General features: G+C 71.1%; 52 protein-coding genes (2 of these 52 only partly in view). 31 read left to right on the top strand and 21 right to left on the bottom strand.

Annotation, left to right across the window (positions count from 1 at the left end):
• On the top strand, window positions 1-918 hold the 3' portion of the coding sequence (locus J8403_RS39930; protein WP_211127440.1) for an alpha/beta fold hydrolase. It extends 123 nt beyond the left edge of the window; 918 of the gene's 1,041 nt are visible here — the last part of the coding sequence; its start codon lies beyond the left edge, outside the window; the stop codon is at window positions 916-918.
• A 46-nt stretch (window positions 919-964) separates the two neighbouring features.
• Window positions 965-1,453 carry a hypothetical protein gene (locus J8403_RS39925; RefSeq protein WP_211127439.1) on the top strand — a complete coding sequence of 163 codons (489 nt, stop codon included), beginning with the start codon at window positions 965-967 and terminating at the stop codon, window positions 1,451-1,453.
• 70 nt (window positions 1,454-1,523) lie between these two features.
• Here J8403_RS39925 and J8403_RS39920 read toward each other — a convergent pair whose 3' ends face one another.
• The gene (locus tag J8403_RS39920; RefSeq protein WP_211127438.1) at window positions 1,524-2,291 is read right to left on the bottom strand and encodes an NPP1 family protein; all 768 of its coding nucleotides are present in this window, start codon (window positions 2,289-2,291) and stop codon (window positions 1,524-1,526) included.
• A gap of 325 nt (window positions 2,292-2,616) precedes the next feature.
• Between J8403_RS39920 and J8403_RS39915 the strand changes: the two genes are divergently transcribed.
• The 11 genes from J8403_RS39915 (at window position 2,617) to J8403_RS39865 (ending at window position 15,874) form a co-directional block, all read left to right on the top strand.
• The gene (locus J8403_RS39915) at window positions 2,617-3,807 is read left to right on the top strand and encodes an ROK family transcriptional regulator (protein ID WP_211127437.1); all 1,191 of its coding nucleotides are present in this window, start codon (window positions 2,617-2,619) and stop codon (window positions 3,805-3,807) included.
• A 50-nt stretch (window positions 3,808-3,857) separates the two neighbouring features.
• Window positions 3,858-4,667, top strand: a complete 810-nt coding sequence (locus J8403_RS39910) for an ABC transporter permease (protein ID WP_059142622.1) — start codon at window positions 3,858-3,860, stop codon at window positions 4,665-4,667.
• Complete coding sequence (locus J8403_RS39905) at window positions 4,664-5,443, top strand: ABC transporter ATP-binding protein (RefSeq protein ID WP_211127436.1); 780 nt, start codon at window positions 4,664-4,666, stop codon at window positions 5,441-5,443. Before J8403_RS39910 ends, J8403_RS39905 begins: the two co-directional genes overlap by 4 nt.
• A 55-nt stretch (window positions 5,444-5,498) precedes the next feature.
• Window positions 5,499-6,479, top strand: coding sequence for an aliphatic sulfonate ABC transporter substrate-binding protein (locus tag J8403_RS39900; protein ID WP_211127435.1), 981 nt, complete (start codon window positions 5,499-5,501; stop codon window positions 6,477-6,479).
• Window positions 6,476-7,942 (top strand): sulfatase family protein, encoded by a 1,467-nt coding sequence (locus J8403_RS39895; protein ID WP_211127434.1) that lies wholly within the window; start codon window positions 6,476-6,478, stop codon window positions 7,940-7,942. The genes J8403_RS39900 and J8403_RS39895 overlap by 4 nt, the downstream gene beginning before the upstream one ends.
• Complete coding sequence (locus J8403_RS39890; RefSeq protein ID WP_211127433.1) at window positions 7,943-10,303, top strand: glycoside hydrolase family 43 protein; 2,361 nt, start codon at window positions 7,943-7,945, stop codon at window positions 10,301-10,303.
• Between the two features lie 86 nt (window positions 10,304-10,389).
• Window positions 10,390-10,623, top strand: coding sequence for a hypothetical protein (locus J8403_RS39885; protein WP_211127432.1), 234 nt, complete (start codon window positions 10,390-10,392; stop codon window positions 10,621-10,623).
• A gap of 123 nt (window positions 10,624-10,746) precedes the next feature.
• Window positions 10,747-12,642: a glycoside hydrolase family 2 protein gene (locus J8403_RS39880; RefSeq protein WP_211127431.1), complete on the top strand. Its 1,896-nt coding sequence runs from the start codon at window positions 10,747-10,749 to the stop codon at window positions 12,640-12,642.
• Window positions 12,639-13,946: an extracellular solute-binding protein gene (locus J8403_RS39875; RefSeq protein ID WP_211127430.1), complete on the top strand. Its 1,308-nt coding sequence runs from the start codon at window positions 12,639-12,641 to the stop codon at window positions 13,944-13,946. Before J8403_RS39880 ends, J8403_RS39875 begins: the two co-directional genes overlap by 4 nt.
• A gap of 31 nt (window positions 13,947-13,977) precedes the next feature.
• Entirely contained in the window at window positions 13,978-14,928 is a 951-nt protein-coding gene (locus J8403_RS39870) for a carbohydrate ABC transporter permease (RefSeq protein WP_211127429.1), read from the top strand.
• 58 nt (window positions 14,929-14,986) lie between these two features.
• Window positions 14,987-15,874 (top strand): carbohydrate ABC transporter permease, encoded by an 888-nt coding sequence (locus J8403_RS39865; protein WP_374212149.1) that lies wholly within the window; start codon window positions 14,987-14,989, stop codon window positions 15,872-15,874.
• Here J8403_RS39865 and J8403_RS39860 read toward each other — a convergent pair.
• Entirely contained in the window at window positions 15,868-16,965 is a 1,098-nt protein-coding gene (locus J8403_RS39860) for a LacI family DNA-binding transcriptional regulator (protein ID WP_211127427.1), read from the bottom strand. The genes J8403_RS39865 and J8403_RS39860 overlap by 7 nt on opposite strands.
• A gap of 705 nt (window positions 16,966-17,670) precedes the next feature.
• Here J8403_RS39860 and J8403_RS39855 point away from each other — a divergent pair.
• Genes J8403_RS39855 through J8403_RS39815 form a run of 9 tightly spaced genes read left to right on the top strand, consistent with a single transcriptional unit; the run spans window position 17,671 to window position 27,653 of the window.
• Complete coding sequence (locus J8403_RS39855; RefSeq protein ID WP_211127426.1) at window positions 17,671-19,017, top strand: SUMF1/EgtB/PvdO family nonheme iron enzyme; 1,347 nt, start codon at window positions 17,671-17,673, stop codon at window positions 19,015-19,017.
• A gap of 9 nt (window positions 19,018-19,026) precedes the next feature.
• Window positions 19,027-19,740 (top strand): class II aldolase/adducin family protein, encoded by a 714-nt coding sequence (locus J8403_RS39850; RefSeq protein WP_093469389.1) that lies wholly within the window; start codon window positions 19,027-19,029, stop codon window positions 19,738-19,740.
• 4 nt (window positions 19,741-19,744) lie between these two features.
• Window positions 19,745-20,809, top strand: a complete 1,065-nt coding sequence (locus J8403_RS39845; protein WP_211127425.1) for an LLM class flavin-dependent oxidoreductase — start codon at window positions 19,745-19,747, stop codon at window positions 20,807-20,809.
• Window positions 20,806-22,200: a condensation domain-containing protein gene (locus tag J8403_RS39840; protein ID WP_211127424.1), complete on the top strand. Its 1,395-nt coding sequence runs from the start codon at window positions 20,806-20,808 to the stop codon at window positions 22,198-22,200. Before J8403_RS39845 ends, J8403_RS39840 begins: the two co-directional genes overlap by 4 nt.
• Window positions 22,184-23,938 (top strand): non-ribosomal peptide synthetase, encoded by a 1,755-nt coding sequence (locus J8403_RS39835; RefSeq protein WP_211127423.1) that lies wholly within the window; start codon window positions 22,184-22,186, stop codon window positions 23,936-23,938. The genes J8403_RS39840 and J8403_RS39835 overlap by 17 nt, the downstream gene beginning before the upstream one ends.
• Complete coding sequence (locus J8403_RS39830) at window positions 23,935-25,155, top strand: aminotransferase-like domain-containing protein (protein ID WP_211127422.1); 1,221 nt, start codon at window positions 23,935-23,937, stop codon at window positions 25,153-25,155. The genes J8403_RS39835 and J8403_RS39830 overlap by 4 nt, the downstream gene beginning before the upstream one ends.
• Complete coding sequence (locus J8403_RS39825) at window positions 25,152-25,643, top strand: pyridoxamine 5'-phosphate oxidase family protein (protein WP_211127421.1); 492 nt, start codon at window positions 25,152-25,154, stop codon at window positions 25,641-25,643. The genes J8403_RS39830 and J8403_RS39825 overlap by 4 nt, the downstream gene beginning before the upstream one ends.
• A complete protein-coding gene (locus tag J8403_RS39820; protein WP_211127420.1) occupies window positions 25,640-26,893 on the top strand; it encodes an MFS transporter in 1,254 nt (417 codons plus the stop codon). Before J8403_RS39825 ends, J8403_RS39820 begins: the two co-directional genes overlap by 4 nt.
• A gap of 16 nt (window positions 26,894-26,909) precedes the next feature.
• Complete coding sequence (locus J8403_RS39815; protein WP_211127419.1) at window positions 26,910-27,653, top strand: class I SAM-dependent methyltransferase; 744 nt, start codon at window positions 26,910-26,912, stop codon at window positions 27,651-27,653.
• A 4-nt stretch (window positions 27,654-27,657) separates the two neighbouring features.
• On the opposite strand, the gene J8403_RS39810 is transcribed toward J8403_RS39815, so the two are convergent.
• Window positions 27,658-28,680 (bottom strand): Gfo/Idh/MocA family oxidoreductase, encoded by a 1,023-nt coding sequence (locus J8403_RS39810; RefSeq protein WP_211127418.1) that lies wholly within the window; start codon window positions 28,678-28,680, stop codon window positions 27,658-27,660.
• 86 nt (window positions 28,681-28,766) lie between these two features.
• Window positions 28,767-29,549, bottom strand: a complete 783-nt coding sequence (locus J8403_RS39805) for a TIM barrel protein (RefSeq protein ID WP_211127417.1) — start codon at window positions 29,547-29,549, stop codon at window positions 28,767-28,769.
• A 243-nt stretch (window positions 29,550-29,792) separates the two neighbouring features.
• Here J8403_RS39805 and J8403_RS39800 point away from each other — a divergent pair, with 243 nt between their 5' ends.
• Window positions 29,793-30,818, top strand: coding sequence for a LacI family DNA-binding transcriptional regulator (locus J8403_RS39800; protein WP_211127416.1), 1,026 nt, complete (start codon window positions 29,793-29,795; stop codon window positions 30,816-30,818).
• A 32-nt stretch (window positions 30,819-30,850) separates the two neighbouring features.
• Here the strand turns inward: J8403_RS39800 and J8403_RS39795 are convergent, their stop codons facing one another.
• On the bottom strand, window positions 30,851-31,975 hold the full coding sequence (locus tag J8403_RS39795) for an FAD-dependent oxidoreductase (RefSeq protein WP_211127415.1): 1,125 nt from the start codon (window positions 31,973-31,975) through the stop codon (window positions 30,851-30,853).
• A 159-nt stretch (window positions 31,976-32,134) separates the two neighbouring features.
• Here J8403_RS39795 and J8403_RS39790 point away from each other — a divergent pair, with 159 nt between their 5' ends.
• Window positions 32,135-32,737, top strand: a complete 603-nt coding sequence (locus tag J8403_RS39790) for a TetR/AcrR family transcriptional regulator (protein WP_211127414.1) — start codon at window positions 32,135-32,137, stop codon at window positions 32,735-32,737.
• A gap of 59 nt (window positions 32,738-32,796) precedes the next feature.
• On the opposite strand, the gene J8403_RS39785 is transcribed toward J8403_RS39790, so the two are convergent.
• Window positions 32,797-33,492 (bottom strand): type 1 glutamine amidotransferase domain-containing protein, encoded by a 696-nt coding sequence (locus tag J8403_RS39785; protein WP_211127413.1) that lies wholly within the window; start codon window positions 33,490-33,492, stop codon window positions 32,797-32,799.
• Window positions 33,493-33,694: 202 nt separating this feature from the next.
• Here J8403_RS39785 and J8403_RS39780 point away from each other — a divergent pair, with 202 nt between their 5' ends.
• Window positions 33,695-34,651, top strand: coding sequence for a LysR family transcriptional regulator (locus tag J8403_RS39780; protein WP_246586214.1), 957 nt, complete (start codon window positions 33,695-33,697; stop codon window positions 34,649-34,651).
• Between the two features lie 32 nt (window positions 34,652-34,683).
• On the opposite strand, the gene J8403_RS39775 is transcribed toward J8403_RS39780, so the two are convergent.
• Both J8403_RS39775 and J8403_RS39770 read right to left on the bottom strand, forming a co-directional pair.
• Window positions 34,684-35,409, bottom strand: a complete 726-nt coding sequence (locus J8403_RS39775) for a response regulator transcription factor (RefSeq protein WP_425519864.1) — start codon at window positions 35,407-35,409, stop codon at window positions 34,684-34,686.
• Window positions 35,410-35,429: 20 nt separating this feature from the next.
• A complete protein-coding gene (locus J8403_RS39770) occupies window positions 35,430-36,749 on the bottom strand; it encodes a sensor histidine kinase (RefSeq protein ID WP_211127411.1) in 1,320 nt (439 codons plus the stop codon).
• Between the two features lie 203 nt (window positions 36,750-36,952).
• On the opposite strand from J8403_RS39770, the gene J8403_RS39765 reads away from it, so the two are divergent.
• Window positions 36,953-39,475, top strand: coding sequence for an ABC transporter permease (locus J8403_RS39765; protein ID WP_211127410.1), 2,523 nt, complete (start codon window positions 36,953-36,955; stop codon window positions 39,473-39,475).
• A gap of 71 nt (window positions 39,476-39,546) precedes the next feature.
• On the opposite strand, the gene J8403_RS39760 is transcribed toward J8403_RS39765, so the two are convergent.
• From J8403_RS39760 to J8403_RS39735, 7 genes are all read right to left on the bottom strand, one after another.
• The gene (locus J8403_RS39760) at window positions 39,547-40,398 is read right to left on the bottom strand and encodes an FHA domain-containing protein (protein ID WP_211127409.1); all 852 of its coding nucleotides are present in this window, start codon (window positions 40,396-40,398) and stop codon (window positions 39,547-39,549) included.
• Window positions 40,395-42,338 (bottom strand): serine/threonine-protein kinase, encoded by a 1,944-nt coding sequence (locus J8403_RS39755; protein ID WP_211127408.1) that lies wholly within the window; start codon window positions 42,336-42,338, stop codon window positions 40,395-40,397. The genes J8403_RS39760 and J8403_RS39755 overlap by 4 nt, the downstream gene beginning before the upstream one ends.
• Before the next feature lie 189 nt (window positions 42,339-42,527).
• Window positions 42,528-42,962, bottom strand: coding sequence for a septal ring lytic transglycosylase RlpA family protein (locus tag J8403_RS39750; protein ID WP_211127407.1), 435 nt, complete (start codon window positions 42,960-42,962; stop codon window positions 42,528-42,530).
• Window positions 42,963-43,019: 57 nt separating this feature from the next.
• Window positions 43,020-43,148, bottom strand: coding sequence for a glycoside hydrolase family protein (locus J8403_RS43250; protein ID WP_215732736.1), 129 nt, complete (start codon window positions 43,146-43,148; stop codon window positions 43,020-43,022).
• Window positions 43,149-43,184: 36 nt separating this feature from the next.
• Window positions 43,185-43,985 carry a thaumatin family protein gene (locus J8403_RS39745; protein ID WP_211127406.1) on the bottom strand — a complete coding sequence of 267 codons (801 nt, stop codon included), beginning with the start codon at window positions 43,983-43,985 and terminating at the stop codon, window positions 43,185-43,187.
• A gap of 198 nt (window positions 43,986-44,183) precedes the next feature.
• On the bottom strand, window positions 44,184-44,780 hold the full coding sequence (locus J8403_RS39740; RefSeq protein WP_211127405.1) for an HD domain-containing protein: 597 nt from the start codon (window positions 44,778-44,780) through the stop codon (window positions 44,184-44,186).
• Between the two features lie 48 nt (window positions 44,781-44,828).
• Window positions 44,829-45,455 (bottom strand): alpha-ketoglutarate-dependent dioxygenase AlkB, encoded by a 627-nt coding sequence (locus J8403_RS39735; protein WP_211127404.1) that lies wholly within the window; start codon window positions 45,453-45,455, stop codon window positions 44,829-44,831.
• Window positions 45,456-45,652: 197 nt separating this feature from the next.
• On the opposite strand from J8403_RS39735, the gene J8403_RS39730 reads away from it, so the two are divergent.
• Window positions 45,653-46,306, top strand: a complete 654-nt coding sequence (locus J8403_RS39730) for a hypothetical protein (protein WP_425519863.1) — start codon at window positions 45,653-45,655, stop codon at window positions 46,304-46,306.
• A gap of 56 nt (window positions 46,307-46,362) precedes the next feature.
• On the opposite strand, the gene J8403_RS44490 is transcribed toward J8403_RS39730, so the two are convergent.
• Both J8403_RS44490 and J8403_RS39720 read right to left on the bottom strand, forming a co-directional pair.
• The gene (locus tag J8403_RS44490; RefSeq protein ID WP_211127403.1) at window positions 46,363-47,298 is read right to left on the bottom strand and encodes a fumarylacetoacetate hydrolase family protein; all 936 of its coding nucleotides are present in this window, start codon (window positions 47,296-47,298) and stop codon (window positions 46,363-46,365) included.
• Window positions 47,270-48,601, bottom strand: coding sequence for an MFS transporter (locus J8403_RS39720; protein ID WP_211127402.1), 1,332 nt, complete (start codon window positions 48,599-48,601; stop codon window positions 47,270-47,272). The genes J8403_RS44490 and J8403_RS39720 overlap by 29 nt, the downstream gene beginning before the upstream one ends.
• Window positions 48,602-48,797: 196 nt before the next feature.
• Here J8403_RS39720 and J8403_RS39715 point away from each other — a divergent pair, with 196 nt between their 5' ends.
• Together J8403_RS39715 and J8403_RS39710 are read left to right on the top strand one after the other, a co-directional pair.
• Window positions 48,798-50,156, top strand: coding sequence for an enolase C-terminal domain-like protein (locus tag J8403_RS39715; protein ID WP_211127401.1), 1,359 nt, complete (start codon window positions 48,798-48,800; stop codon window positions 50,154-50,156).
• 17 nt (window positions 50,157-50,173) lie between these two features.
• On the top strand, window positions 50,174-50,923 hold the full coding sequence (locus J8403_RS39710) for a FadR/GntR family transcriptional regulator (RefSeq protein WP_211127400.1): 750 nt from the start codon (window positions 50,174-50,176) through the stop codon (window positions 50,921-50,923).
• A gap of 134 nt (window positions 50,924-51,057) precedes the next feature.
• Here J8403_RS39710 and J8403_RS39705 read toward each other — a convergent pair whose 3' ends face one another.
• The gene (locus J8403_RS39705) at window positions 51,058-52,176 is read right to left on the bottom strand and encodes a polyprenyl synthetase family protein (RefSeq protein ID WP_425519862.1); all 1,119 of its coding nucleotides are present in this window, start codon (window positions 52,174-52,176) and stop codon (window positions 51,058-51,060) included.
• Window positions 52,173-53,219: a tetratricopeptide repeat protein gene (locus tag J8403_RS39700; RefSeq protein WP_211127399.1), complete on the bottom strand. Its 1,047-nt coding sequence runs from the start codon at window positions 53,217-53,219 to the stop codon at window positions 52,173-52,175. The genes J8403_RS39705 and J8403_RS39700 overlap by 4 nt, the downstream gene beginning before the upstream one ends.
• Window positions 53,220-53,497: 278 nt before the next feature.
• Between J8403_RS39700 and hglS the strand changes: the two genes are divergently transcribed.
• Window positions 53,498-54,889: a 2-oxoadipate dioxygenase/decarboxylase gene (gene hglS / locus J8403_RS39695; protein ID WP_211127398.1), complete on the top strand. Its 1,392-nt coding sequence runs from the start codon at window positions 53,498-53,500 to the stop codon at window positions 54,887-54,889.
• Window positions 54,890-54,893: 4 nt separating this feature from the next.
• Here the strand turns inward: hglS and J8403_RS39690 are convergent, their stop codons facing one another.
• Window positions 54,894-55,325 (bottom strand): DUF4186 domain-containing protein, encoded by a 432-nt coding sequence (locus tag J8403_RS39690; RefSeq protein ID WP_211127397.1) that lies wholly within the window; start codon window positions 55,323-55,325, stop codon window positions 54,894-54,896.
• Between the two features lie 127 nt (window positions 55,326-55,452).
• On the opposite strand from J8403_RS39690, the gene J8403_RS39685 reads away from it, so the two are divergent.
• Entirely contained in the window at window positions 55,453-56,265 is an 813-nt protein-coding gene (locus tag J8403_RS39685) for a class I SAM-dependent methyltransferase (protein ID WP_211127396.1), read from the top strand.
• A gap of 12 nt (window positions 56,266-56,277) precedes the next feature.
• Here J8403_RS39685 and J8403_RS39680 read toward each other — a convergent pair whose 3' ends face one another.
• Window positions 56,278-56,565 carry the 3' portion of a GNAT family N-acetyltransferase gene (locus tag J8403_RS39680; protein ID WP_211127395.1) on the bottom strand. The gene runs 273 nt beyond the window's last position, so only the last 288 of its 561 coding nucleotides appear in the window; its start codon lies off the right edge, out of view; the stop codon is at window positions 56,278-56,280.

Below are 56,565 nucleotides of genomic sequence, written 5' to 3'. Positions count from 1 at the left end.
CACACGTCCTTCGCCGCCCTGCGGCAGATCAAGGCTGGGGAGCTGAACGTCGGCTACGCCGAGGCCGGTCCGGCCCATGGCCCCGCGGTGGTCCTGCTGCACGGCTGGCCCTATGACATCCACAGCTATGTCGATGTGGCGCCCTTGCTGGCCGCCGAGGGCTATCGGGTGGTGGTCCCGTATCTGCGCGGCTATGGGACGACGCGCTTTCGGTCACCCCGGACGTTCCGCGACGGCCAGCAGTCGGTGTTCGCCCTCGACCTCCTCGCCCTGATGGACGCCCTGGGGATCGAGCGGGCCGTCCTCGCCGGATACGACTGGGGCTCGCGGACGGCCGACATCGTCGCGGCGCTGTGGCCCAAGCGCTGCAAGGCCCTGGTCTCGGTGACCGGCTATCTGATCACCAACCGCGAGAAGAACAAGCAGCCGCAGCCGCCGAAGGTCGAATGGGCCTGGTGGTATCAGTACTACTTCGCCACCCGGCGGGGCGTGCTCGGGCTGGAGAACCCGGAGTACCGGCGTCAACTGGCGCGGCTCGTCTGGCGGTTCAACTCACCGACCTGGCGCTTCGACGAGGCCACCTTCGCGCGCACCGCCGCCGCCTTCCGGAATCCGGACTACGTCCGCATCGTGATCCACAACTATCGCTGGCGGCTGGGGCTGGCCGCGGGCGATCCCCGGTACGACGGTGTGGAGCGGCGCCTCGCCAAGGGCCCGGTCATCGACGTGCCCACGGTCACGCTGGACGGCGGGCGCGATCCCTTCACCCCCGCCGGGGGCGGTGCCTCCTACCGGGACAAGTTCTCGGGTCCGTATGCCCACCGGACGCTGAAGGGCATCGGCCACAATGTGCCCCAGGAGGCTCCCGAAGCCTTCGCCGATGCCGTGGTCGAGGCCGACGGTCTGCGACGGCGCTGAACACCGCCGCCGGGCCCGGTGCCGCCACGTCCGAAAGGGGCAGGGGATGGCGGAGTTCGAGGTGGCCACCGGCGCCGCGGGGGTCCCCGAGGGCGATGACCGGGGCCGCCGGGCCGCGGTACGGACCGCGTTCGAGGGGCTGCTGCAGATCCGCCGGCTGATGAACGCCGACGCCGCCGACCCCGAGGGTGTGCCCGCCGAGTGGGAGCGGCGGCAGCCGGTGCGGGCCGTGGCCCTCGCTCTGGAGGCCGCCGGTGTGCCGCCGTCGGCCACCGACGCGGAGGGCCGCCGCACGGCGACCGGATACTGCCTCGGCGCGGCGGAGGGGACGGGAACGGCGGAGGGAACGGGGGTGGTGCGGGTCGAGTGGCTGGGGCCGCCGGGAAGTGGCGCCGGGTACGCGGCGGAGGACGCGCTGCGCGACTGTGCGGCCGTGCTGCGGCGGCTGGGCTGGGAGGCGCTGGAGTACCGGGGGGCGCGCCGCCACCGTTACCTCGAGGTCGAGCCGCCGCCGGTCGGGCCTCCCCGGCGCTGACCCGACCTGGGGCGAACCGGCCCGGGAGGCGCGGGCGGTGATGCCACGTCGCCTCCCGGGACGGTGCCGCTCACGCGTTGGGGTCGAAGGGGATCTCGGAGGGCTTGGCCTTCGCGAGGTGCGAGGCGAAGGTGCTGTCCTTGAGGCCCAGGGTGGCGCTGCCGAAGTCGGCCTGGCTCAGCTTGTCGCGCAGCCCGGCGGGATAGCCGTTCCAGCCGACCAGCGCGGGGTACTGCCAGCTCTGGTGGTGGTTCTCCGGCGGCTCGTCGTTGGAGTTGGCCGGGCGGAAGCAGTGGGTGCTCACACCGTCCTTGTGGTACACGACCTTGGGGTGGGTCCCGTCCCAGCGGATCTGGTCCCGGTTGTAGATGTTGAAGTTGCCGTGGGCCGAGGTGGCGACGTACTTGGCCTCGTTGTCCTGCACCCACACCACGACGTGCTCCCAGTCGTGGCGGTGTCCGCCGAGACCGCTGCCGGCCACGGCCTGGTCCTTCTCGAAGTACAGGCCGTAGATGATCGCGCACCAGCCGTTGTTGCACTTGGAGCGGGAGTATCCGTTGGTGTTGTCGAGGTCCCAGGAGTCGCGGCACTGGCCGTTGAGGGCACCGCTCGGGTTGAGCCCGCCCGCGATCGTCCCGTCGGGCCCGATGGCGGGGGTGGGGTAGCAGCCGTCGGTGTCATAGTCGAACGCCGGCTGGAACGTCTGCTCCGTGCCGTCCGCGTTGGCGGGCAGAGCCGTGGGCGGGTCCGCCAGCGCACTGCCCGGAAAGGCCACGACGAGCGCGATGGCGCTGCCGAGGATGGCGGATCCCCTACGGATCCGCGAACTCTTCTTCACTGCGTCCTCCTGAACGACCGCGGCGTGGCACCACGAGGGGGTGGTTGGCATGCTCAGGTCAGCATGATCGCATTCCCTGAGCCGCGGCGGGAGATGTCGCCGTGATGAAGAGTCAGCCAACAGCTATAGCAGGTGAAGTGGGGTGGCGCCCAGGAGGGGTGGCGGTGGTGGGTCCGCGTACGATTTCCGGCGAGACCACTGCCGAGTGGCCGCCCGGGCCTCCGACACCCCTCCTGGGCGCCACCGGCGACCTCGGCTTCCGTACCGTCCGCGACACCTGAGCCTCTTTTATTCCGGGGTGTTGACGAAATAGCGTGGCGTGCCCATGCTGTTCGGCATGCACCCCCATCAGGACGGCCCGCTGGCCCGGCTGCGGCGGGGCCACGAAGACTTGGTACTGGAGCTGTTGCGCAAACACGGCCCGCTCAGCCGGGCCGAACTGGGACAGCACAGCGGCCTCTCCCGGACCACCCTCAGCGATATCGTCACCGAGCTGATCGAGAGCGGCGCCGTGGTCGCCTCGGCGCCGGACACGGCCCCGCGCCGGCGGGGACGGCCGGTGGAGGCGCTGACGCTCAACCCCAGCGCGGGCCAGGCCATCGGTATCGACTTCGCCCGCCGGGCGGTGCATGTCTCCGCGGTCAACGTCGCACACGAGGTGATCGGGTCGGCCAGCGAACCGCATGACCCGGGGCTGCCCTGGGAGGAGCGGATCACCCTGGCCGAGCGGCTGGTCGGCACGCTCGCCGACGGCGCCCTGCGGCTGGGCGCGCTGAACGCCATCGGGGTGGGTGTGGTCGGCCCGGTCGGAGATCCCGACTCCGGGCCGCCGGACCCGTACCCCGCCGCCGATCTGCCCGCCCTGCTGCGCAAGCGTTTCGAGGCACCGGTGCTGGTGGACAACAACACCCGGCTCGCCGCGCTCGCCGAGGCGACCTGGGGGGCGGCGGCCGGCGGTCAGGACGTGCTGTATCTGCGGCTGTCCCACGGTGTGGGCGGCGGGCTGGTGGTGGGCGGCTCCCTGCACCGCGGGGCGTACGGCCTGTCCGGCGAGTTCGGCCATATCGCGGTCGAGTCGGGCGACGGGCGATGTTCGTGCGGCGCCACCGGCTGCCTGGAGACGGTGGCCTCGGTGGGCGCCGTACTCGCCGCCTACCGCCGCGCGGGCGGACACGCGGACGGCCTGGCCGCGCTCCTCGGGGCGCTGGAGGCCGGCGATCCGGTGGCGCTGCGCACGCTGGAGGCGGCCGCCGCCCACATCGGCACCGTGCTGGCGGCGGTGTGCAACGCGGTCGGCCCCGGGGTGATCGTGCTCGGTGGCGAACTCGCCGCGGCCGGCACACCGCTCTTCGAGCCGGTCGAACGGGCGCTGCGCGCACACATCATGCCGATCTCACGGGACCGTGTGGACCTGAGGCCGGCGACGCTCGGCGAGGCCGGTGGCGCCCTGGGCGCCATCGCCCTTGTCCTGCATGAATCCCCCCTGCTCAGCCATTACCCGGCCCGTCCGGGCTGAACGGCCCGCCCGGGCTGAAGAGGAGGACCCATGAACCCCGCGAGGCGTCCATGACGGTGGTCACCGCGCCCGAGAAGACCCCCACGACACCGGAAGCGCCACGCGGCGCACGACGCACCGTCCACCCCCTCGTGTTCAATCTGATCGCCCTCGTCCTGGGCGTCACCATCTGGGCCCTGACCGCCGCCGCGGGGCTCGCGGACATCCCCGGACCGCTCTCCGTGAGCTCCCGGGCGCGTGAACTGCTCGCCGACGGAACCCTCACCCAGGACGCGCTGGCCAGTCTGCAGCGGGTGCTCCTCGGGTTCGCGCTCGGCACCCTGGTGGCCGTGCCCGTCGGCTTTCTGATGGGCTGGTACCCGGTCGCCCGGGGCCTGTTGGAGCCGTACGTCCAGTTCTTCCGTACGATCCCGCCGCTCGCGCTGATCCCCCTGGTGATCGTCCTGATGGGCATCGGCGAGACCCCGAAGATCTTCGTCATCTTCCTGGCCGCGTTCATGTCCTGTGTGGTGGCCGCCTTCCAGGGGGTGACCGGCGTGGACCGGACGCTGATCGACGCGGCGCGGGTGCTCGGCGCCTCGGACCGGACCGTCTTCCTCAAGGTGGTCATCCCGGCGTCCACGCCGTTCATCCTGGTCGGCATGCGCATCGGGCTCGGCGCGGCGTGGGCGACCGTGGTGGCGGCCGAGATGATCGGCGCCCAGAAGGGCCTGGGCTTCGAGATGGTCCACGCCCAGACCTACTACGACGTTCCCACGATCTTCGTGGGCCTGATCAGCATCGGCGTCATCGGCCTGGTCATGGACCGGTTGCTGCTGGTGGCCGAGCGCCGTCTCACCGCATGGCAGGAGCGCCGATGAGCCCCAAGATCTCTTTCCGGGACGTGGTCAAGACCTACCCGATGAAGAACACCACCTTCACCGCGCTCGGCCAGGTCACACTGGACATCGGGGACCGGGAGTTCGTCGCGGTGGTCGGGCCCTCCGGATGCGGCAAGTCCACCTTGCTGAGCATGGTGGCCGGACTGGTGGAACCCACCTCCGGCACGGTCACGGTGGACGGCGCTCCCGTCGCCGGGCCGGGGCCGGACCGCGGGGTGATCTTCCAGCAGTACGCGCTGTTCCCGTGGCTGACGGTGCGCGGCAACGTGGAGTTCGGGCTGAAGCTGGCCCATGTCCCCGCCGCGGAGCGCAGGCGGCGCGCCGAACACGCCATCGAGCTGGTCGGACTAGCCGACTTCGCGGACGCCCTGCCCAAGACCCTCTCCGGAGGGATGAAACAGCGCTGCGCCATCGCCCGGGCCTATGCCGTGGATCCCGAAGTCCTGCTGATGGACGAGCCGTTCGGGGCGCTGGACGCGCTGACCCGGGTGCAGCTGCAGGACCAGCTGCTGGACACCTGGACCAAGGAGCGGCGCACCGTCCTGTTCATCACGCATGACGTCGACGAGGCGGTGTATCTGGCCGGGCGGGTGGTTGTGATGGCCGCCCGGCCGGGCCGTGTCCACCGGGTCATCGACGTGGACCTGCCCTATCCGCGGACCGAGGAGATACGGCTCTCCCCGGAGTTCGCCCGGATCCGCAACGACGTCTGGACCCAGGTCTACCACCAGACACCGGCCGACTCCGCCGCCTGACCTCCCTCCACCCTCCACACCCCTCCCACCCCACTTCCGAAGGGACTCACCCGAGATGAGGATGAGCCGACGCGACTTCATACGCACACTCTCCGCGACCGGTGCGGCACTGTCGGTGGCCGCGTGTTCGTCCTCCGGCAAGGGCGGCGGCTCCGCGGTCAGGTTCGGCTATATCGCCGACTACAACGGCGCGAGCCTGCTGGCCATCGCCGAGGACCGCGGCCTGTGGAAGAAACACGGCCTGACCGTCGAGCCCAAGGTGTTCGTCAACGGCCCGGTCCAGATCCAGGCCCTGCGCACCGGCAATCTGGACTACGGCTACATCGGTCCGGGCGCCCTGTGGCTGCCCGCCTCCGGCAAGGCCACCATCGTGGCGGTCAATACGCTCACCTACGCCGACCGCGTCATCGCCCGGCCCGGTATCGCCTCGATCCGGGAACTGAGGGGAAAGAAGGTCGGTGTCCCCGAGGGCACATCCGGTGAGATGGCGCTCAATCTCGCGCTCCAACAGGCCGGGATGACCATGAAGGACATCTCGAAGGTGGTGATGGACGCGCCCACCGTCGTCTCCGCGTTCGCCTCCGGGCAGATCGACGGCGCCGGGATCTGGTACCCCCTCATCGACACCATCAAGGAGAAGGTGCCGGGGATGAAGGAGGTGGCGAGTACCGAGGACATCCCCGGCTCCTCCTTCCCCACCGCCTTCGTCTCCGCCGCCAAGGGAAAGCCGGAGCGCGATCAGAAGGTCGTGAAGGTCCTGCAGGAGGCCAACGACTGGCGGGCCGCGCACCAGAAGGAGTCCATCGCGCTGGCGGCGAAACTGCTCAAGGCCGATGAGGCGAAGGTCGCGGCCGACGCGGAGCATGTGAAGACGATGACGACCGCCGAGCTCGTCGCCAGAACCAAGGACGGCACCGTCGACAAGTGGCTGGACGGCATGAGCCGGTTCTTCGTCCGGACCGGGCAGTTGAAGAAGTCGCCCGACCCGTCCTCGTTCTACGCCGGTGACCTCTACACGAAGGCGGCCGCCCGATGAACCTGCTGTTCCTGATGACCGATCAGCACCGCGTCGACACCCTCGGCTGTTACGGCAATCCGCATGTGGCCACGCCCAACCTGGACCGGCTGGCGGCGACCGGCACCCGCTTCGACCGCTTCTACACCCCCACCGCCATCTGCACCCCGGCCCGCGCCAGTCTGCTCACCGGCCAGGCGCCGTTCCGCCACCGGCTGCTGGCCAACTACGAGCGCAACGTCGGCTATCTGGAGGATCTGCGCGAGGACGCGTTCACCTTCCCCACCGCCCTGGCCGAGCGTGACTACCAGCTCGGCCTGGTCGGCAAGTGGCATGTGGGCACCCACCGCAACGCCGCCTCGTACGGCTTCGACGGGCCCGATCTGCCCGGCTGGCACAACCCCGTGGACCATCCGGACTACGCGGCATACCTGAAGGAGCGGGGCCTGCCGCCGTACCGGATATCCGATCCGATCCGCGGCACCACGCCCAACGGCAATCCGGGCAATCTGCTGGCGGCGCGGCTGCACCAGCCGGTGGAGGCCACCTTCGAGCACTATCTGGCCACCCGCGCCATCGAGCAGCTGGAGCGCTACGCCGCGGACGGGCGGCCGTTCTTCCTGGCCACCCACTTCTTCGGACCGCATCTGCCGTATCTGCTGCCCGACGCGTACTTCGACCGCTACGACCCCGACCTGGTGGACCTGCCCGCCTCGATCGCCGAGACCTTCGAGGGAAAGCCACCGGTGCAGCGCAACTACAGCGCCCACTGGACCTTCGACACCATCCCGATCGAGGTGACCCGCAAGCTGATCGCGGTCTACTGGGGCTACGTCACACTCATCGACGAGCAGATCGGGCGCATCCTCACCCGCCTGGAGGAGCTCGGGCTGGCCGATGACACCTCGGTGTTCTTCACCGCCGACCACGGCGAGTTCACCGGCGCCCACCGGCTGCACGACAAGGGCCCGGCGATGTACGAGGACATCTATCGCATCCCCGGCATCATCCGCGTCCCCGGGGCGGCCCCGCAGGTCCGCGAGGAGTTCGTCAGCCTCACCGACTGCACGGCCACCATCCTGGACCTCGCGGGCTGCGACACCTCACCGGCCGTGGACAGCCGAAGCCTGGTGCCCCTGGTGCGGGGCGAACATCCGCGGTGGCCGGCCGAGTTGCTCGCCGAGTTCCACGGCCACCACTTCCCGTATCCGCAGCGGATGATCCGCGACGAGCGCCACAAGCTCATCGTCAATCCCGAGTCGGTCAACGAGCTCTACGACCTGGACACCGACCCCGATGAGCTGACCAACCGCTATGAGCACCCCGAGCTGCTGCCCGTGCGCCGCCGCCTGATGCGCCGCCTGTACGACCTGCTGCGCGAGCGCGGCGACAACTTCTACCACTGGATGACCCCGATGTTCGACATCGGGGACCTCGACCACGACCCGAGCCTGAGCTCCTTCGAGCCGGAAGGGACCGCGTAGATGAGACGAAGTCCCGGCACCCTCGTCGCCACGCTGCTGTGCGCGCTGCTGGCCGGGCTGCTGCCCGCGGCCCAGGCGACGGCCGCCGCGCGCCCGGCGACGGAGGACACCACGACGGCCCGCGAGGCCCCGACGTACCACAACCCCCTGACGGCCGGAGTGGTCGACACCTTCCCCGACCCGGTGATGATCCGGGGCAAGGACGGGCTGTGGTACGCGTACGGCACCCAGAACCCGGTGTTCCAGAGCAAGGGTGAGGACGGTGAGCGGATGCTGCCCATCCTCCGCTCGGCCGATATGGCGCACTGGGAGTACGCCGGAGAGGTCTTCACCCCCGAGACCAAACCCGCCTGGCACAAGGGCGCCCGGCTGTGGGCCCCCGACATCCGCTATGTGAACGGCCACTACAACCTGTACTACTCGGTGTCCTCGGAGAACACCGTCGGAGTGGCCACCGCGCCCACCCCCACCGGACCCTGGACCGACCAGGGAGCCGTGCTGCCCGCGCCGAGCGGCTGCGCCACGGGCAACATCGACCAGGCCCAGTTCACGGACGAGGGCGGGCAGCCCTATCTGTACTGGGGGAGCTACGACACGATCTGCGTGGCGAAGATGAACGCCGCCCGCACCCGTATCGAGGGCGCGGTGACCGAAGTGGCGCAGGGCCGCCGGATGGAGGGCGGTTTCGTCGTCCGGCGCGGTGGCCACTACTACCTCTTCTACTCCGACGCCGGTTGCTGCGACGGCGCCTACAGCGGCTATCAGGTCAAGGTCGGCCGGGCGACCAGCCCGACCGGGCCCTTCGTGGACGACGAGGGCGATCCGCTGACGGCCGCCACCAGCAAGGGCGGCGTGGCGCTGACCGCGAACGGCAACGGCTGGATCGGCCCCGGGCACAACGCCCTGCAGACCGATCTCTCCGGCCAGGACTGGCTCGTCTACCACGCCATCTCCTCCGACGACCCGGACCTCGAACCGGCCGCGGGCGGCACGCTGAAGCTGTCCAAGCGGCCGATGCTCATGGACCGGCTGGACTGGATCGACGGCTGGCCGGTCGTACGGGCCGGGGCCGGCCCCTCCCAGGGCGCGCAGCGGGCCCCGGTGGCCTCCTGGGCCGCGGGCGGCACCTTCAACGACGGCTCCCTGAAGGGGTGGCACGACGGTGGCGGCTCCGGCGCCGACGGCTGGCGCGTCGGACACGAGCAGGACGCCCAGGGCTTCGTCACACCGCGCGGGAATCCCACCGGCCCCGCCGCTCTGGTCTCGGACCGCTCCGCCCCGGCGGCCCGGCGCGCCGAGGCCGACCTTCGGGTCACCTCGGCCACCGGCGCGGCCGGGCTGCTGGTCGGCTACACCGGTCCGCACGACGCCGTGGTGGCATGGCTGGACAGGGCGCGCAACGCGCTGGTGACGGACGTACGGGTCGGCGGCCGGAGCCGCGGCGCCCGTACGACCCCGCTCCCGGCGGACTTCGCCTGGGACACCTGGCACAACGTGGCGGCCGAGATCCGCGGCACCCGGATGACCGTGGAGGTGAGCGCGGACCGGCTGCGGGACGCGGTGGCCACGCAGGAGCGGACGCTGCCCGCGACGGCGGTCCGCCCCGGCAAGGTCGGCGTCGCCGCCCGTGGCTCCGGAGTGGCCGCCGACAACGTCGGGGCCGCGGCGCTCCACACACCGGTCACCACCCGCGTCCCGGAACATGTGCCGGGCCCGCCGCTGCCCGCCTACAGCGACGAGTTCGACACCGCCACCGTCCCCGGCACCACCGCGGATTCGCCGTGGTCATGGGTGCGCGGACCGGCGTCCGGGGTCACGATGGCCGATGGCGCCCTGTCCTGGCCGACTCAGGGCGGCGAGCTCTATCTCGGCACCAATACGGCGTCGGTGCTGACCCGCGACGCTCCGCCGGGCGACTACACCGTGGAGACGCGGCTCCGCTTCGCTCCGGGGCGGGCCAATCAGCAGGCCGGGCTGGTGCTCTACGGGAACGACGACCGCTATCTGAAGCTGGTGCACGCGGTGCTCCCGGTGAGCCACACCGACGGAAGGGCCACGCACGTCACGGAGTTCGCGAAGGAGGGCGAGCGTCCCACCACCACACCGCCGACCCTGGTGGCCTACGGGCCGATGTTCGGCGGCCCGCCCGCGGACACGCTGTGGATGCGGCTGTCGTACCACGCCGACAGCGCGCGGGAGGAGACCGAGGCGCACGCCGCCACCAGCACGGACGGTGTGCACTGGGTCCACACCGGCGTCTGGACCCTGCCGGGCGTGAACAAGCTCAGGATCGGTCTGGTCGCGCAGAACACCGCGGGCGCGGTCGCGCGCTTCGACTACGTGCGCACCTACCGCCGCTGACCTTCCGAGCGAGCCCCCGTCCTATGCTGATCACTTTGTTCATACGCGACGGGGGCCGCTTCGGCGGCCGGAGAAGGTGAGCGAGCGTGGCCAAGCCTGTCCGTGCGGCGATCGGGGACGTGTGGATCACATGTGTGTTCTGCAAGGGCGACCTCTTCCGGGACCGCGAGGTGAAGCTCAACAGCACCGGCATGGAGCTGTTCAAGTTCGGCTGGGCCAACGAATCGGCCACCGGACTGATCTGCTGGAACTGCGGCTATGTACACCTTTTCGCCAACACTGACCTCGAGCTGTACAAGGTGAAGAAGGGCGAGATCTAGCCACGCCCACCGGCGGCCGCCCGAGGTCGCGGTAAAAGATGGTGCGCGGGATCTTTACAACGATGTAAACGGGTGATGGCATACCCCTGCCCGGCCGAATCCCCGCCCTGTCCCGGAGACCCCATGGCTCACACCGACACCCTCTCGCCCGATGTGTCGAACGCCGTTCCACGGCCCGAATATCCCCGTCCCACCTTCGTCCGTGAGAACTGGCTCAATCTCAACGGCACCTGGCAGTTCGCGTTCGACCCCGGTGACAGTGGACTCGAACGCGGTCTGGTGCACCAGGAGCTGGACGGGCGGATCCTGGTCCCGTTCTGCCCCGAGTCAGAGCTGTCGGGGATCGGTGACACCGACTTCCACCCCGCGGTCTGGTACCGGCGCACGGTCCGGATCCCGGCGCACTGGGCCGGCCGGCGGGTGCTGCTGCACTTCGGAGCCGTCGACCATGACGCCACCGTCTGGGCCGACGGCCGCGAAGTGGCCCGGCACAGCGGCGGCTTCACCTCCTTCACCGCCGACCTCGGCGAGGTGGCGGGCCCGGCCGGCGAAGACGCTGAGGTGGTGATCGTGGTACGGGCCCGGGACGCCCGGCACGGCCCTCAGGCGCGCGGCAAGCAGGCCACCGAGTACGCCAACAGCGACTGCCACTACACCCGCACCACCGGCATCTGGCAGACGGTCTGGATGGAGCCGGTGTCCGAGGTCCATCTGCGCAGGCCCCGGATCACCCCCGACCTCGCGTCCGGGGCCTTCCACCTCGAACTGCCCATCAGCGCCAACCGGCCCGGCCACCGGATCACGGCCCGGGTGAGCGACGCGGACGGCGAGACGGTGGCCGAGGCGACGGTGCGCGCCGACCTCGACATGGCACCCCGTATGGTGCTCGCGCTGCCCGAGGACCGGCGCCGGCCGTGGTCGCCGGAGGACCCCCATCTGTACCGGGTGCGGTTCGAGTTGCTGGACGCCGACGGCGAGATCGTGGACCGCGCCGAGTGCACCGCCGGGCTGCGGTCGGTGGCCATCGACGGCAAGCGGCTGCTGCTCAACGGGCGCCCCGTCTTCCAGCGGCTGGTCCTGGACCAGGGCTGGTACCCCGACGGGCTGATGACCGCGCCCGACGACGCCGCCCTCGTCCGGGACATCGAGCTGTCGCTGGCCGCCGGGTTCAACGGGGCGCGGCTGCACCAGAAGGTGTTCGAGGAGCGGTTCCTGCACCACGCGGACCGGCTCGGCTATCTCGTCTGGGGCGAGTTCGGCGACTGGGGAGCCGGCACCGGGCGCACCACCCGGGACAACCAGCAGCCCACCGCCGGATTCATCGCGCAGTGGCTGGAGGCCGTGGAGCGGGACTACTCCCATCCGTCGATCGTGGGCTGGTGCCCGCTGAACGAGACACACCAGGAACTCCACGACCGGCAGAGCGTCCTGGACGATGTCACCCGGGGCATGTTCCTGGCCACGAAGGCCGCGGACACCTCCCGTCCGGTCCTGGACGCCTCGGGCTACTCCCACCGCGTGGCCGAGACCGACGTGTACGACTCGCACAGCTATGAACAGGACCCTGAGGCGTTCCGCCGCCAGATGGCGGGGCTGGACAAGGACGAGCCGTTCCTCAACCCCGACAACCGGGGAAACCCCGGCAAGCGGGACACCGACGCGGTGTGGTCGCTGCCGTACCGCGGCCAGCCCTACTTCTGCAGCGAGTTCGGCGGCATCTGGTGGAACCCGGAGGAGGCGGAGGCCGCGGCCGGTGACGACCGCGAGGTGTCCTGGGGCTACGGGGAGCGGCCGCGGACCGAGGAGGAGTTCCACACGCGCTTCGCGGGGCTGACCGCGGCGCTGCTCGACGACCCCCTGATGTTCGGCTACTGCTACACCCAGCTCACCGATGTCTTCCAGGAGCAGAACGGCGTCTACCGCTTCGACCGGAGCAGCAAGCTCGACGTGGCGCGGGTGCGCGCGGCCCAGCAGCGGCCCGCCGCCTTCGAGCGCCCGGCCGGTGAGGAGGGGCGATGAGCGGTCTGTCACGGCGTGGTCTGCTGAGAGGCGCGCTGTACGGGGCGGGCGCCGCCGTGTCGGCGTCCGCGCTCAGCGGCTGCGGTTCGATCGCCGGGAGCGTGGCGAGCGCCGACGAGATCCAGTACTGGACCCTGTTCACCGGCCCCGACGGCGAACTGATGAAGACCATGACCCGGAACGTGGAGAAGCGCGTCCCGGATCTCAAGGTCAGGACGACGGTGCTGGACTGGGGCCCGCCGTACTACACCAAGCTGGCGATGGCCTCGGCCGGCGGCCGGTCGCCGGATGTGGCCATCATGCACCTGACCCGCCTGGCGGGCTACGCCCCCGGCGGTCTGCTCGACCCCTGGGACACGGATCTGCTGGCCGAGTTCGGCCTGAAGCAGGACGACCTCAACAAGACGCTGGTGAAGCGGAGTCTGTACCAGGGCACCCCGTACGCCATTCCGCTGGACACCCACCCCTTCGTCGTCTTCTTCGACCGGGACGTCATGGACAAGGCGGGCCTGCTCACGGGCGACGGCGGGCTCGTGCCCTTCGAATCGCCGAAGCACTCCCTGGAGCTGATGGACAAGCTCCGCAAGGACACCGGCAAGCTGGGACCCGTCTTCGGCCATGCGAACGACGCGGCGATGGGCTGGCGGATGTTCTGGACGCTGTTCAGCCAGACCGGTGCCACCTTCGATCTCACGGGCGAGCGCGCCGAGATCGACGAGGACACCGCCGTCGAGGTGGTGCGCTTCATGGCCGACCTGGCACGCGACAGCCGCACCATGGACGTCCAGACGGCGATCGCCGCCTTCGCCAACGGCCGTTCCCCGATGATCTTCTCGGGCGAGTGGGACATGGCCACCTACAAGACGGCCCTGAAGGACAGGCTGGGCGGCTCGCCCATCCCCACCTTCTACGACCGTCCGGCCGGGGCCTCCGACAGCCATGCCCTGGTGCTGCCGCACCAGGACAACCCGGATCCGGAGCACCGGCGGCGCACCCACCAGTTCGTGGCCGAGCTGGTCAAATCCGGGCTGACGTGGGCGTCGGCGGGTCATATCCCCGCGTACACACCGGCCGTCTCGTCCGCGGGCTACGCCAAGTTGCGTCCGCAGTCCGAGTACGCGGCCGCCGCGAAGCAGCTCGTGCTCGACCCGCCGGTGTGGTTCGCGGGCTCCGGCTCGGACTTCCAGACGCGGATGTGCCAGGCGCTCGATCCCGCGCTCGGCGGCTCGTCGTCCGCGGCGAGTGCGGTGCGCACGATGGTTTCCCAGATCAACACCCTGATGGCTCAGCCGAATCCGGCCTGATCGCGACGGAATCGCAGAAAGGAGCGATGTGATGGCTTCCGTCTCCACCTCCGCGCGGCAGGCCGCGGCCGGATCCCGGCGCGCCGGATCCCGATGGGCCGCTGCCACCGGCCGGCGACGGTCCCCGGGCGGCGCCGGGTGGCTCTTCGCCACCCCCTTCCTGGTGTTCTTCACGCTCTTCCTCCTCGTGCCGATCGGCATCGGCCTGTGGATGAGCTTCACCGACGCCAGCCTGACCGGCCACGGTGACGGCGTCTTCGTCGGCCTGGACAACTACACCGAGGCGTTCGGCGACAGCCAGGTGTGGCAGACCCTCGGCAACACGGTCTGGTTCACCGTCCTGACCACCGTCCCCCTCGTGATCGTCGCCCTGGTGATGGCCCTGCTGGTGTACACGGGGATGCCGGGGCAGTGGCTGTGGCGGCTCGCCTTCTTCGCGTCGCATCTGCTGCCGGTGGCGGTGGTCTACCAGATCTGGAGCATGCTCTTCCAGCCGGACCGGGGGATGCTCAACAGCGTGCTCCAGACGTTCGGGATGGACGGGATCGCCTGGCTGACGGACGAGAAGTACGCGATGTGGTCCATCGGGCTGGTGACCCTGTGGTGGACGGTGGGATTCAACTTCCTGCTCTACCTGGCCGCGTTGCAGGCGATCCCCGACCACCTCTACGAGGCGGCCGCGCTCGACGGCGCCGGTGCGTGGCGCCGGCTGTGGTCGGTCACCCTCCCCCAGCTGCGCCGGACCACCGCACTGATCGCGGTGTTGCAGGTGATGGCGTCGCTGAAGGTGTTCGACCAGATCTATCTGCTGACCAAAGGCGGCCCCAACGGGGCCACCCGGCCGATCCTGGAGTACATCTACGACACCGGCTTCACCAACTACCGGCTCGGCTATGCCTCGGCGGTGTCGTACGTGTTCTTCGGGATCATCATCATCCTCTCGCTCGCCCAGCTGAAGATCTTCTCGCGCAGGGAGGACTGATCGCGCCATGACCACCGAGACACTCTCCCCCCGTACCCCCGGAAAGCCCCGCTCGACCATGCCCCGGGAAGTGGTCCGGCGGCGTCGCTACGGCGGCCACGCCTGGCACCCCACCCTCGGGACGGGCCCCCTCCCCCGTGTGCTGACGCTGCTGGCGCTGGCACTGATGACGGTGATCTGGCTGGTGCCGTTCGGCTGGGGCGTGGACACCTCGTTCAAGACGGAGGTCGACGCGAGCGCGTCGGGCGCCGACTGGATCCCCAAGGCGGGCTTCACCCTCGACGCCTACCGGACCATCCTCGATCAGGGCAATCTCCCGGTGTGGGCGGTGAACAGCGTCGTGATCGCCGTGTGCGTCACGGCGATCACCGTGACCATCTCGGCGATGGCGGCGTATGCCTTCTCGCGTACGCTCTTCCGCGGCCGCCGGGTGCTCTTCGCCGTCACCATCGCCTCGATCATGGTGCCGCCGCAGATCCTGATCGTGCCGCTCTTCCGGCAGATGCTCGCGATGAACCTCGTCGACACCTACGCGGCGGTGATCCTGCCGCAGGTGGTGGCGCCCGCGATGGTGTTCATCCTGAAGAAGTTCTTCGACGGCATTCCGCGTGAGCTGGAGGAGGCGGCCCGGATCGATGGGGCGGGCAGCTTCCGGGTGTTCTGGAGTGTGGTGCTGCCGCTGTCCCGGCCGATCCTGGCGGCCGTGGCGATATTCGTCTTCATCAACACCTGGAACAACTTCCTCTGGCCGTTCATCAGCACCAGCGATCCGCAGCTGATGACACTCCCGGTGGGGCTGTCGACCGTGAAGGACTCCACGGGGCTGCGGAACGCCCAGGAGTCGGCCGCCTCGATCCTCGGCTCCATCCCGCTGCTGATCGTCTTCATGCTGTTCCAGCGTCAGATCGTCAGGTCGGTGGCCACCACGGGGCTGGGAGGTCAGTGAGAGCTCCGGGCGACACCGCCCTCGGTGGACTCGCGGGCGTGGAGGGTATGTCCGACGACGACTTCCCGGGCCGGGCGGTCCGGTGCCTCGATCCGCTCCAGCAGCAGATCGATGGCGTGCCGGGCGATGGCGGTCTTGTCCGGTGCCACGCTGCTCAGGCTCGGGGTGCTGTACCGCGCGGCCTCGATGTCGTCGAAGCCCATCACGGCCATGTCGTCCGGCACCCGTAGTCCGCGCTCGTACAGGGTGCGCAGTGCGCCGAGGGCGAGCGCGTCGTTGAAGCAGAACACGGCGTCCGGCGGTTCGGCCTGGTCGAGCAGCGCCGCCATCGCCCGGGCGCCCTCGGCCAGGTGGTAGCGGGGGGTCTCCCGCTCCAGCCGGGCGTCCAGTGGCAGACCGGCCTCCTCCAGCGCCTGGCGGTAGCCGGTCCTGCGCAGCAGCGGTGTGCCGATGTACGGCTCGGGCTGCACCCCGATGGCGGCGATCCGGCGGCGCCCGCCGGCCACCAGGTGGCTCACGGCCTGCTGCGCGGCGGCCACGTTGTCGATCACCACATGGTCGGCGAGGCCGCCGCTGGGGCGTTCGCCGATGAGCACGAGCGGCACCGTGCCGAGGTGGTTCGCCAGCTCGCTGCCGTGCAGCGCGAGCGGGCTCACCACCATGCCGTCCACCACCTGGTCGCCCAGGCCGTGGATCACCGCCGCCTCCCGCTCGCGGTCACCGAGGGTCTGCTCGATCAGCAGGGTGCGGCCGTGCTCCTCTGCCGTGGTGAGGAAGTGCCGTCCCAGCTCGGCGAAGTACGGGACGTCCAGCTCGGGCAGGACCAGCCCGATCATGCCGGTGCTGCCGCGGCGGAGGTTGCGGGCCACCCGGTTGGGCCGGTAGCCGAGTTCCCGGATGGCCCGCTGGACCCGCTCCCGGGTCGCCGGGGACACATGCACAAAGCCGTTGATCACATTCGACACGGTCTTCGGGGAGACCCCGGCGAGCGTCGCCACGTCCTTGACGGTGGCGCTCCGGCCGGCACCGTCCGGGCGCTTCCGCCCCGGTGCCGCTTGTTCCCTGGTGGTCTGCTGTTTCACGGCGGTCACCGACCGATCCTAGAGCGTGACGGTGGTGGGCCGCATGGCGGGCACCACCCGGGCCCCGTCCCCTCGGGAGACGGCCGCCTCCTCGGGAGACCAGCGCCCCCGGGAGACGGGTGATGCGAAGATCGAAACACAACCGGAGTGGAATACTCAATTCAGCTTGCACACCAAGATTACATAAAGCCTAAAAGCTTTTTGGCTCGCATCCGTTGTGGCAGAGGTGACGGATGCCTATAGTGCCGTGAGGTGTACATGCGACTCCCTGAGCGGATGCTGGACGTCACGCAACGGAGGAAGTGTAGTGGCACTGATTTCCTGGGCGTCCGCCCCCTTCGGACGCTTCCGAAGATGCAGATGAGCATGGTGCGCTGCTGACCCACAGCGCCTGCCAGTGACAAGATCCCGGCTCGGTGCGATCACGGCCGGTACGCATCTCTCTCAGGAATCCTTGAAACGGGAGACCTTCTCGTCACCGCGCCCTCGGGCGCCCATGAGTGGCCACGCTGTGCGCGTGGCTTGGAAAACTCCGACCGGCGAGCGAATGGAGGTGACTGAGGATGACAGCCGAGGACTTCCTGGCTTCCCGCGAGGCGGGCGAGGCCGCGACGAAGTGGTAATCGTCGCAACCGATAGGTAAAGGGCGCCGGGCGGATCTCCGTATTCGCCCGGCACCCCGTCGGGGCAGTGTGTACGAGGGTGGGTGGGACAATGCTGCACGGACTCTTGAACGAGGAATCGATAAACTCCCTTCAGGGCCAGGAGTATCGTGACCGGATCCAGCGGATAGATAAGGCGCTGACCGATGCCGCCGACGGCGACCTCTCGCTGAAGGAACTGGCCGAGTGGGCGGTCGGACACCGGGACTGGAACGTCAGGCGCCTCGCCGTGGAAACCCTCGCCGCCCGGTTCGTCGACGCCCCCGAGGCACGGGCGGCGATCAGCGAGGCGATCCACGACGACGTCGACTGGGTGGCCTTCACCGCCATCAAGGTCGCCGGCGAGCACCGGGTCCCGGAGGCGGTGGCCCATATGATCCGCATCTCCGGCTGGCCCAGCAACTTCACCAAGCCCGCCTACGCCCGCAAACCCGTGGGCTGCGGTGCCGCCTTCACCAAGCGCGCGCTGCTCGACTTCTTCGACTCCACCGATCCGGACGAGCTCCGCGAACTGGAGGACCGCCACTTCGCCCGGCTGCGGGCCACGGTGGACTCCGCCAGACGCGAACCGGACCTGCGCGATGCGGTGCTGATTCCGGCCGGGCCGTTCATCGCCGGGGCCCGGGTGAACGACATCGGCCCCTTCCAGATGGACAACACCGACAATCCGCTGCGCGTCGAGGAACTTCCCGCGTATTACATCGACCGGACCACGGTGACCAACGCGCGGTACGCGGAATTCCTGGACGCGGTGGGTGGCTCCAGGGAGTTCGCCCACCCCGATGAGCCCGACGGCAAGGACTACACCCCGGCGCATTGGCACGATCCCCGGTTCAACGGGCCGGGCTTCCCGGTGGTCGGGGTCGACTGGTACGACGCCTACGCGTTCGCCCGCTGGGCCGGAGGCAGACTGCCCTCGGAGAACGAATGGGAGAAGGCCGCCCGCGGAACCGACGGCCGGATCTACCCATGGGGCGACGAATGGAGCAATGACAAGGCACAAAGCGTCTTCACGGCATACGGCCGCGACGACATCCGGAATCTCGCGGAACTGGAGGAGCTGCTCGTCACCACCACCGTCTCCTGGCCCGATCGCCCGGTGGCGGCGGCCGACTCCCATCCGGGCGGCGCGAGCCCCTACGGCGTCCTCAACATGGCGGGGAACGTCTGGGAGCTCACCCGCACCAATTTCTTCACCCGGGCCGATATGGCCCCCTTCTTCAAGGGGCGTTCGGGGCAGGAATTCATGAACCGCCCCGAGGCTTTCCATGTGCTGCGCGGTGGGACGTGGACCTCGCCTCCGGTCTGCCTGTCGACCTTCTACCGGGGCAAGGACCTGCTCACCGACCGGCACAACGAAGTCGGCTTTCGCTGCGTATACGACGCTTCTGGAAAGTGAGGTTGCACCATGCCGGACCGAGGCGAGCGCGATGTTCTGCGGCAGTCTCTGGTGGAGGGCATCCATCTGCTCGCGGAGCTGGGCTACAGCGAGGGCATCGCGGGCCATGTGAGCGTGCGCGACCCGGAGGACCCGGACGCCTACTGGGTCAATCCCTTCGGTCTGGACTTCCACCATGTGAGGGTCGACGATCTGCTCCTCGTCGGGGCGCAGGGCACCGTCCTGGAGGGCTCGGGCGAGCTCAATCCCTCGGTGGACCCGCTCCATGGTGAACTGCACCGCAACCGGCCGGACCTGGTGGCCTTCGCCCATGCCCACGCGATGTACGGCAAGACCTGGTCGTCGCTGGGCCGGCTGCTCGATCCGATCACTCAGGACGCCTGCGTCCTCTACCGGCGGCACGGCCTGTACGACCGGTTCACCGGTCTGGTCAACGCGCGCCAGGAGGGCAAGGAGGTCATCGAGGCCATGGGCGACGGCACTGCCGTGATCATGCAGAATCATGGCTTCCTGACCGGGGGCCGTTCCCTGGGCGAGGCAATCTGGCTGTTCATCGTGATGGAACGGGCCGCCGCCTCCCAGCTGATGGCCGAGGCCGTCGGCACTCCGCGGCTGATCCCGCACGAGACGGCCCTGGAGACCGGACGCGCGCTGGCCAAGCTCGAATTCGCCGACCGGCAGTACCGGAATCTGTACGAGACGACCTGCCGGCGCGGGAAGTGACACCATGAAGGTCGGGCTCAACTTCCTGCCCACCGTGGGCCCCGGCGAGATGCCGGCCGAGCGGTTCTACGACGAGATCATCGAGCTCAGCGAGCTGGCCGACCGGCTCTCCTTCAGCCATGTGAAGCTGGTCGAGCACCACTTCCACGAGTGGGGCGGATACAGCCCGGACCCGGTGGCGCTGCTGTCGGCCATCGCCCGGCGGACCACCCGCGTACGGCTGGTGACCGGGGCGGTCACCCCAGCCTTCACCCACCCCATCAAGCTGGCCGCCTCGCTGTCGGTCCTCGACAACCTCTCCCACGGCCGCCTCGACGCCGGGTTCGGCCGGGCGTTCCTGCCCTCGGAGTTCGAGGCGTTCGGGGTGGACATGGCCGACAGCCGGGCGCTGCTGGAGGAGAACGTCGAGGCCGTCGAGCGGCTGTGGACGGACGAGGGCTTCCGCTGGGAGGGCCGCTTCCACCGCTTCGGCCCGCTGCCCGCGATGCTGCCCCGTCCCGCGCAGCTGCCGCGGCCACCGGTGTTCATCGCCGCCACCACCTCTCCGGAGACCTTCACCTGGGCCGCGTCCAAGGGCTACCACCTCATGATCATCCCGGTGGTGGCCAGCCATGAGAAGCTCACCGGGCTTCTCGATCTGTACCGCGCCACCCGGATCGAGCACGGCCACTCCCCCGACTTCCGACTGCATGTCAGCTACCACTGCTATGTGGCGGAGAGCCAGGACGAGGCGGTGGCGCGAGCCGAGGAGCACTACGCCGCGTATCGGACCAAACAGCTCGAGGCCTACGGGAGTTGGCGCGGCATCACCTCGGACCAGTACCGGGGCTATGAGCGCATGGAGCAGGCGGCTCGCACGACCACGGTGGCCGGTCTGATGGCCGCGGACAACATCATCGTGGGCGGGGTGGCCGAGACCGCCGCCACCCTCCGCCGCATCGGCAAGCTCTACCCCGGTGCCGAACTGAGCCTGCAGCTGCGGTTCGGGTCCGTCTCGCACACCGAGGCCATGCGGGCGGTGCGGCTGCTCGGGGAGCGCGTGCTGCCCGAGCTCATGGAGGGCGAATGACCGCGTCCGGCGATCCGGTTCCGCTCAGTCCGCAGCAGGAGTGGATCTGGGAGAGCATGCGCTTCATGAACCCGGACGACGCGGCGATGACCAGGACCAATGTCTGTCTGGCGTTCACGTTGCACGGCCCCCTGGACACCGGGCGGCTCGAACGGGCGCTGGCCGATGTCCGCCGACGGCACGAGGCGCTGCGCACCACGCTCAGCGACCTGGGCACCGCACCCCGCACCCATGTCCAGGACGCGGAGGACCCGCACCCGCCCCTCCTCGCCCTGGTGGATCTCTCCGGCGTGCCACCGGAGGATCACGACACCTACTGCGAGCTGGTGGCCGGCGCCGAGGAGCACCGCCTCTTCGACTACGTCCGGGGCCCGCTGTGGCGGGCGACGCTGGTGCGCCGCACCCCAACGGAGCATGTGCTGGTGCTGTCCGCCGCCCATCTGGTGCTGGACGCCCCCTCGGTGCAGCTGGTCGTCCGGCATCTGGCCGAGGCGTACGAGGGGATCGCCGCTCCGGCACGGCAGGAGCAGTACCGCGACTTCGTGCGGCGGGCCGTCCGGCCGCCCGCGGACGCCGACCGGCGTCTGGACCACTGGCGCCGGGTGCTCAGCCCGCTGCCCGCCCCGCTCGACGTCCGCACCGACTACCCCGCGGCCCCACCGCCGGTCTTCCTGCGGGAGACGACGCCGTTCCGCGTCGAGGCCGATCCGGAGTCCCTCGCCGGGCTCCGCGGCCGGGCGGGCGTCACCCCCTATCTGATCCATGTCGCGGCCTATGCGGCCGCCCTCGCGGACCTCTGCGGGGCGCGGCGTGTCGTGGTCGGATCGTCGCTGACCCGTCTGGAGCTCAAACCGGATCCGCATACGGTCGGGCACTTCGCCGATCTGGTGCTGCTGCCGATCGAGGTGCGCCCCGAGCACACCTTCGGCGAGCTGCTGGAACACGTCAGGGACACCGCGCTCGACGCCTACGACAACCAGGTGCCGTATCTGCGCATCGCCGACGCGATCGACCCGGACTTCACGGCCAGACGGCCCTGGCCGGCGCGGGCGCTGTACCACGTGTGGGTGCGCGGCAGCGTCCTCAACGCCGACCTGGGGCCGCCGGAGCGCATCGGCGACGCCGAGGTCCGTCCCTTCGCGTTCACCAGGGAGACCTGCTATTCCATCGAGCTGGACGGCGACCGGTACGCCCATGTCTACGGCCAGAACGTGGTGCCCACCCTCTACGCCGGCCCGACCGGGCTGGAGGGCCAGATGACGTACAACCGCGCGGTCTTCACCCCGAGCAGCGCACAGCGTTATGTCGACCGCCACTGCCGGAACCTGGAACACATGCTCAAGGACCCCCAGACGCGGATCGGGGAGGTGTGGCATGACAGCGGCCGCTGACCCACCCGGACACGGCCGTCCGGCCCGCACCCACGACCTGGTGCGCGACGCCGCGCTGCGGTGGCCGGACCGGCCGGCGCTGATCGAGGGCGACACCGTTCTCAGCCACCGCCAACTCGACCGGCGTGCGGAGGACTTGGCCCGGGCCCTGGTGGCACGGGGCGCGGCCGGCGACATGACCATCGGGGTCGGCGTGCCACGCTCCGCCGAGCACGTGATCGCCGCGCTCGCCGTGTGGAAGGCCGGTGGCGTCTATGTACCACTGGCGACGGATCTGCCCCCGGCCCGGATCGCGGACATGCTGGGGATCGCCGGGGTGCGGCTGACGGTGGGGCCGGGGCTGACCATCAGCGAGGTCCCGGGTCCCCCCGTGGACCAGCCACTGGCCGGTCTGCCGCCGGCTCCGGAGGGCGAGGACGGCGCCGTCGCCTGCGTCTACTTCACCTCGGGCTCGACCGGCCGCCCCAAGGCGGTGGCCCTCACCCACGCGGGCATCGTGAACGAGGCGCTGTGGTCCCATGACGCCTTCTCGATCCGCCCCGAGGACCGCAGCGGCTGGCTGGCCTCCCCCGGATTCGCCATCTCGCGGTGGGAGTTGTGGACTCCGCTGACCGCGGGCGCCGCCATCGCCGTCTCCGAGGAGGGCGCCGTCCGCGAGCCGGGGGCGCTCCGTGACTGGCTGCTGGACCAGGGGGTGACCTGGAGCATCGTGGTGACCGGGCTCGCGGAAGGGCTCTTCGGCGTCCCCTGGCCGGCCGACTGCCCGCTGCGCCTGCTGGTGACGGGCGGTGAGCAGCTGCGGGTCTGGCCCCGCGGGCTGCCCTTCGAGGTCGTCAACTCCTACGGTGTCACCGAGGCGTCCAGCGTCCGCCTCGCGGCCCGGCTCGGCCCGTCCGAAGGGGCCACCGGTCGCCTCCCGTCCGTGGGCCGTCCGATCCGCGGTACCCGCGTCCATGTGCTCGACGACGCACTGGACCCGGTGCCCGACGGGGAGGTCGGGGAGCTGTTCATCGGCGGTGTCGGGCTGGCCCGCGGCTACCTCGGCGACCCGGAACAGACCGCACGCCGCTTCGTACCCGATCCGTTCGACGGCGGCGGGCGGCGTCTGTACCGCACCGGTGATCTGGTGCGCGTCGATGAGAAGGGGCGGGTGGAATTCGTCCGCCGGCTCAACGACGACCCGAAGGTCGGCGGTGTCCGCGTCGACCTCGCGGCCGTCGAGGCCGCGCTGCTCGCCTCGCCCGGGGTCACCGGGGCCGCGGCCACGATCCGTGTCCACGACGGGGAGCGGCCACGGCTGGTGGGGTATCTGGTCACGGACGACGAGCCGGCCCCCGATGAGGTGATCGACGCGGTCGCCCGGCGGCTGCCCCCTCAGATGGTGCCCGGCGTCCTGGTGCGCCTCCCCGCCCTGCCGCTGCTGTCCAGCGGGAAGGTGGACCGCGGCCGGCTCCCGGAACCCACTGCGGACATCGTGTTCCGCGGTCGTCCGGCCACCGCGCGGGACGAGACCGAGCAGCGGGTCATCGACGTCTTCCGGGAAGTCCTCGGCCGCGCGGACATCGGCGCCCACGACGACTTCTTCGGCCTGGGCGGGGACTCCATGGGCGTCGCCCGGGTGCGGCAGTCCCTGCTGGAACGGCACGGCATCGACGTCCCCTACACCCTCATCTTCCGTCAGCGGACCCCGCGCCGGATCTGTACGGCCGCGGGCGACGGCGGGGAGGAGCCCCGGTGACCTTCACGGACGCGCCCAGTGGGCTTCCGGCTCTGGCGAGCCGTACGGACCAGCTCGCGGACTCCGCCGTCGGCGCCGTGCTCCGGCTGACCGACGGCCACGATGTGATCGCTCTGGCGGCCGGCAGCCCCGCGCCGGAGACCTACTGCCACCAGGAGTTCACGGACGCCACCACCCGCCTGCTGAGCCAGGGCGGCCTGCCGCTGCGGTACGGCGACGCGAGCGGGCTGCCCGAGCTCCGGTCGTGGATCGCGGCCCGGGAGTCCGCCGAGCTCGGCCGTCCGGTCGACGCGGGGCAGGTGCTTCTCACCCATGGCTCACAACAGGGCCTCGACCTGCTGTGCAAGGCGCTGCTCGATCCCGGGGACGTGGTCTTCGTGGACCGGCCCAGCTATGTGGGAGCGCTGCAGGTCTTCCGTCTCTTCCAGGCCCGGGTGGTGGACCTTCCCCTGGGGTCGGACGAGGGTCTCGACCGGCTCGAAGCGGCGCTGTCGGCCGAGGAACGGGCCAAAATCATCTATGTGGTCCCCACCTTCGCCAATCCGACGGGCGCCACCCTGGACACCGCGCACCGGCGGCGCCTGGCCGCCCTCGCCCAGCGGTACGGCTGCGTCCTCGTCGAGGACGACCCCTACCGGGATCTCGGCTACGACACCGTCGCGCCCCCGCCGGCCGCGGCGGCCTATACCGTGGCCGGCGCCGTACGGATGGGTACCTTCTCCAAGGTGCTCTTCCCCGCGGCCCGCTTGGGCCATCTGGTCGTCCCGCCGTTTCTCACCGATGTGCTGATGAAGTTCAAACAGGCTGCCGACCTGGGGAATTCGCTTCTGATGCAGCAGGTGGTGCATGAGCTCGTCCAGGAGCCCGGCTTTCTGGCCACCCGGCTGGAGCGCGCCCGTCATCTCTATCGCAAGCGCCGCGACGCACTGGTGAGCGCCTTGGCCGGCTCCTTCGAGGGGGCCTTGGAGTTCGAGGTGCCCCGCGGTGGCTTCTTCGTCTGGGCGAGGCTTCCGGAGGGCGCCGACGCCACCGCACTGCTGGCCGCCGCGGTCGAGGAAGGTGTCTCCTTCGTACCGGGGACCGATTTCTACGCGACCGGGCCCGACCCGTCCACCCTCCGGCTGTCCTTCTCCTGCACCCGTGCCGAGGACATCGTCGAAGGTGTCGCCCGGCTGGAACGGGCGTGGCGAACGCTGCGGCAGGGACCCCGCTCATGAAGCTCACCAGGGACGACGACGGAACCTTCCCGGGACTCGACAAGGCCCCGTTCGACGTGGCCGCGTTCCTGGCCCGGCCCCTGGTGGCCCGGCTGGCCACCGAGGGCCCACGGGTGCGGCCCGTGTGGTTCCTGTGGGAGGACCACGCCTTCTGGGTGCTCACGGGCCCCTGGGCCCGGCTGGAGGAGCGACTGGACCACTCCCCGGTCTTCGAACTCGTGGTGGACTCGTGCGACCTCGCGACCGGCACCGTTCACCAGGTCATCGCCCGTGGCCACGGCCGGGTGGTGGACTTCGACACCGACCGGGGCCGCCGCAAGCTCACCCGGTACCTGGGCGAGCGGGAGGAGCTGTGGGACGCCCGGTTCAGCCTGCGCGACGACCCGTCCGCCCGGGGCACCCGCTGGGCCCTGCTGGTGCCCGACACCCTGTGGATCGCGGACCTGTCCTTCCGCCCGCCCCGCGCAGCGGAAACGGACCGCCCATGAGCACCGACACCACGGACGAGACGGCGGACGGGGCCGCCGGCCACCGGACCTACCGCCAGGTGCTGACGGGCAACCCTCGCCTGGCCGTACTGCTCGCCGGCTATGTGATCTCCAGCGTGGGTGATGGCATCCTGCTGATCGCCCTGCCGCTGCTGGCCATACGCCACCACGGGCAGCTCTCCGCACCCGTGGCGGTCGGTCTGGTGATGACCGCGCCGTATGTGCTCTCGACCGTCCTCGCCCTCAGCATCGGCCTGGGACGGCTGCGACTGCCCACCCGGGCCGTGGTCATCACCGACAGCGCGCTGCGCACCGTCCTGTTCACGGTGGTGGGCCTCGCCGCCATGGCCGACCGGATCGACATCGGGTTCCTGGTGGTGGCGCTGCTCCTCGGCTCCGTCCTGCATCAGACGGCGTCCAGCAGCCGGCGTCTGGTCGCCACCGGTATGGCCGGGAAGGACGAACTCTTCACCGTCAACGGACTGCTGGGCTTCGCCAACAGCCTGGCGCTCTACGTCGTGGGCCCGGCGGTCGGCGGCGCGGTCACGGTCGCGTTCGGAGCGGACGTGGCCGTCCTCCTCGAAGCGCTCAGCTTCCTCCTGCTGTTCGGGGCCGTCGCGCTCGTCGTGCCGCCACAGCCGAGAGCGCCCCGGGCGGAGCGGTCGACCGAGTCCGGGTGGCGGATCCTGCGGCTGCGTCCGGTGGCCGCCCGCCTGTTCTTCGTGGTCTTCTTCTTCAATCTGTCCTATATGCCGGTGGAAGTGGCGCTTCCGGTGCTGGTCAACGGAGATCTCCACGGGGACGGAAACACGCTGGGCATCATCTGGACCGCCTTCGGCGCCGGGGCACTGCTCGGCGGGGCGCTCACCGGGTTCCTGCGGAAACTGCACCAGCAGGCCGTCCTGGTGGCGGTCATCGCGCTGTGGGGCGGTTCGGTGGTGCTGCTCGCCCTGGCCCCCTCCGGGCCGGTCGCGATGTGTGCCTTCGCCCTGGGCGGACTCATCTACGCCCCGTTCACCCCCATCGCCTACACCTTCGTGCAGTCGGAGCTCCCGCCCCATGAGCAGCAGCCGGTGATCACGCTCTGGACCACCGGCTCGACGCTGGCGGCCCCGATCGGCCTGCCGCTCAGCGGCCCGCTGGTGAGCGCGCTCGGTGCGCGCGGCGGACTGCTGCTCTCCGCGGCACTCACCCTCGTTCTCGTTCCGTTCGCCGCCAAGGGCCTGCTGGGCCCGCGCCGAGTCGCCTAGCCAGAGGAGTGCGCACGTGCAGGGATACGAATCGTCGACCTACGGCGACCACATGACCGACCACGACGCCATCGGCTGGCCGGCCGCGAAGGACGAGGACGCGGCGGTGGGGTTCCTCGTGGACGTGGCCAAGCCCGGCCACGCGCTGGAGCTCGGGGTGGGCACCGGGCGGGTCGCCCTGCCGCTGGCGGAGCGGGGGGTGCGGGTCACCGGCATCGACGCCTCCCCTGTCATGCTCCGGCAGATGGCCGACAAGCCGGGCAGCGCACAGGTGCGGGCCGTCGAGGGCGACTTCGCGGAGGTCGCCGTCGACGGGACCTTCGACCTCGTCTACGCCGTCCAGCACACGTTCTTCCTGCTGCGCGACCAGGAGACCCAGATCCGTTGCTTCCGGAACGTGGCCGCGCGGCTGGCCCCCGGTGGCGCCTTCGTCCTCCAGGTGTTCGTCCCCGATCCGCACCGGCTGATCCAGCCGCAGGCCAGCGACGCCCTTCATGTGGCACTCGACCAAGTGGTCCTGCGGGTCTCGAAGTTCGACCGGGTGACGCAGACGGTCAACCGGCAGTACGTCGCCATCACCGAGGGCGGGACGAAGCTGTACCCCATGGTGTTCCGCTACGCATGGCCCACCGAGCTGGACCTGATGGCGCGGCTGGCGGGCCTCCGGCTGGAAGGGCGCTGGGACGGCTGGTCGCGGGCGCCCTTCACCGCGGAGGGCGGGTATGTCGTGGTCTACCGGAAGCCCGCCGAGTCGGTGTGAGGGCCTACGCCACGGTGTCGCCGACCCGGACGGGTCCGTTGGTGGTGACCGACTGGATGGCCGCGAGCGCGACGGACAGAGCGGCGCGGGCGTCCTGTCCGGTGACGGAGGGGGCGCGTCCGGTGCGCACACACTCGGTGAAGTCGGCGAGTTCGGCGACGTAGGCGTCGTGGAAGAGATCCTGGTCATAGGTGACGCATGCGGCGGCGATGCCGTCCGGGCCGTAGGCGGTCAGATGGCTGCGGCGGATGTCGCCCATGGTGAGCATGCCGGCCGAGCCGAAGACCTCACCGCGGACGTCGTATCCGTACACCGCCTGGAAGTTCGCCTCGGCGGTGGCCAGGGCGCCGTTGTCGAAACGGATGGTGACCACGGCGGTGTCGAGCAGTCCGCGGTCCTTGAAGTCGGGGCGGACCAGGGCGTCGGCGAACGCGAAGACCTCGACCGGCGCGGCGCCGGGGTTGAGGTAGCGCAGGGTGTCGAAGTCGTGGATGAGGGTCTCCAGGAAGATCGTCCACGGCGGGACGCGGCCCGGGTCGGCCAGCTGGGGGTCGCGGGTGAGCGAACGCAGCAGCTGCGGGGTGCCGATGGCGCCTGCGCGGATCTTCTCGTGGGCGGCGTGGAAGCCGGTGTCGTAGCGGCGGTTGAAGCCCACCTGGAGGGGGACGCCGGCGTCGGCCGCGGCCGCGATGGCGCGGTCCGCCTCATCGAGGGTGACGGCCATGGGCTTCTCGCAGTAGACGGCCTTGCCCGCCCGGGCCGCGGCCTCGACCAGCCCGGCGTGGGTGCGGGCCGGGGTGGCGATGACCACCGCCTCGATCCCGGGGTCGGCGAGCAGCTCGGCTATCCCGGTGTACGCCGTGGCGCCGCCCAGCCGGTCGGCGAGCCCCCGGGCGGCGCCCGGGGCCGGGTCGGCGACGGCCGCGAGGCGGGCGCCGGGGAGTCGGTGGGCGAGGGTCTCGGCGTGGAAGGAGCCCATGCGGCCGGCGCCGATGAGACCGACGGGGAGGGGGTGTCGCGTGGTCATGCGGATGCTCCGTAGGTTCCGTGGTTCCGTAGTTCCGTAGGCGAGAAGGGGCGCGGTCCGGCCGGTACGGTGTCGCGGCCGCGCCGTCAGGGGGTGAAGGCGGAGCGGAAGCGCTCCAGGGCGAGGTCGCTGTCACCGGAGGCCCATGCCTCCATGGCCACGGTGCCCTCGTAGCCGAGGTCGACGAGGGTTCGGGCGAGGGCCGGGTAGTTGATCTCCCCCGTCCCCGGCTCGCGGCGGCCCGGTACGTCGGCCACCTGGATCTCGCCGATCAGGCCCCGGCCGTGGGCCCGGCGGACCAGCTCGATCAGGTTTCCCTCGCCGATCTGCGCGTGGTACAGGTCCAGATTCATCCGCAGGCCCGGCCGGTCCACGGCCTCGACCAGCGCCAGGGTGTCGGCGGCCGTCGCGAACGGCACGCCCGGGTGGTCGACGGCGGTGTTGAGGTTCTCCAGGGTGAAGGTGACCCCGGTGCGCTCGCCCAGCTCGGCGAGGCGGGTGAGGGTGCGCTGGGCGGCGATCCACATCGGGCCGGTGGCCGGGCCCGCCACCGGCGCCACCGGCAGGCCGTCGCCGTCCAGCCCGGTGCCGTGCAGATTCAGCCGGGGACAGCCGAGCCGTTCGGCCACGTCGACCGACTCCTCGGCGGTGCGCAGGAGTTCGGCCGCCCCGTCCTCGTCCGTCAGGCTGCCGCGGAGGTAGCCGGTCATCGAGGAGAACACCGCGCCGGTCCGCTCCAGTGCGGCCAGATCGTGCCGGCTCCAGTCCCAGATCTCGACCTGGAAGCCGGCGTCGTGGATGCGCCGCGCCCGTTCCTGGACCGGCAGATCCCGGAAGACCATCTCGGCGCAGACCGCCAACGTGTACATCACTGCTCGCCCTCTCTACGACGACCCCGGCATCAACTAGAACGTTCCAGCTACTAGAACGTTCTAGAGAACGAGCAGCAGTACGCCAGCCACCGGCCACTCCTGTCAAGGTCCGACGGCCGCATCACTAGAACGTTATAGAAGCCGGCGCCGCGCATCGCGCCCTGGGCTACGATCGTCGCCCGGAAGGCGAAACCCCGCCCGCCCCGCCCGAAGACGACACCTCGACCAGGGAGACCAGTGGTGCCACCGACGCCGGCCGTCCCCCATGGGAAGCGCCCCACCCTCGCGGACGTGGCGGCGCGGGCGGGTGTGTCCACGGCACTGGTCTCCATCGTGATGCGGGACGCCAAGGGCGCCGGCGCCGCCACCCGCGAGCGGGTCCTCGAGGCGGCACAGGAGATCGGATACCGGCCGGACGCCCGGGCCCGGCTGCTGCGCAGCCACCGGTCCCATCTCCTCGGGGTGCAGTTCGGCCTCCAGCACCCCTTCCACTCCGATCTGCTGGAGGGCATCTACGCGGTGGCCGAGCCCGCCGGGTACCAGATCGCGCTGAGCGCCGTGGCCGCGGGCCGTGGCGAGCAGCGGGCGACCGACACCCTGCTCGCCGACCGCTGCGAGGCCCTGATCCTGCTCGGCCCGCAGGCCCCGGCCGCGCGGCTCGCCGAACTCGCCGGACAGCTCCCGGTCGTCTCCGTGGCTCGCCGGCTGCGCGGCACCGCCCCGGGCGTGGAGGTGGTGCGGACCGCCGATGACGAGGGCGCCCGCCAGGCCGTGGACCACCTGGTGGCCCTCGGCCACCACGACATCGCCCATATCGACGGCGGCCGGGCACCCGGCGCCGCCGACCGGCGCCGTGGCTACCGCACCGCCATGAACCGCCATGGCCTCGCCGACCACATCCGCGTCCTGCCCGGCGGCCTCACCGAGGAGGACGGCGCCACGGGCGCCCACGCCCTCCTCGACGCCACTCCCCTGCCCACGGCCGTCCTCGCGTTCAACGACCGCTCCGCCACCGGTGTCCTGGACACCTTCCTCCGCGCCCGGATCTCCGTTCCCGGCGAGGTCTCCGTCATCGGCTTCGACGACAGCCATCTGGCGCGTCTGGCCCATATCAACCTCACCACGGTCGGCCAGGACATCCCCCGCCTCGCGGAACTCGCGGTCGGCCGGGCCATCGCCCGCCTGGAGGGCGAGCGGACACCCACCGGGGAGGCGGTGGTCGCCCCACACCTCGTCATCCGGGGCACGACGGCCGGGCCCGTCTGATCCGCGACGACCGGGGCGTTCCGCCGTTGTGCTCAGAAATGCTCGGGTACGTCGGCGGACAGCAGGTGTTCGGCGCCGCCTTCGAGGGCCTTGGCCATCTCGATGGAGCGGGGGAGCATGGTCTTCTCGTAGACGCGGATGGCGTCATCGACGGTGGCCGCGTCCGCGAGGGCGAGGGCGAGTTCGCTCGCGTCGAGCATGGCGAGGTTGACGCCGACGCCGAGCGGGGGCATGAGGTGGGCGGCGTCGCCCAGCAGGGTCACCGTCGGGTTGTGTTCCCAGGTGTGCGGGACCGGGAGGGCGAAGAGCGGGCGGTCGACGTAGGGGCCGTCGTTGGTGGTGATCATCTGGCGCATGCGGGGCGACCAGTGGGCGTACTCGTCGAGGAGCAGGGCGCGGATGCCGTCGGTGTCGTCGGCGGTCAGGCCGCTCCTGGCGAGCCAGTCGACCGGGGTTCGCCGGATGACGTAGACGCGGATGTGGTCTCCGCTGTTGCGCTGGGCGAACAGGCCACGGTCGCCGTCGGCCGCGCCGGCGCTGCCCGGGCCGACCAGCTCGGCGAGGGAGGGATGCCGGTTCTCGACGTCGGAGAACCATGCCTCGAGGAAGCTCACCCCGGTGTACTCGGGGACGGCCGGGGACACGGCCGGGCGCACCCGGGATGAGGCGCCGTCGGCGCCGATGACCAGGTCGGTCTCGATGGTCGTGCCGTCGGCGAAGGACAGCTGCCGCGGACCGTCGGCGGGCCCGCCGACCCCATCGAGGGCGCGGCCCCAGTGCACGGTTCCCGGAAGCAGGGAGTCGAGCAGCAGGGTGCGCAGCTGGCCGCGGTCGATTTCCGGCTTGAACAGTTCGTCGGCCTCGGGGACGTGATGGAACGTCACCGTGCCGGTCGCGTCCATCTTCCGCATTTCCTGCCCTTCCGGGCGGGCCAGCGTGAAGAACGCGTCGAGCAGACCGGCTTCGCGCAGGGCGATCTGGCCGTTGTCCGCGTGCAGATCGAGGGTGCCGCCCTGGTTGCGCGCTTCGGGGCCCGAGTCGCGGTCGTAGACGGTGACCGCTATGCCGCGCTGCTGGAGGATGCGGGCGCAGGTCAGGCCGCCGGGCCCGGCGCCGATGACGCTGATGCGGGCGCGGGCGGGCTCTGGTGAGGTCACGGTGGTTCCTTTCACCGGCGAAGAGGGGTGGTGCGGACGAGGAGCATGCCGAGGAAGAGGTGGCTCTCGGGTTCTCGCAGACCCCAGAAAAGCAGACCCGATAAAAAGGTGCAACGAGTCCACTTAGCTATCGATGCAACTATCGGATACGCTCAAGCCATGACCGAACCCTCCGTCGGCCGCCGCGAACGCAAGAAGGCGGCCACCCGCCAGGCGATCGCCGACGCCGCGCTGCGGCTCTTCCTGGAACGCGGCTACGACCAGGTGAGCATCCGTGACATCGCCGACGCGGCCGACGTGTCGACCACTACGGTGTTCAAGCACTTCAGCGGCAAGGAAGCGCTGGTATTCGACCAGGAACAGGACCGGGAGTCACGACTGATCGCGGCGGTGCGGCAGCGAGCCGCCGGACAGAGCATCCTCGATGGCCTCCGGCAGCATGTCCTCGACTCCTGGCTGCCGATCACGGCGCATCCGCGGATGGCCGAGTTCACCCACCTCGTGGACTCCACCCCGGCACTGCGCGCCTACGCGGAACGCATGTGGACCCGGCACACCGACAGCCTCGGCGCGGCCATCGCCGACGAACTCGGCGTCGACCACGACAACCTCGCCTGTGTGACGCTTGCCCGATTCGTACTCGAGGTCCCGGCCCTGGCCCGCGGCCGGCGGGACCGCCGAGCCGCCGTCGACGCGATCTTCGACATCCTCACCCAGGGCTGGCAACCGCCGGCCAAGTCGTCCGCGCCCCGTAGCTCCTAGGTGTTTGTCCGGACCTCGTCCCGTCCACCGGTGCGATGGACGGGACGAGGGATGAGAGGTCAGCCGAGCTTCTTGAGCAGTTCGTCCGCGAGCGGGCCGGAGGAGGCCGGGTTCTGGCCGGTGATCACATTGCGGTCGACCTCCACATGCGGTGCGAAGGACTCGCCGACCAGCACCGTCAGGCCCGCCTCGGTCAGGCGGTCCTGCAAAAGCCACTTGGCCTTGTCGGCGTTGCCGGCCATCGTCTCCTCCTCATTGGTGAAGGCGGTGATCCGGTAGCCGGCGTAGGCGTGGGTGCCGTCCTCGGTGACCGCCGCCAGCAGCGCCGCCGGGCCGTGGCAGACCACGCTCACCGGCATACCGCTCCGCACCGCCTGGGTGAGGATCCGCCCGGAGTCGGCGTCGACCGCGAGGTCCTCCATGGGGCCGTGGCCACCGGGGACATGGACGGCGTCGTACTCGTCCAGGCGCACCTCGCTCAGTGCGATGGGGGCGTGGAATTCGGCGGCGGTCTCGGCGACGCTCCTGATCCTGGCGGCGTTCTCCGGGCCGCCGTTGGCCTCGGGGCTGAGGCTGGCGGCGTCGACGGGCGGGACGACGCCACCGGGCGTGGCCACGGTGATCTCGTGGCCCGCGGCCTTGAACGCCTCATAGGGGGCAACGGCCTCATCGGCCCAGTAGCCGGTGGGGTGCTTGGTACCGTCGGCCAGGGTCCACTGGTCGGCACCGGTCATCACGAACAGGATCTTCGCCATGGTCACTCCTCGATGCGATCACCCGCCGTACGGGTGATCGCTGGGATCTCCTGGGGCGTTGCCGCCCCCATGTGTCGCCGCCGTCCTGGCGGCGTGCTCGAAGGTAGATCCACTGGGCATCGAAACGCCAATAGGTGAGTCGATCGTCGGCATCGGGATTCCGATGGGAGAAAGAGCCGTGCGCCTCCCTATGCTGGGCGGCATGGAGGACGGGACACAACAGGACGGCGACCTCGGCATCGGTGGCGGGCGGACGCCGCCGCATGCCGATCTGAATCTGCTGCGCACCTTTCTGGCCGTCTACCGCTCCGGCTCGTTCACCGCCGCGGCGCCGCTTCTCGGGCTCTCCCAGCCGACCGTCACCGCCCAGATCCGCACCCTGGAGCAGCAGACCGGGCGGGAGTTGTTCACCCGGCTGCCGCGCGGTGCGGAACCCACCCACCTCGCCCACGATCTGGCCGGGCAGATCGCCGGGCCGCTCGACGCCCTCGCCTCCCTCGGCGGCCGGAGTACCGCACTCACCGGACGCGCCACCCCGGTCCATCTGGCCGGGCCGGCCGAGTTGCTGTGTGCCCGCGCCCTGCCCGCACTCGCCTCGCTGGTCGCCGAGGGACTGCGGCTGCGGATCACGATGGGGCTGACCGATCCACTGCTGGACGCGCTGCGCGCGGGACACCACGATCTCGTGATCGCCACCAGACGCCCCGGCGGCCGCGCGCTGACCTCGCTGCCACTGACGGACGAGGACTATGTGCTGGTCGCCTCGCCCGACTGGGCCCGGCGCATCGGGGAGCGGCTGGCGGCCGACGGGCCGTGTGCCGCCGTCCGTGACGTACCGCTGATCACCTACGCGGAGGACCTTCCCATCGCCCGCCGGTACTGGCGCAATGTCTTCGGCAAGCGGCTCACCGCCCAGGCCGCGGTGACCGTGCCGGATCTGCGCGGGGTCGTGTCGGCCGTCGTCGCGGGCGCGGGCTACAGCGCGCTTCCCCGCTATCTGTGCCAGGACGAACTCACCTCCGGCGGGCTCGTGCTGCTCCATGAGCCCGATGAGCCGCCGCTCAACACGCTCTTCCTCGTGCAGCGGCCGGGGGCCGACGCCAACCCGGACGTGGCCCGGGTCCGCGAGCGGCTTCAGCGCGCCGCCCGCACCTGGTAACGCGCATACATCAGGGCATGCCGCCGGGCGGATCACCCTCCGCCACTCGGCGAGGACTGGTCCACCATGCCGTGCTCCCAGGCCCAGGCCGCGATCTCGACGCGGTTGCGGGCGGCCAGTTTGCGCTGCACGTTGCCGAGGTGGGTCTTGACCGTGGACAAGGTGACATGCAGATCGACGGCCACTTCCTCGTTGGTACGGCCGCGGGCGACCCGCCGGACCACTTCGCGTTCGCGCTGGGTCAGCGGCTCGATCAGATCCTCCGGCCCGCCCCTCCCCCGGCTCGCCGGACGGGCCTCGGAGACGGCCGACCGGTCGCGGTGCGGTCCCATGTGCGCGAGCAGGCGGACGGTCACCGACGGGGAGATCAGCGAGTTGCCCGAGGCCGCTGCCCGCACCGCCTCGGTGAGCAGGCCGGGTGCGCCGTCCTTGAGCAGAAAGCCGCACGCACCGTTGCGCAGCGCGCGGTAGACGTACTCATCGAGGTCGAAGGTGGTGGCGATGAGGACGTTGAGGGGGTCCGGCACATCGGGCCCGGCGAGGAGCCGGGTGGCCTCCAGACCGTCCAGCTCGGGCATGCGGATGTCCAGGAGGCAGACATCGGGCCGCAGCCGGCGGGCCTGCTCGACCGCCTCGACACCGGTCGCCGCCTGGGCGACCACCCGCATGTCCGGCTGGGAGTCGAGAATCATGCGGAAGGCGGCACGGACCATCTCCTGGTCGTCGGCGATGAGCACCTGGATCGTCATGTCACGCATGATCGCAGGCGCGCGGGCCGTCAGCCGGAGGAGGTCACCTTCGGGGCGGTCTCGCCCGAGGTCGCCACGTCCGCGCCGTCCACCGCGTTCACCTTGTCCGGCTCATCCGTCTTGTTCGTCTTGCCCAGGGGGAGGGCGGCCACCACGTGCCAGCCGCCGCCGACCCGCGCCCCTGCCGTGATACGCCCGTTGACCTTCTCGACCCGCTCGGCCAGGCCGACCAGGCCGTAGCCGCCCCCCTCGACCGACCGCTCGGCGGCGGGCGAGGTGCCACCCTGCCCGTCGTCGACGACCGACACCTCCAGCCATTCCGGGTCGGCGGACCGCACACCGATCCGCACCTCGACCCGGCCGGCCCCGGTGGCGTGCTTGCGCACATTGGTCAGCGACTCCTGCACCACCCGGTGGACGGTGGTCATGATGCCGGACGGCAGCGGCCGGTCGGCGAGTTCCGGGGCAAGGGTCAGCTCGGCGGGCGGCCCCACCTCGGAGAACTCCTCGGTGAGGTCGCGCAGACCGCGCAGCCCCGCCGGATCGCCCGTGGGCCGGGTCGTGGCCGCGGAGGCGGTGGTGTGATCCCGCAGGCTGGAGACCATGGCGCGCATCGACCCCAGCGCCTGGGATCCGGCCCGCTCGATCTGGGCGAGCATCCGGTCCAGGTCCTCCGGGGACTGGGGGTGTCCGGCCGCGGCCGTGAAGCGCGCGGCCTTGGTCTGCGCCACGATCGCCGTGACGTGGTGGGCCACGAAGTCGTGCAACTCCCGTGCGTGCTCCAGGCGTTGGCCCTGCCGGATGGCTTCGCGCTCCCGCTCCCGCAGCGTGTCGTACAGACGCAGACACAGCCCCACCATCACCATGAACGGCACGGCGCAGACCGCGATGACGGCGATCAGGTTCAGGAGGTTGTTGTCCCACGCGTCGATCCGCAGGGGAAGAACCACGGCGGCGAGTGCGGATCCCGCGGCCGGCCCGGCCGCCCGCAGGGGCCGGCAGCGCCGCACGGCACGGGTGATGAGCAGCAGCAGCACGCCCAGCTCCACCAGGCCCGGGGTGTTCGGGGGACGCTGGGACAGCTGCGCTTCCACCACCGTCAGCACGCAGGAGACGGCCGCCGCGCCGATGGCGTAGCGCGTGAAGAGACGTTCCGGCACCGCGAACGCGGCCAGGCACAGCGCCCCGGACACCATCGTCGCCGCGGCCATCGGCGGAAGCGGCGCGTTCAGCCCCTCCAGGACCACGAGAACGACCAGACTGACGCCGACCAGGCCCAGCCACAGATGCCGGAAGCGGAAGCGGGACCCGGACAGGGACCGGAAGCGGGACCGGAACTCGGAGATCATGGCAGGTCACGCTACGGCCCGGCCGCCGTCGCCACATCAGACTTTCGGCCGAGGAAGCCGGGGAAGAGGCGCGGATCGCTTCGGCATTCCGGTGGATCCGCCGCGCCGCGCCCTCGCGAAGGATGGCATCCGGGGCGACCGGCGAGTGCTCGAGCGCGATCCGCCACGTCCCTTCCGACCGTTTCCCCTTCCGAAGGCCATCGATGTTCCGCACCGCCCTGCGCACCCTCCGATCCCATCGGCTCCGTTTCGCGATGCCCGCCCTCGCCGTCGTGCTCGGCGTGGCCTTCGTGACCGGGTCGCTGCTCTACGGCGACTCCGTCCAGGCGGCCGTGAACCGCGCACACGTCAACTCCCAGCCCGATGCGTCCGTCTCGATCACCGCGGACTCCTCTACCGCGGACACCTCAGAAGCACCCACACTCGATGACACGCTTCTGCGGCGGCTGCGGGCGCTGCCGTCGGCGGCCGCGGCGCGCGGTGTGGTGGAGGGCCCCTCCTTCCTCGTCGGCTCCGACGGCACTCTGGTGGGCGACCTGTACCAGGCCGCGGGCGTCAACTACGTGCCCGACGACGGCGGCAAGGACGTCCGCTATCCGCTCACCGCGGGACACGGCCCCCGTAACGCCACCGAGATCGCCGTCGACCGGCGGACCGCCGAGCGCGCCGGGTACCGGGTGGGGGCCAGGGTGCGCATCGTCGTGAACGGCACGGCCCGCGACGCGCGGCTGGTCGGCGTCTTCACGGCCCATGACAGCCGGGTGGACTCCGGCGGTACGCTCACCGCCTTCGACACCGCCACCGCGCAGCGGTACTTCGCCCCCGCGCCGAACGGCTACTCGGCGATCACCCTGACCGCCGCCGACGGCACCTCGGATGCCCAACTCGCCGAGCAGGCACAGAAATTGCTGCCGTCCGGGCTGCGGGCGGTCACCCGCGCGGATCTGGAGTCCGGTGCCGCCTCGAACGACGCGGACAAGCTCACCACACTGCTGCTGAGCTTCGCCGGTGTCGCCCTGTTCGTCTCCACCTTCCTGGTCGCCAACACCTTCACCATGCTCAGCGCGGCCCGTGCCCGGGAACACGCGCTGCTCCGGGCGGTCGGCGCCACCAGGAACCATGTGCTGCGGATGGTGCTGGCCGAGGCCGCCGTGGTCGGCACCGCCGCCTCGGCCATCGGTTACGGGCTGGGCATCGGTGCCGCGAACCTGCTGGGCGTCCTGTTCGACGCCTCCGGTGCGGGGAGCGCCCCTGTACGGGCGCTGTCAGCCAAGCCGCTTGCCGCGGCCTTCGCCGTGGGTATCGGCGTCACCGTCCTCGCGGCCTACGTCCCGGCCCGCCGGGCGGCGGCCGTACCCCCCGTGGCGGCGCTGCGGACCGTCCAGCCGTCCACCGCCGCCTCGCTGCGCCGCCGCAACACCATCGGGCTGATCGTCACCGCGTGCGGAGCGCTGCTGGTCGGCGCCGCCGTCGGCGAGCCGGACCTCCTCTTCGGTGCCGTGCCCCTGCTGCTGGTCGGCCTGATCGTCCTCACTCCGCTGCTCGCCCTGGGCGTCACCGGGCTGCTGCGCTCCCCGCTGACCCGGCTGGCGGGCATCCGGGGCAAGCTGGCGGTGGAGAACGCCCGCCGCAATCCACGGCGTACGGCGGCCACGGCGACCACCCTGATGGTCGGCCTGGCGATGGTCACCGCCGTCACCGTGGTCGTCACCTCCGTGAACCGCTTCGACGAGCAGGAGGTGGACAGCTCCATGACGTCGGACCTGCGGATCACCGCCGTCGACTTCGGGGAGATCGGCGAGGGCACGGCGGCCCGGGTACGGCGGCTCGCCGACGCCGAGGCCGTCACACCCGTCATCCACACCTACCTCGACATCCCCCACACGACGTCCCTGGACGTCACCGCGGTCGACCCCGCCGCGGTGGAACGCGCGGCGTCGCTCTCCGTCCGCGAGGGGTCGCTGGACCGCCTCGGCCATGGCATCGCCGTCACCGAGGAGCTGGCCACCGCCCACGGCTGGCGGCTCGGCTCCCGCGTCAGCGGCACCTTCACCGACGCCGAAGCGCCTACGCCGGGCGCCCGCACCAGCCTGCCCGTCGTGGCGATCTACGACGGCCCTGAAGATCTGAGCCCCGCCCTCGTCTCCGACCGCGCCCTGCCGCGTCCGACCGGCGCCGAGGACCGGCCGACCATCAGCTCGGTCCTGGTCAAGGCCGCCCCCGACCGTACCGCCGCGCTCCGGGAGGAGATCCGGCGCACCCTGGACAACCCGGCGCTGCTCGTCCAGGACCGCGCCGACGCGAGGGCCGCCGCCACCGCGCGGACCGCGCCGTTCCTCAACATCATGTACGCCATGCTCAGCGTCACCGTGCTGATCGGCGCCCTCGGCGTGGTCAACACCATGGGCATGGCCGTCTTCGAGCGGGTGCGGGAGATCGGACTCCTGCGGGCCATCGGGCTGGACCGCGCCGGCGTGGGATCGGTATTGCGCCTGGAGTCGGTGACCATCTCGCTCTTCGGCTCCGCGCTCGGTGTCGTCGCCGGTACGGCCATCGGCGCGGCGGCCGTCCTCGGTCAGGAGGTCCTTCCGCTCGTCATCCCCTGGGACCGGGCGGCCCTCTTCTTCGTCGCGAGCGCCGCGATCGGTGTTCTCGCCTCGCTCTGGCCGGGACGTCAGGCCGCACGCCTCCCGATGCTGGAGGCCATCGGCGCGGACACCGAATGACCGGCGCGGCGGCGGCAGCCGAGGACGCGGGCTGAACGGTCGGGCGGGTGCCGAGGGCGCGGGCCGAGCCGTCAGGCGGCGTCGATCAGGGCCAGGTCCGGGGGGACGAGCGTGGTCGACATCATCAGGGCGCGGATCAGGTGGTCGTTGAGCGCGTTGCCGACCGGCTCACCGACCTCCTCGCGGGTCAGCCACGGCACCCCGTCCCGGGAGAGCATCATGCGGACCCGGTTGACCAGGTGCTCGACGCGCTTTTCCCGCCAGCCCTCGCCGGGGCGCAACTCCGCCAGCTGGGCGGCCGTCTGCTTCCAGGTGAGGGGCTGCGGCCGGGGTTCGTGGAGCAGATACCGCTGGCCGAGGACGACGAGCGCGAGCTTCTCCTCGTCGGTGAGCATCCACACCCGGGGCGGGCGGGTGACCTCCCCGGGCAGGGCTACGGGCCGCTCGGCCTCGGGACCGCTGACGAACACCTCCAGCAGATGCTCACGGTCGCGCGAACCCCGCACGAACAGCGGGGTGTAGCCGGTTTCCAGGGGCAGTGGCTCCTCGCCCGTGAAGAGCAGCCGCGTCGGGAAGCGGAGGGGCAGCCGGCCGCTGTTGGCGACCCACCAGCGGCCGTGGCGGTGGGTCAGGCTGCCCTGGCAGCGGCTGACCTGGGGGTCGTCCTCGCCCACACAGACGTGCACCTCGGGGCGGTTCCGCCCGAAGAGCAGCTCACGGCCGTCGCCGGGGCCCAGGGTCATGCCACCGGTCAGCGCGAGGGCGAAGGCGGTGCCCGGCAGCGGCGCGGTCACACCGCGGGCCAGGCTGCCGTGCGCGGCGGGCAGAAGGCGGCCGCCCGCGGCGGAACGGCCGGTGGCGGGGTGGCGGGCGGCGGGGGCCCGGCCGGTGGTACGGCGGTCGCTGCCGGGAGGCGTGGTCATGCGCTCGGTAGTTTCTTCGCGGCCGTGGCGGCGAGCGCCTTGGCGGTCTGGCAGAGCTTCTGGGTGGGCTTCGACCCGTAGACGTTCAACGACATCAACTCAACGGTGTCATCACCGAGGGAGTTGCGGTACGAGCGGTGCAGCATCCGGACGAGGCACGAGTCGTCGTCCCACTCCTCCGGCGACACGGAGCTCAGCTTCCCGGCGATCTCCGCCCGCTCCGCGCCCTCCGGGGAGAAGTCATTGTCCCGGGTGAACTCCAGCTCCACTCCCGCGTCGCTCGAGCCGTCCGCCCACTCGCACCGCCAGTCCCCGAAGCCCGGGTCGCGGTCCTTCACCCGCACACCGGCCATCCGCTTGAGCTCGTCGCCGTCCAGCAGCCCGCATGCGTGTCGACTGACCAGGGAGCTCGCGACGGGCTGCGCCGAGCGCCGGGGGACCTGGCCGCGGTCGAGCACACTGACCGCGTAGTCGGTGGCGGCGTCGCCCAGTTGGCACGGGTCGGGCGCCGGGGTGTCCAGCCGCTCGGTGATGATCCAGATCTGCTTACGGTCGGCGGACGCGATGTTCCGCACGCACTCGTCCCCCTCGCGCTGGAACGCGCCGACGGTGACATTGCCGATCCTTCGGGTGGGCACGTCGCCGCCCGGCTCCGGCGGGTCGGCGTCGAAGTTGAGCTGGACGTCGGCGATGTCGTCGCCGGTCTCGCCGTGCAGCAGGACATCGCAGCGATCGATCTCGCCGTAGTCCGGGTCGATGACGGTCTCGCCGAAGCGGCTGAGCGAGGCGGCGTTGAGCAGCTTGCAGGGGTCGGCCGTCCGCGCGTCGCCCACGGTGCCGGCCCGTCCGGCCTGTGACAGCGAGTCGCCCGTACCGGAGGCGCCACTCCCGCCGTCCTTCCCGGACCGGCCGCTCTCGTCGGAGTGACCACCGCCCCAGGGGCCGAAGAGGGCGGCCCAGACCACCAGGACCGCGGCGGTGCCCACCGCGGTCGCGGTGATCACCACCCGGCGGCTCGGGCGGCGCCACGCCCCTCGGACCGACGGCGGCAGCAGCCGCATCGTGAACGGGGTGCGGTCCAGCGTCTCGCCGTCGTGCGGATCCTCGTAGGTGTCCTCGAGGTGTTCGAGGTGGGCGGACGGCGGGGCGACCCGGCGCAGCAGCCGTGCGGCCTGATCGGCGGCGGGGCGGCGCTTCGGCTCCACGTTCAGCAGTGCGGTGAGCGGGTCCACCAGCGGGCCGGCCCGGTGCGGGGTCTCGATATAGCCCTCGATGGCGCGCGCCACATAGGCCATGGGGTGCGAGGCCTCGCCGTAGGGGGACCGTCCCTCGACCGCCGCGTAGAGCGTGGCGCCCAGGGAGAAGACATCGGACTTCCGGTCGGCCGCGTCCCCCCTGGCCACCTCGGGCGGCAGATATGGCGGTTTGCCGCGCACCCCGCCCGTCCGGGTCATGGTGGCCTCGCTCCACAGCGCCCGGGAGATGCCGAAGTCGGTCAGCTTGGCGACGCCGTCCTCGGTGATCAGGACGTTCTCCGGGGTGACATCGCCGTGCACCACGCCCTCGGCATGCGACTTCGCCAGCGCGGTGGCGATCTGGCGGCCGATGGAGCCCGCTTCCTCCGGGGTGAGCGCACCACGGTCGCGCACCATGTCCGCGAGGCTGCCCCCGGACACGTATTCCATGACGATCCAGCAGACCTCGCTCTCTTCCACGAAGTCGAACACCGAGACGATATGCGGATGGTGCAGCCGCGCCGCGTTGCGTGCCTCGTTGGTGAGTCGCAGCGCCGCGCGGTCGTCGTCCGGACGGGCACACTTCACCGCGACCTGACGGTCCAGCAGCTCATCGTGGGCCCGCCAGACGACGCCCATTCCGCCTCTCCCGATGGGCTCCTGGAGGAGATATCGGTCGGCGACCTTGTCACCGGCCTCCGCCATCACCCGCACCCCCGCTACCCCGTTTCATCGCACCCATCACGTTCCCGTGTCGCCACGGAGAGTACTTGGCCCTGACGTCGGTGGGTAGCGCTTCCGGTGGATAGCCCCCGGAAAGAGGGGAGCCTCCGGCGCACGACGGTCGGTTCCCCAAGCGGAGAGCCGGTGTTGGGGGGGGCGGTCACCTTCGCCTTACGGCACGATCTCCTCCTTGACCACGATGTGGCCGGAGTCCGGGTTGAGCACACCGCCGAGCCGGGCGTACGCCCCGTCGGTCAGGTCGAGGCACTTGGGCACCGACGGGGTCCACGCGAAGGTGCCGCGGTCGTTGACGCGCACGACCAGCGACGCGTTGTTCGCGACGTTGGTGACCTTCACCCTGGTCCCGAACGGCAGTTGCGGATCACGGCTCAGAGAGGTCGCCGCGGTGTCCGCGTTGTTGTCGAAGAGCTCGCCACTGGCGGTGTAGGCGCCGGGGGGTATGTAGCCGTAGTGGGTCGCCCAGCAGTTCTCCCCGGCCGGCGGGGTGTCGCTGGTCGCGGCGGTGCTCGCCGGGGCGGCACCCAGCACGGCGGTCAGTGCGACGGCGGCGGCCGCCACTCGGCCGATCGGCGTTCCCTTGCGCATGATGAGGGCCTCACTTCGGGTGGTCGTGGTGTGGTGTGAGCGCGGGTGGGCCGTGCGTCAGCCGGCCGCGCGGTAGGCGGCGCCCGCCTGGTTGGGCGTGGCGCCGTCGTAGAGACCGGTGCCGCCGCGATCGGCGGACAGCGTGAACCACGCGTACCGCTCCACGAAGGACAGCCCCTGGAGCATGGCGGTGGACTTGGGGTGACGTGGCGGACCGGCCGGTCAGGCGGCGCTGTGGAAGGTGACGGTGAAGCCGCCGCACTGGGCGCACTGCTGCATCACCTGGTTGCCCGGCTCCTGGTCCTGCTTGGACCAGCCGTACGCCTTGGGGCAATGGGCGGCGATCATGTCGCTGTAGGGCGTCCTGGCGTCCCGGTTGGGGCTGGTGCACAGCATCGGCTTGCCGTCCGGCCAGCGCGTCAGATTGTCGGGGGGACAAAGCGGCAGCAGATTCTCCGAGCAGCCCATGGTGCCGCATCCGCCGCCGCCCGTGGCGTTCTTCGGGGCGATGGTGACCGGCTGCGAGAAGGCGTTGACGTAGCTGACGTTGTACCAGGGGGCGAGCGTGTCCCTGGTGTCGAAGTTGAACTCCGCGAGGCTGGTGGGCTGTTCGCTCCGCTCACAGTGGTCGGCGAACGTGCCGCAGTCCCCCACCAGGCAGTGGAAGGTGGTGCCCGATGTCCCGGTGCAGCCCTGGCGGGCGAAGAACTTGCCACGCCAGTGGCCGGGTTCCGCCGTTTCGGGAATCGTCACCGTGCCCGACTGTCCGGGCTCCAGCGTGGGTAGCGCGGCGAGTGGCTTGGATCCGTCGTTGTTGACATCACTGCCGACCCATACGGTCTTCCCGGTGTCGTTGACGAACGTGACCGTGTGATCGACCGCCGTGGCCGCGGCCGGTGCGGCGCGGGACAGCGGGTCCCCGCCGGTGACCGGGGTGGCGGCCGCACCGGCCCCGGTTGGCGGACTCAGGGCTACCAGGACCGCGACGGCCACTGCGGCCAGGGCGGTCATGATCTTCCGCATGTCGCCTCTTAGGCCGCTGTCACGACCATGACAATCTTGACGCACGAGAAACTCTCCGAGGTCCGGCCTCAGTTGAGGGCATCCATGTGAGGACCATCCGCCCGAGGGCACGCTCCAGAGCTGACGGTCGCCCATGACACCGTCCCGCGCCATATATGTCAATGGTCTGGACCAAAATCGGCCACGCCCGGCCCCGGCTCAGGACAGCGGATGGCCGTATCGCGCCTGGAGGGACATGAGGTCGGGATCGCCGAACCGCGCACGCAGGAGCCGGAACGCATCGACCTTGTCGCTGCCGAACCTCCGCACATAGGTGGCGTAGGAGTCGGCGGTGAGGAACTTCGGTGGCGAGGTCTTGCTGTGGAACTTGTCCGCGTACATCACCAGTTGCTCCTCGGTGGTGTCGGCCGTGTAATCGGCCGGCGGGAGATCCAGCTTCTGTGCGCGGATGTCGTCCCGGGTGATGCCGACGCCCGTGTGGTGGGAGCAGAAGCGGCACAGGGACTCCGGAAGGCCTTCCTGGCGGAGGATCTCATGGCCGAGGATTCCGTGGCGGATGTAGTTGCCCTCGTCGAGCCGGCCCATGGGGTCGTAGAGCCGATACACACCGATGTCGTGGAGCAGCGCCCCCGCGCGGACGAGGGAGGCGTCGAGCCGAAGCCCGGCGCGCGCCATGAGCTGGTCCGCGATGTGGCGGACGATCTCGCAGTGGGTGTACACGAGGTCCAGGGCCTCACGCGTCGGCGCGTACTTCTCGTGCAGCGCACGCACCTCGTCGACGGTCGGCAGAGTCACCGCCGCAGCGTAACAACCACGGCGGACACCGTGATCAGGCAGTCGGCTTCACCTCACGCCGTTGGGCCGGAACTGGATGCTGATCCGGGGGCCCGTGGCGCGCGAGGATTTGGGGATCGCGTGTTCCCAGGTCCGCTGGCAGGAGCCGCCCATCACCAGCAGATCGCCGTGGCCGAGTGGCCGTCGCATGGCGCTGCCGCCACCACGCGGGCGGAGCAGCAGGTCCCGGGGCGCTCCCACGGACAGGATGGCGACCATGGTGTCCTCGCTTCTGCCTCGGCCGATGCGGTCGCCGTGCCAGGCCACGCTGTCCCGGCCGTCGCGGTAGTAGCACAGTCCGGCCGTGACGAAGGGCTCCCCCAGCTCGGTGGCGAAGTGCGCGGAGAGCGCTTCCCGGGCCTCGGACAGGACGGGGTGCGGCAGCGGGTCCTCGGCGCCGTAGAACGCGAGCAGCCGTGGGACGTCCACCACCTGCTCGTACATGTGCCGCCGCTCGGCCTTCCAGGGGACCTCGGCGACGAGCCGGGAGAACAGGTCGTCCGCTCCCCTCAGCCACCCGGGCAGCACATCGATCCACGCCCCGGACCCGAGCTCGGTCCTGCGCATCCCGCGCAGGGAGCCGAGACCGATGTCGTCGGTCTGGTCGAAGAGCGAGCCCTGGAGATACGCACCCATATGTGCAGCGTACTCGAGTAATCGAGCAAACGTTCTATCGAGGGAACGCGGGAGGACGTCCTCGGCTGCTTCGGCGGTGACACCGCAGGTCAGCGGCCGGTCGCCGCCGGGTGCCGGCCCGCCGCACGGCGACCCCCGACGTCGGCACCATCGTCCGAGCCGTCGCGGGACACTGGGACCCTGACGCGTTCCCTACCGTGTCGGCCGGAGGTCGGCCCATGACCATGCGCACACCACGACGCACACCGCGTCCGGTCGCCCCGGCGCCGCCGCTTCCGGGGCTGGGGCCCCGGACCTGGGCCGAGGTGCCGCACCGGTCCCGGCAGGTCCTGGTGGTGACGGGCCACGACCGGAATGCGGCGGTGGCCACGGCGGTGCTGTACGAGCACACCGGGGCCGGCTGGCGGGCCGGGGCGAGCCGGCCGGCGCACAACGCGCTCAACGGCTGGACCGACCACCACCGGGAAGGCGATCTGCGCTCCCCCATCGGCGTCCACACCCTCACGGACGCCGGCGGACGGCTCCCCGACCCGGGAACACGGCTGCCCTACGACCGGTCGGGCGACTTCACCGCGGGCGGCACGGGCTTCGAGGGCGAGCCCCTGTCCGGCTCCTTCGATTATGTGGTCGCCATCGACTACAACCGCAGGCCCGGCACCTCTCCCCTGGACCGGACCCGCCCCCTCGGCCCGGACCGGGGCGGCGGCATCTGGCTGCACATCGACCACGGCGGCCCCACGCGCGGCTGTGTCAGCCTCGGGAAGGGCCCCATGAAGGAGCTGCTCCGGGCGCTGGACCCGGCCCGTGAGCCCGTCGTCGTCATGGGGGACGCGGCGTCACTGGAACGCTGAGCGCCGGGCCGTGCACGGCGGAGCACCGCTGCGGTGACCGCCGTCACGGCGGCGGATCACTCCGGGGCGCCGTCGCGGTGGGCACGGCGGGTCAGCGGATGGTTGATGGCCTCCACCAGCCAGTCCAGATCGGCCTGATGGGCCCGTACCGGGTTGCGCAGGGTGCCGACCCCTTCGATGGAGATCTCCACCACGTCCCCGGCGTGGAGTGTGAAGTCGAGCGCGGGCACGATGCCGGTGCCGGTGGACAGCACGGCGCCGTCGGGGAAGGGCTGGGAGCGCCACAGATGGTCCACCAGCCCCTGCGGGGTGCGGTGGAACGCGGCGGTGGAGGTGGCCGCCCGGTAGGCCGCCTCGCCGTCGCGCCATACCGCCATGGTGATGTCCAGCGCGTCGGGCGCGTCGATCTCCCACGCGGGCACGATGCCCGAGGACACGGCGGCGCTTCCGGCGTAGATCTTGGCCTGGGGGAGGTAGAGCGGGTTCTCGCCCTCGATGGACCGTGAGCTGACGTCGTCGGCGACGAGATAGCCGACGGTCTCGCCGTGCCGGTTGAGCACCAGCGCCAGTTCGGGCTCGGGGACGTTCAGCTCGGAGTCGTCCCGTACGGCGATCGGCTCGCCGTCGGTCACCACCCGCCAGGGCGGCGATTTGAAGAACAGCTCGGGGCGCTCGGCGTCGTAGATCCGCTCGTACACCGACTGCTCGGTGCTCTCCTCCACCCTGGCCTCGCGCGAGCGTTCATACGTCACCCCCGCCGCCCACAGCTCCATCAGCCCGTCCAGCGGTGGCAGCGGCAGGATGTCCGGCTCATGGACGGCCGCCGGTCCGGCGGCGGTGTTCTCCACCAGGGCCCGCAGCTCCGCCACGGACAGCCGCAACAGCTCGGCGATGAGCGGCGCTCCGGGGAAGGCCCGTACCCCGCCGGTGTCGTCGGCCACTCCGGTCCGGACGGTCCCGGCGTCATCGGCGAAGCGCACGATGCGTGTCATCTGTCGTCCTCTCCTCTCGTGACGGTGTAGTGGATCCTCCTACCCAGCGAAGGGTGGTGGCCGTGCACACGCCTGCCGCCACGATGGCGGCGATGGCGTAGAGCCCGGTGGCTCCCGAGCCGGTCCCCGACTCCGCGACCCCCATCAGATACGGGCCCAGGAAGCCGCCGAGGTTGCCGAACCCGGAGATCAGCGCGATGGTCCCGGCCATATGGGCGCCGGACAGGATGGTCGGCGGCACGGTCCAGAACACCGGCTGCGCGCCCAGGAAACCGAAGGCGGCCACGCACAGGGCGGCGATGGCGGGGACCGGGGGCAGCAGCACCCCGCCGAGCAGGCCGACGACGGTCAGCACCAGGGCGAGCCGCAGCGGCCCGCGCCGGTCGCCGCTGCGGTCCGAGATCCACGGCAGGGCCAGCACACCCAGCAGCGCGCACACCCACGGCAGCGCCGCGACGAAGCCGATGCCCACGTCGCCCAGTCCGTCGATCCGGCCGACGAGCGCCGGGAGCCAGAACGTCACGCCGTAGACACCGATCTGGATGGCGAAGTACACGAACATCAGCCGCAACACCCGGCTGTCGGCGAGGGTTTCGCGGACCCGGCGCGGCTCTCTGGCGTCCTCGCCGGGCCGGTCCGCCTCGATGCGCCGGGCGAGCAGGTCCTTCTCCTCGGCGGTCAGCCAGCGGGCCTGTTCGGGGCGGTCGGTGAGCAGCCACGGTACGGCGAGGGCCAGGATCACGGTCGGGGCGCCCTCCAGGAGGAACATCCACTGCCAGCCCTCCAGACCGGCCAGTCCGTGCAGCCCGATCAGGAAGCCGCCGAGGGGATTGCCGAGGATGCTGGCGACCGCCACGGCGGCCTGGAACATCCCGGTGGCCTTTCCACGGTCGGCGGCCGGGAACCAGTAGGTGATGTAGAGGATGACACCGGGGAAGAAACCGGCCTCCGCCGCGCCGAGCAGGAACCGCAGCACATAGAAGCCGGTGGGGTTGGACACCAGCGCCATCGCGCAGGAGAGCAGTCCCCAGACGAACATCAGCGCGGCCAGCCACCGGCGGGCGCCGAAGCGGTGCAGCACCAGGTTGGAGGGCACGCCCAGCAGGGCGTAGCCGATGAAGAAGACACCGGCGCCGAGCCCGAACGCGGTGGCGTCGATCCCGGCGTCGTCGGCGAGATGGGACTTGACCAGGGCGACGTTCGTACGGTCCAGGAAGCTCAGCACGAACATCACGAAGAGTGGGGGGAGCAGGCGCCTGGACACCTTCCGGCGGGTGTTCTCCATGGTGGTGGCCGGGTTCATCGGGCCTCCCTGCGGACCACGCTGTCTCGCGGAAACATCTGACCCGTGGAACGTAGGTGGGGGCTACAGCCTTTGACAAGGCCTCAACAACCATGAGTTTTCTTCCAGATGCCCCCTGGCGACCACACCAGACATCTGACATGTTGGTCGACACTGCTCGCTTTCCCTCGCCCTTTTGCCCCCAGGAGCGCGTGCCATGCCCCTTCGTGTCGTCGACGTCGAGACCATCGATGTCCGCTTCCCGACCTCCCAGCACCTCGACGGCTCCGACGCCATGAACGAGGCTCCGGACTACTCGGCGGCGTACGTGGTGCTCAAGACCGCCGACGACGAGCCCTCCGGGCAGGGCGCGGCACAGTCCGCACCCGGCTCGGAACCCGCCGAACCGCTGGAGGGCCATGGCTTCACCTTCACCATCGGCCGTGGCAACGACCTGGCGGTCCAGGCCGCCCGCGCCATCGGGGAGCGGGCCGTCGGCATGGCCGTGGACGAGATCACCGGCGATCTGGGCGGCTTCTCACGCCATCTGCTCGGCGACAGCCAACTGCGCTGGCTCGGCCCGGACAAGGGCGCCATCCACCTGGGAAGCGCCGCGGTGATCAACGCCGCCTGGGATCTCGCCGCCCGGCAGGCGGGCAAGCCCGTGTGGAAGCTCCTCGCCGACCTCTCGCCCCGGGAGGTGGTCGACCTCGTGGACTGGCGCTACCTCAAGGACGCGCTCACCCCCGAAGCCGCCCTGAAGATGCTGGAATCCCGCGCCGGTGGCCGCGCCGAGCGCGAGGCGTATGTCCGCGAGCACGGATACCCCGCGTACACCACCAGCGCGGGCTGGCTCGGATACGACGACACCAAGCTGGCCCGGCTCTGCCAGGAGGCCGTGGACCAGGGCTGGAACTCGGTGAAGCTGAAGGTGGGCGCGAATCTGGAGGATGACATCCGGCGCTGCCGTATCGCCCGCGAGGTCATCGGGCCGGACCGCCGGCTGATGATCGACGCCAATCAGATCCTGGGCGTGGAGGAGGCGGTCACCTGGGCCACGGCGCTCAGGGAGTTCGACATCTGGTGGTTCGAGGAGCCCACCAGCCCCGACGACATCCTCGGCCACGCCGCCATCGCCCGGCGGATCGGTGCGACCCGGGTGGCCACCGGCGAACACGCCCATAACGCGGTGATGTTCAAGCAGTTCCTCGCCGCCGACGCGATCAGCGTCTGCCAGATCGACGCCTGCCGCCTGGGTGGTGTCAACGAGGCGGTGGCCGTGCTGCTGCTGGCCGCGGCCCACGGCGTACCGGTGTGCCCGCACGCCGGCGGTGTCGGCCTGTGCGAACTCGTCCAGCATCTGTCGATCTTCGACTATGTGGCCGTCAGCGGCTCCATGGACGACCGTGTCATCGAGTACGTCGACCATCTCCACGAACACTTCCACGACCCGGTCCGCATCCGCGGTTCGCGCTATCTCGTGCCCGACGCGCCCGGCTACAGCGCCCGGATCCGGCGGGAGACCCTGGAGACCTACCGCTACCCCGACGGACCGGTCTGGAGCCGCCGCGGCTGAGTGGCATCCTGGTCGCCATGCCCACCAATCCAGACCGCTCCGGCCCCGGCGACGACGGTGCCCCCGCCGCCGGGAGCAGTGTCGTCGACATAGCCATCGGCCGGCTGCGCCATCGCATCGAGAGCGGTGAGTTCGCGCCGGGCCACCGGCTGCCCCCGGAGGCGGTGCTGGCGGGCGAGCTCGAACTCTCCCGCCCGTCCCTGCGGGAGGCGGTCCGCGCCCTGGCGATGGCCGGGGTCCTGGACGTGCGCCGCGGTGACGGCACCTTCGTCACCGATCTGCGCCCGGACCGGCTGCTGCGCGCCCTCGGCAGCTTCCTGGACCTGGCCCGGGACACCGGTCTGAACGAGATGCTGGAATGCCGCAAGGTCCTGGAGCCGGGCGCCACCGCACTGGCCGCGACCCGCATCGACGAGGCCGCCCTCGACCGGCTCCAGGAGCGGATCGAGCGGATGCGCGGTCTGCACGACCCGGAGGAGCTGGTGCACGAGGACATCGCCTTCCACGCCGACATCGTCGCCGCGTCCGGCAACCGCACGCTGGCCTCCCTGGCGGACTCGGTCACCCAGCGCACCGCCCGGGCCCGCATCTGGCGCGCCCTGGTCAAGTCCGATGTGCTGTCCTGGACCCACCAGCAGCACATGGACATCTACACCGCGCTCCGGGCCCATGACAGCCTGGCCGCGTTCACCGCGGCCAGCCGGCATGTGGGCGATGTGGAGCTGTGGGTCCGCGACCGGCTGGACGCGGTGCGGGACCGCCGCTGACCGGTGGACCCGGGTGGCAGGGGTGCCCCTCGCAAGCGGACCGGGTGGCATGGCCAACCTTCGTAAGCGGACCCGAGTGGCGTGGGCGCCCCTCGCGAGGGGTCGCACATCCCCCTCCGGGTCAGCCCCACCGGTCAGATGTCGCGCCGTGCGAGGAAGCCCAGCAGGGTGCGCAGCTCCGCGTTCGCGCGAGGCACGAGCGGCAGACCGTCCAGGCACCGCTGCACGGCGGTGATGTGACGGTCGGCCTCGGCCAGGGCGGCGGAGCGGCCACCGGCCTGCTCGATCAGATCGGCCGCCCGGCGCGTGGTGGCGTCGTCCGGGGTCTCCGGGGACTCCTCCAGGAGCGTGGCCAGTTGCCCGGCGGCCGAGGTGTCGCGGGCGCTCAGGGCGGCGAGCACGGGGAAGGTCTTCTTGCGCTGCCGCAGATCGCGGTGGACGGGCTTGCCGGTGACCGCGGGGTCGCCCCAGATGCCCAGCAGGTCGTCCGCCACCTGGAACGCCACGCCCATATGCCGTCCGGCCCGGTCCAGGGCGGCCGCGGTGCTCTCCGGCGCCCCGGCGAGCGCGGCGCCCAGGGCCGCGGCGCAGCCGAGCAGGGCGCCGGTCTTGTGCTCGGACATCGTGCGGTACTCCTCCGGCCCCACCGCCGCGGGCCCCGTCCAGGGGCGCGACTCGAAGAGCAGGTCGTCCGCCTGGCCGCGGACGAGGTCGCCCATGGCCACGCTCAGCCGTCGCACCGCGGCCGCGGCTCCGGCGCCGGGCACGGCGGCCAGCGCCTCCACGGCCAGCGCGAACAGGGCGTCACCGGCGAGCACGGCCGGGCCGGTCCCGTAGGCCTTCCACACGGTGGGGCGGGTGCGGCGGGTCTGGTCGCCGTCCATGATGTCGTCGTGCAGCAGCGAGAAGGTGTGCACCAGCTCCACCGCCACCGCTCCGGCCACCGCCGCCTCGCCGGATGCCCCGGCCGCCTCCGCGCACAGCACGGCCAGGGCCTGCCGCACCCCCTTGCCGCCCGCGCCCTCGGCGGGCGTACCGCCCACATCGCACCAGCCGAAGGAGTACGCGGCCATCTCGGCGACCCATGGGTGCAGCCGGCCGACCGTCTCGGCCAGCGCCGGGCGCACCAACTCCCGGCAGCGGCCCAGGATTTCGCCTGCGGACGCGGTGGGCTCGTGTGCGGCCGCAGTGGCCTCGTGCGCGGTCGCGGTGGTCTCGTATGCCCCGAGGAGCAGGGGAAACGCCGTCGTCACAGTGCCACCTCCATGACCTCCGTGAGGCCGAACTCCTCCCGGGCACGGTCCACCATCCGGCGGGCGTGCCGCAGTCCGATCCGCTCCAGCACATCGGCCAGTTCGCACAGGTCCTCGTCGGTCCGGGCCCGGTCGCGGCCCAGCCGGGCCAGGGACTTGATGAGCCCGAGCCGGGCGAGACCCTCGCCGCGCGGCTCGCTCATGCCGCGGAACTCGTCCAGGGCCTGCTCGTACATCGCGCGGGCCTCCTCGTAACGGCCCGCGCGGTAGAACACATTGCCGCGCATCTTGTGGTTGTACGCCAGCGCGCTCACCAGGTTCATCTCGCGGCAGGTCAGTTCGGCCGCGGAGAGCAGCTCCAGTGCGCGCTCCACGTCGCCGTCGCGTACGGAGACGATATCGGCCATGCCGCGCAGCGCCCATGCGTGTCCGCGCCGGTCATCGGCGCCCGCGGCTATCTCCGCGGCCTCCTGGAACATCGCGTAGGCCGAGTCGTACGACCCGGTGTTGCGGTGCATCTGGGCGATGCCCTCCAGCGCCCATACGGTGTGCCGCGCCTCGCCGCGCTTCCGCGCCTCGGCGAGGAGCCGCTCGTGCAGCGCGCCCACGGCCTCGTAGTCGCCCTGGATGCGGCCGGTCTCCGCCATCCCGGCCAGTGAGTAGCCACGGACGACGATGTCCCCGCCGCGTTCGCCGAATTCGGCCGCGAGGCCGAGCAGCCGCCACGCCAGCGCCAGCGCGCCCCGCTGCCGGGCGAGCGTGCCTCCGCTCCACAGCGCCCACGCCATCGCCCCGAGGTCCCCCGCCGCACGGGCCGCCCGGTAGCTGGCCTTCCACTCGCGGTCGGCCTCGCCCACCTGCCCCAGCCTCCGGTGCGCCTCGGCGACCGCGAGCCCGGCGCGGGCCGCCTCGCCCGGGGAGCCGCCCCGCTCGGCCGCCCGCAACTGCTCGGTGCCTGCCGCCAGCACGTCGACCAGGGAGGAGTTCACGGACAGGGTGGTGAGGGAGCCCTGGTACTCAGGAGCGAATGCTTTGCCGTACATGGATGCCTTTCCGTCTGTTGTTCCCAGGAGCACGCGGCCGTCCGCTATACACCCAGTGCATACACCGCGAGTATGCACTCCATGTATACATGCTGTGTATAGGTGACAGGAAACCGGCCTTGCCAAGGTCACCGGTGCTGTGCGTCCGTTGCCGATCAAGACGCGGCCAGGGCCGGGGAGGTTTACCGACCGGCTCCGTGGGTGGCAAAAACTTATGGACCGGGCTCGGCACCCCTCCCCGATCCGGCACGTCCCCGACGGAAAGGCAGAATTCACCCATGATCAGCCAGTGGCGGCTGCGTGCCGCCTTCGCGGCACGGCTCTCCGAGATGTACGGCCGGGAAGTCCCGGCGTACACCACGCTCGTGGACGTCTCGCGCGAGGTCAACGAGGACGTTCTGCGGGCGCGGGGCGCCGAAGCCGAGCGCCTGGGGTCCATCGGCCGGGTGACCGCCGAACGCCACGGCGCCATCCGGGTCGGAACGCCTCGGGAGCTGGGCCAGGTGGCCCGCGTCTTCGGCGCGCTGGGCATGCACCCGGTCGGCTTCTACGATCTGCGCGAGGCCGCCGCCAGCGCGGTCCCCGTGGTCTCGACCGCCTTCCGCCCGGTGGACGGCGAGGAGCTGGCGCGCAACCCCTTCCGCGTCTTCACCTCCCTGCTCACCACCGCCGACCCGCGGTTCTTCGACGCCGATCTGCGCTCCCGGCTGGAGACCTTCCTGGCCGGCCGCGAGCTGTTCCCGCCGGAGCTGCTCGCCCTGGCCGACCGCGCGACGGCCGAGCACGGACTGCCCGAGGAGGACGCCGAGCGCTTCCTCCACCTCGCCGTGTCCGCCTTCGAGTTGTCACCCGAGCCGGTGGACAAGGTCTGGTACGAGACCCTGGAGAGGATTTCCGCCGTCGCCGCGGACATCGGCGGTGTCCGCAGCACCCACATCAACCACCTCACCCCGCGCGTCCTGGACATCGACGAGCTCTACCGGCGGATGACCGACCGCGGCATCCAGATGATCGACACCATCCAGGGGCCACCGGCCTGGAAGGGCCCAGACGTCCTGCTGCGCCAGACCTCCTTCCGCGCCCTCGCCGAACCCCGCGCGATGCGCCTCGCGGACGGCGGCGTCACCACCGGCGCCCTGCGGGTGCGCTTCGGCGAGGTCGAGGCCCGCGGTATCGCCCTCACCCACGACGGCCGCGCCCTGTACGACCGGCTGCTCACCCTCGTCGACCATGAGGTGGCCCGCCACCCGGGGGTGGACCGGGGCGAGTTGGCCCGCGGCGTATGGGAGGAGCATCTCCCCCCTACCGAACGGGAGCTGGCCGCCCGCGGATTGGGCTGGTTCACCTACCACGTCGTACCGGACCGCCCACGCGACGACAGCCGTCCGCCCGCCACCATCGGCGAACTGCTGGAGCGGGGCTGGGTGCGGGCCGAGCCCATCGTCTACGAGGACTTCCTGCCCCGCTCCGCCGCCGGCATCTTCCAGTCCAACCTCAGCGGGGAGGGCGTGCGGGACAACGGCCAGGAGGGCACCGCCCACGACGCCGCATGGCTCTCCGGTGCCATCGGCCGCCATGTCCTGGACCCCTTCGCGCTCTACGAGCGGCAGCAGCGCGACTCCCTCGCACGGGTCGCCCGCGACCTGGGGCTCGACGGCGTCCCGGGCTGATCCGTCACCGTCCGCCTGCCGCCACCTCGCGTTCGATCCAACGGCAGATCACCCCCACCACGTACGCCCGCTCCGCCCGGCTCAGTTCCCGCCCCTTGGGGATCTGGTGCCAGCGCTCGAGGCACGTACGGCAGCAGGTGGCGGTGGCATGCTGGGCGACGAACACGGGGTGGCCGCGGTAGGGCGTCTGCTTGCCGTCCTTGTACGGCTCGGCGGGGGCCAGCCGCTTGGCGATCAGGTCGTACGCGTGCCAGCGCATCGTCGACGGGCCACTCAGCTCGGCCGTGGCCCGATCACGTCCGCGCAGATGGAACTTCGCGCGAAAGGGGTGGCGCGCGATGGTCTCCAGCCGCCGGTCGAGCGAGTCAGGCGTCGGGGCGGACGGGTCGGACGGGTCGGGCATGGGGTCGGACGGGTCGGGCGTGGGGTCGGACATCGAGAGCTCCCGGAGACGACAAAAACCCCTTTCGATCGTAAGACAGCCCGCCCATGACGACGTGGGCAGGGCCGTGGACGGGTCCCGGACCTTGCGGGTCCGCCGGACCGGGAGCAGTGTGACGGCCATGGTGGACACGCAGTTCTCCGATCGCCGGCTGGCCTCGCTGTACGACCTGTTCTGCCCCTGGGACCAGCGTGGCGATTTCACGTTCTACCTGCCCCTGGTGATGTCCGCCCGCTCCGTCCTGGACGTGGGGTGCGGAACGGGCGCGCTGCTGCGCAGGGCACGGGAGGACGGGCACGAGGGGCGGCTGTGCGGGCTGGATCCCGGGGTGGGGATGCTGGAGGTGGCGCGGGAGTGCCCGGATGTGGAGTGGGTGCTCGGCGACCTGGCCTCGGCGCCGGGGTGGAGCCGTGCGTTCGATCTGGTGGTGATGACCGGCCATGCCTTCCAGGGGCTTCTGGGTGACGACGAGTTGCGCGACGCGCTGGCCGCGATCGCCACGGCACTGACCGACGACGGCCGCTTCGTGTTCGAGACCCGCAATCCGCTGGTGCGGGAGTGGGAGGACTGGGACGTGCGGTACTCGGGCGAGGTGGTGGACCCCACCGGCGCCGTGGTGCGGTGCGTGTGCGAGGTGGAGACGCCGGTGCGGGGCGATCTCGTCTCGGCCACGCACACCTACACCGGCGCGGGCTGGGAGCGGCCCCTGCTGAGCCGCAGCACGCTGCGGTTTCTCGGCCCGGACGCGCTGGCGGGGTTCCTGGGCGAGGCGGGGCTGGTCGTGGCGGAGCAGTTCGGGGACTGGGACGGCGGGCCGCTGACCGACACCGGCCCCGAGATCATCACCGTCGCCCGCCACCCCCGCGGTGAGCGTGATGGACGCGCGGCCCTCGCCGTCAGCGTGATGGACGCGCGGCCCTCGCCGTCAGCCTGACCGAGACGCGGTTCAGGACGGCTTCCGGGCCGCCCGCCACTCCGGTGCGAGCACCGACCAGATCTCCCTGTCCTGCCACTCGCCGCGGCGCAGATAGCTCTCCCGCAGCACACCGTCCTTCGTCATCCCCAGCCGCCGGGCCACGGCGATGCTGCCCTCGTTCGCGGCGGCGGCGATCCACTCCACGCGGTGGATGCCCCGCTCCTCGACGGCCCAGTCGATGATCACGCGGCAGGCCCGGGTCACCAGCCCCTTGCCCACCGCCGAGGGCTCCAGCCAGCAACCCGCCTCCGCGGTGCG

It is taken from the genome of Streptomyces yatensis (assembly GCF_018069625.1).
GTDB lineage: Bacteria > Actinomycetota > Actinomycetes > Streptomycetales > Streptomycetaceae > Streptomyces > Streptomyces yatensis.
Note: the sequence above shows the minus strand (reverse complement) of the source record. Positions and strands in the feature narration are given on the sequence as shown.

Excerpts from the sequence above, each read along its gene's own strand:
- J8403_RS39805 (WP_211127417.1), bottom strand. The coding sequence starts at position 29,549 with ATGTACACGTTGGCGGTCTGCGCCGAGATGGTCTTCCGGGATCTGCCG.
- J8403_RS39910 (WP_059142622.1), top strand. The coding sequence starts at position 3,858 with ATGACGGTGGTCACCGCGCCCGAGAAGACCCCCACGACACCGGAAGCG.
- J8403_RS39825 (WP_211127421.1), top strand. The coding sequence starts at position 25,152 with ATGAAGCTCACCAGGGACGACGACGGAACCTTCCCGGGACTCGACAAG.
- J8403_RS39870 (WP_211127429.1), top strand. The coding sequence starts at position 13,978 with ATGGCTTCCGTCTCCACCTCCGCGCGGCAGGCCGCGGCCGGATCCCGG.
- J8403_RS39900 (WP_211127435.1), top strand. The coding sequence starts at position 5,499 with ATGAGGATGAGCCGACGCGACTTCATACGCACACTCTCCGCGACCGGT.
- J8403_RS39700 (WP_211127399.1), bottom strand. The coding sequence starts at position 53,219 with ATGTACGGCAAAGCATTCGCTCCTGAGTACCAGGGCTCCCTCACCACC.
- J8403_RS44490 (WP_211127403.1), bottom strand. The coding sequence starts at position 47,298 with ATGACACGCATCGTGCGCTTCGCCGATGACGCCGGGACCGTCCGGACC.
- J8403_RS39890 (WP_211127433.1), top strand. The coding sequence starts at position 7,943 with ATGAGACGAAGTCCCGGCACCCTCGTCGCCACGCTGCTGTGCGCGCTG.
- J8403_RS39895 (WP_211127434.1), top strand. The coding sequence starts at position 6,476 with ATGAACCTGCTGTTCCTGATGACCGATCAGCACCGCGTCGACACCCTC.
- J8403_RS39755 (WP_211127408.1), bottom strand. The coding sequence starts at position 42,338 with ATGGCGGAGGCCGGTGACAAGGTCGCCGACCGATATCTCCTCCAGGAG.
- J8403_RS39735 (WP_211127404.1), bottom strand. The coding sequence starts at position 45,455 with ATGGGTGCGTATCTCCAGGGCTCGCTCTTCGACCAGACCGACGACATC.
- J8403_RS39835 (WP_211127423.1), top strand. The coding sequence starts at position 22,184 with ATGACAGCGGCCGCTGACCCACCCGGACACGGCCGTCCGGCCCGCACC.
- J8403_RS39820 (WP_211127420.1), top strand. The coding sequence starts at position 25,640 with ATGAGCACCGACACCACGGACGAGACGGCGGACGGGGCCGCCGGCCAC.
- J8403_RS39790 (WP_211127414.1), top strand. The coding sequence starts at position 32,135 with ATGACCGAACCCTCCGTCGGCCGCCGCGAACGCAAGAAGGCGGCCACC.
- J8403_RS39810 (WP_211127418.1), bottom strand. The coding sequence starts at position 28,680 with ATGACCACGCGACACCCCCTCCCCGTCGGTCTCATCGGCGCCGGCCGC.
- J8403_RS39760 (WP_211127409.1), bottom strand. The coding sequence starts at position 40,398 with ATGACCACGCCTCCCGGCAGCGACCGCCGTACCACCGGCCGGGCCCCC.
- J8403_RS39785 (WP_211127413.1), bottom strand. The coding sequence starts at position 33,492 with ATGGCGAAGATCCTGTTCGTGATGACCGGTGCCGACCAGTGGACCCTG.
- J8403_RS39780 (WP_246586214.1), top strand. The coding sequence starts at position 33,695 with ATGGAGGACGGGACACAACAGGACGGCGACCTCGGCATCGGTGGCGGG.
- J8403_RS39915 (WP_211127437.1), top strand. The coding sequence starts at position 2,617 with ATGCTGTTCGGCATGCACCCCCATCAGGACGGCCCGCTGGCCCGGCTG.
- J8403_RS39710 (WP_211127400.1), top strand. The coding sequence starts at position 50,174 with ATGCCCACCAATCCAGACCGCTCCGGCCCCGGCGACGACGGTGCCCCC.
- J8403_RS39775 (WP_425519864.1), bottom strand. The coding sequence starts at position 35,409 with ATGCGTGACATGACGATCCAGGTGCTCATCGCCGACGACCAGGAGATG.
- J8403_RS39750 (WP_211127407.1), bottom strand. The coding sequence starts at position 42,962 with ATGCGCAAGGGAACGCCGATCGGCCGAGTGGCGGCCGCCGCCGTCGCA.
- J8403_RS39905 (WP_211127436.1), top strand. The coding sequence starts at position 4,664 with ATGAGCCCCAAGATCTCTTTCCGGGACGTGGTCAAGACCTACCCGATG.
- J8403_RS39685 (WP_211127396.1), top strand. The coding sequence starts at position 55,453 with ATGGTGGACACGCAGTTCTCCGATCGCCGGCTGGCCTCGCTGTACGAC.
- J8403_RS39865 (WP_374212149.1), top strand. The coding sequence starts at position 14,987 with ATGCCCCGGGAAGTGGTCCGGCGGCGTCGCTACGGCGGCCACGCCTGG.
- J8403_RS43250 (WP_215732736.1), bottom strand. The coding sequence starts at position 43,148 with ATGCTCCAGGGGCTGTCCTTCGTGGAGCGGTACGCGTGGTTCACGCTG.
- J8403_RS39850 (WP_093469389.1), top strand. The coding sequence starts at position 19,027 with ATGCCGGACCGAGGCGAGCGCGATGTTCTGCGGCAGTCTCTGGTGGAG.
- J8403_RS39880 (WP_211127431.1), top strand. The coding sequence starts at position 10,747 with ATGGCTCACACCGACACCCTCTCGCCCGATGTGTCGAACGCCGTTCCA.
- J8403_RS39765 (WP_211127410.1), top strand. The coding sequence starts at position 36,953 with ATGTTCCGCACCGCCCTGCGCACCCTCCGATCCCATCGGCTCCGTTTC.
- J8403_RS39690 (WP_211127397.1), bottom strand. The coding sequence starts at position 55,325 with ATGTCCGACCCCACGCCCGACCCGTCCGACCCCATGCCCGACCCGTCC.
- J8403_RS39715 (WP_211127401.1), top strand. The coding sequence starts at position 48,798 with ATGCCCCTTCGTGTCGTCGACGTCGAGACCATCGATGTCCGCTTCCCG.
- J8403_RS39745 (WP_211127406.1), bottom strand. The coding sequence starts at position 43,985 with ATGCGGAAGATCATGACCGCCCTGGCCGCAGTGGCCGTCGCGGTCCTG.
- J8403_RS39840 (WP_211127424.1), top strand. The coding sequence starts at position 20,806 with ATGACCGCGTCCGGCGATCCGGTTCCGCTCAGTCCGCAGCAGGAGTGG.
- J8403_RS39770 (WP_211127411.1), bottom strand. The coding sequence starts at position 36,749 with ATGATCTCCGAGTTCCGGTCCCGCTTCCGGTCCCTGTCCGGGTCCCGC.
- J8403_RS39720 (WP_211127402.1), bottom strand. The coding sequence starts at position 48,601 with ATGAACCCGGCCACCACCATGGAGAACACCCGCCGGAAGGTGTCCAGG.
- J8403_RS39925 (WP_211127439.1), top strand. The coding sequence starts at position 965 with ATGGCGGAGTTCGAGGTGGCCACCGGCGCCGCGGGGGTCCCCGAGGGC.
- J8403_RS39875 (WP_211127430.1), top strand. The coding sequence starts at position 12,639 with ATGAGCGGTCTGTCACGGCGTGGTCTGCTGAGAGGCGCGCTGTACGGG.
- J8403_RS39855 (WP_211127426.1), top strand. The coding sequence starts at position 17,671 with ATGCTGCACGGACTCTTGAACGAGGAATCGATAAACTCCCTTCAGGGC.
- J8403_RS39845 (WP_211127425.1), top strand. The coding sequence starts at position 19,745 with ATGAAGGTCGGGCTCAACTTCCTGCCCACCGTGGGCCCCGGCGAGATG.
- hglS (WP_211127398.1), top strand. The coding sequence starts at position 53,498 with ATGATCAGCCAGTGGCGGCTGCGTGCCGCCTTCGCGGCACGGCTCTCC.